This is a genomic window from Sphingobium sp. LMC3-1-1.1 (assembly GCF_040676285.1).
Lineage (GTDB): Bacteria > Pseudomonadota > Alphaproteobacteria > Sphingomonadales > Sphingomonadaceae > Sphingobium.
Genome location: NZ_JBEGHQ010000001.1, coordinates 165,066 through 219,947, shown reverse-complemented (window position 1 = coordinate 219,947; position 54,882 = coordinate 165,066). Strand labels below are relative to the sequence as shown.

General features: G+C 63.9%; 56 protein-coding genes and 1 tRNA gene (2 of these 57 running past the window's edge). 29 read left to right on the top strand and 28 right to left on the bottom strand.

From position 1 onward, the window contains the following. Both MRBLMC3_RS01175 and thyA read right to left on the bottom strand, forming a co-directional pair. Positions 1-992: the 5' portion of a 3-methyl-2-oxobutanoate dehydrogenase (2-methylpropanoyl-transferring) subunit alpha gene (locus tag MRBLMC3_RS01175; protein WP_363735226.1), read on the bottom strand. It extends 304 nt beyond the left edge of the window; the window shows 992 of its 1,296 coding nt (coding positions 1-992); the start codon lies at positions 990-992; its stop codon lies off the left edge, out of view. Between the two features lie 107 nt (positions 993-1,099). Then, a complete protein-coding gene (thyA, locus tag MRBLMC3_RS01170) occupies positions 1,100-2,035 on the bottom strand; it encodes a thymidylate synthase (RefSeq protein WP_363735227.1) in 936 nt (311 codons plus the stop codon). A 157-nt stretch (positions 2,036-2,192) separates the two neighbouring features. On the opposite strand from thyA, the gene MRBLMC3_RS01165 reads away from it, so the two are divergent. From MRBLMC3_RS01165 to MRBLMC3_RS01155, 3 genes are all read left to right on the top strand, one after another. After that, complete coding sequence (locus MRBLMC3_RS01165; protein ID WP_363735228.1) at positions 2,193-2,486, top strand: JAB domain-containing protein; 294 nt, start codon at positions 2,193-2,195, stop codon at positions 2,484-2,486. Positions 2,487-2,590: 104 nt separating this feature from the next. Beyond that, positions 2,591-2,667 (top strand) — tRNA-Pro (locus tag MRBLMC3_RS01160). 213 nt (positions 2,668-2,880) lie between these two features. Then, positions 2,881-3,927 (top strand): LacI family DNA-binding transcriptional regulator, encoded by a 1,047-nt coding sequence (locus tag MRBLMC3_RS01155; RefSeq protein WP_363825265.1) that lies wholly within the window; start codon positions 2,881-2,883, stop codon positions 3,925-3,927. 49 nt (positions 3,928-3,976) lie between these two features. Here the strand turns inward: MRBLMC3_RS01155 and purB are convergent, their stop codons facing one another. After that, the gene (gene purB, locus MRBLMC3_RS01150; RefSeq protein WP_363825263.1) at positions 3,977-5,290 is read right to left on the bottom strand and encodes an adenylosuccinate lyase; all 1,314 of its coding nucleotides are present in this window, start codon (positions 5,288-5,290) and stop codon (positions 3,977-3,979) included. Positions 5,291-5,542: 252 nt separating this feature from the next. On the opposite strand from purB, the gene MRBLMC3_RS01145 reads away from it, so the two are divergent. Beyond that, positions 5,543-5,926, top strand: coding sequence for an EF-hand domain-containing protein (locus MRBLMC3_RS01145; protein ID WP_363825260.1), 384 nt, complete (start codon positions 5,543-5,545; stop codon positions 5,924-5,926). Between the two features lie 205 nt (positions 5,927-6,131). Here MRBLMC3_RS01145 and MRBLMC3_RS01140 read toward each other — a convergent pair whose 3' ends face one another. The 3 genes from MRBLMC3_RS01140 to MRBLMC3_RS01130 all read right to left on the bottom strand — a co-directional run bounded on the left by MRBLMC3_RS01140 (position 6,132) and on the right by MRBLMC3_RS01130 (position 9,855). Next, entirely contained in the window at positions 6,132-6,320 is a 189-nt protein-coding gene (locus MRBLMC3_RS01140) for a hypothetical protein (protein ID WP_133651734.1), read from the bottom strand. 109 nt (positions 6,321-6,429) lie between these two features. After that, on the bottom strand, positions 6,430-8,949 hold the full coding sequence (ligD, locus tag MRBLMC3_RS01135; protein WP_363825257.1) for a DNA ligase D: 2,520 nt from the start codon (positions 8,947-8,949) through the stop codon (positions 6,430-6,432). 3 nt (positions 8,950-8,952) lie between these two features. Further along, positions 8,953-9,855: a Ku protein gene (locus MRBLMC3_RS01130; RefSeq protein WP_363735235.1), complete on the bottom strand. Its 903-nt coding sequence runs from the start codon at positions 9,853-9,855 to the stop codon at positions 8,953-8,955. Positions 9,856-9,991: 136 nt separating this feature from the next. Here MRBLMC3_RS01130 and MRBLMC3_RS01125 point away from each other — a divergent pair, with 136 nt between their 5' ends. The 7 genes from MRBLMC3_RS01125 to pyrF are packed head-to-tail and all read left to right on the top strand — an operon-like array spanning position 9,992 to position 16,125. Continuing rightward, on the top strand, positions 9,992-11,131 hold the full coding sequence (locus MRBLMC3_RS01125; protein ID WP_363735237.1) for a fumarylacetoacetate hydrolase family protein: 1,140 nt from the start codon (positions 9,992-9,994) through the stop codon (positions 11,129-11,131). Then, positions 11,128-11,886, top strand: coding sequence for an SDR family NAD(P)-dependent oxidoreductase (locus MRBLMC3_RS01120; RefSeq protein ID WP_363825254.1), 759 nt, complete (start codon positions 11,128-11,130; stop codon positions 11,884-11,886). Before MRBLMC3_RS01125 ends, MRBLMC3_RS01120 begins: the two co-directional genes overlap by 4 nt. 4 nt (positions 11,887-11,890) lie before the next feature. After that, entirely contained in the window at positions 11,891-12,763 is an 873-nt protein-coding gene (locus tag MRBLMC3_RS01115; protein ID WP_363825252.1) for an SMP-30/gluconolactonase/LRE family protein, read from the top strand. A 25-nt stretch (positions 12,764-12,788) separates the two neighbouring features. Beyond that, positions 12,789-14,201, top strand: a complete 1,413-nt coding sequence (locus tag MRBLMC3_RS01110; protein WP_363825249.1) for a sugar porter family MFS transporter — start codon at positions 12,789-12,791, stop codon at positions 14,199-14,201. A gap of 14 nt (positions 14,202-14,215) precedes the next feature. Further along, the gene (locus MRBLMC3_RS01105) at positions 14,216-15,088 is read left to right on the top strand and encodes an aldose 1-epimerase (protein ID WP_363825248.1); all 873 of its coding nucleotides are present in this window, start codon (positions 14,216-14,218) and stop codon (positions 15,086-15,088) included. A gap of 30 nt (positions 15,089-15,118) precedes the next feature. Next, positions 15,119-15,454, top strand: a complete 336-nt coding sequence (locus tag MRBLMC3_RS01100) for a lipopolysaccharide assembly protein LapA domain-containing protein (RefSeq protein ID WP_133651726.1) — start codon at positions 15,119-15,121, stop codon at positions 15,452-15,454. Then, complete coding sequence (gene pyrF / locus MRBLMC3_RS01095; protein ID WP_363735244.1) at positions 15,451-16,125, top strand: orotidine-5'-phosphate decarboxylase; 675 nt, start codon at positions 15,451-15,453, stop codon at positions 16,123-16,125. Before MRBLMC3_RS01100 ends, pyrF begins: the two co-directional genes overlap by 4 nt. Positions 16,126-16,261: 136 nt before the next feature. Here the strand turns inward: pyrF and MRBLMC3_RS01090 are convergent, their stop codons facing one another. The 5 genes from MRBLMC3_RS01090 to MRBLMC3_RS01070 form a co-directional block, all read right to left on the bottom strand. Continuing rightward, on the bottom strand, positions 16,262-16,915 hold the full coding sequence (locus MRBLMC3_RS01090; RefSeq protein WP_363825245.1) for an outer membrane protein: 654 nt from the start codon (positions 16,913-16,915) through the stop codon (positions 16,262-16,264). Between the two features lie 237 nt (positions 16,916-17,152). Next, on the bottom strand, positions 17,153-21,331 hold the full coding sequence (locus MRBLMC3_RS01085) for a translocation/assembly module TamB domain-containing protein (RefSeq protein WP_363825243.1): 4,179 nt from the start codon (positions 21,329-21,331) through the stop codon (positions 17,153-17,155). Further along, entirely contained in the window at positions 21,331-23,382 is a 2,052-nt protein-coding gene (locus MRBLMC3_RS01080) for an autotransporter assembly complex protein TamA (RefSeq protein ID WP_363825240.1), read from the bottom strand. Before MRBLMC3_RS01080 ends, MRBLMC3_RS01085 begins: the two co-directional genes overlap by 1 nt. A gap of 182 nt (positions 23,383-23,564) precedes the next feature. Then, entirely contained in the window at positions 23,565-24,035 is a 471-nt protein-coding gene (locus tag MRBLMC3_RS01075; protein ID WP_133651721.1) for a DUF1465 family protein, read from the bottom strand. Between the two features lie 113 nt (positions 24,036-24,148). Continuing rightward, on the bottom strand, positions 24,149-24,328 hold the full coding sequence (locus MRBLMC3_RS01070; protein WP_133651978.1) for a YdcH family protein: 180 nt from the start codon (positions 24,326-24,328) through the stop codon (positions 24,149-24,151). A 191-nt stretch (positions 24,329-24,519) separates the two neighbouring features. Between MRBLMC3_RS01070 and MRBLMC3_RS01065 the strand changes: the two genes are divergently transcribed. Further along, positions 24,520-24,678, top strand: coding sequence for a YdcH family protein (locus MRBLMC3_RS01065; protein WP_007684009.1), 159 nt, complete (start codon positions 24,520-24,522; stop codon positions 24,676-24,678). A gap of 225 nt (positions 24,679-24,903) precedes the next feature. Here MRBLMC3_RS01065 and MRBLMC3_RS01060 read toward each other — a convergent pair whose 3' ends face one another. Together MRBLMC3_RS01060 and dksA are read right to left on the bottom strand one after the other, a co-directional pair. Beyond that, positions 24,904-25,269, bottom strand: a complete 366-nt coding sequence (locus tag MRBLMC3_RS01060) for a PilZ domain-containing protein (protein WP_363825237.1) — start codon at positions 25,267-25,269, stop codon at positions 24,904-24,906. A 65-nt stretch (positions 25,270-25,334) separates the two neighbouring features. After that, positions 25,335-25,799: an RNA polymerase-binding protein DksA gene (gene dksA, locus MRBLMC3_RS01055; RefSeq protein ID WP_133651719.1), complete on the bottom strand. Its 465-nt coding sequence runs from the start codon at positions 25,797-25,799 to the stop codon at positions 25,335-25,337. 414 nt (positions 25,800-26,213) lie between these two features. Between dksA and MRBLMC3_RS01050 the strand changes: the two genes are divergently transcribed. Further along, a complete protein-coding gene (locus tag MRBLMC3_RS01050; RefSeq protein ID WP_363735251.1) occupies positions 26,214-27,044 on the top strand; it encodes a PEP-CTERM sorting domain-containing protein in 831 nt (276 codons plus the stop codon). A 52-nt stretch (positions 27,045-27,096) separates the two neighbouring features. Here MRBLMC3_RS01050 and MRBLMC3_RS01045 read toward each other — a convergent pair whose 3' ends face one another. Further along, the gene (locus MRBLMC3_RS01045) at positions 27,097-27,537 is read right to left on the bottom strand and encodes a host attachment family protein (RefSeq protein WP_363735252.1); all 441 of its coding nucleotides are present in this window, start codon (positions 27,535-27,537) and stop codon (positions 27,097-27,099) included. Between the two features lie 97 nt (positions 27,538-27,634). Between MRBLMC3_RS01045 and serS the strand changes: the two genes are divergently transcribed. The 4 genes from serS (at position 27,635) to rimO (ending at position 32,383) form a co-directional block, all read left to right on the top strand. Beyond that, entirely contained in the window at positions 27,635-28,912 is a 1,278-nt protein-coding gene (gene serS / locus MRBLMC3_RS01040; RefSeq protein WP_363825234.1) for a serine--tRNA ligase, read from the top strand. A gap of 34 nt (positions 28,913-28,946) precedes the next feature. Next, positions 28,947-29,711 (top strand): 5'/3'-nucleotidase SurE, encoded by a 765-nt coding sequence (gene surE, locus MRBLMC3_RS01035; protein ID WP_363825231.1) that lies wholly within the window; start codon positions 28,947-28,949, stop codon positions 29,709-29,711. Between the two features lie 194 nt (positions 29,712-29,905). Beyond that, positions 29,906-30,964 (top strand): potassium channel family protein, encoded by a 1,059-nt coding sequence (locus tag MRBLMC3_RS01030; RefSeq protein ID WP_363825228.1) that lies wholly within the window; start codon positions 29,906-29,908, stop codon positions 30,962-30,964. A gap of 36 nt (positions 30,965-31,000) precedes the next feature. After that, the gene (rimO, locus tag MRBLMC3_RS01025) at positions 31,001-32,383 is read left to right on the top strand and encodes a 30S ribosomal protein S12 methylthiotransferase RimO (RefSeq protein ID WP_363825225.1); all 1,383 of its coding nucleotides are present in this window, start codon (positions 31,001-31,003) and stop codon (positions 32,381-32,383) included. Positions 32,384-32,422: 39 nt separating this feature from the next. Here the strand turns inward: rimO and MRBLMC3_RS01020 are convergent, their stop codons facing one another. Together MRBLMC3_RS01020 and MRBLMC3_RS01015 are read right to left on the bottom strand one after the other, a co-directional pair. Further along, a complete protein-coding gene (locus tag MRBLMC3_RS01020; RefSeq protein WP_363825222.1) occupies positions 32,423-33,277 on the bottom strand; it encodes a DUF4163 domain-containing protein in 855 nt (284 codons plus the stop codon). Then, entirely contained in the window at positions 33,277-33,480 is a 204-nt protein-coding gene (locus tag MRBLMC3_RS01015; protein ID WP_133651710.1) for a hypothetical protein, read from the bottom strand. The genes MRBLMC3_RS01020 and MRBLMC3_RS01015 overlap by 1 nt, the downstream gene beginning before the upstream one ends. A gap of 139 nt (positions 33,481-33,619) precedes the next feature. Between MRBLMC3_RS01015 and MRBLMC3_RS01010 the strand changes: the two genes are divergently transcribed. From MRBLMC3_RS01010 to argC, 4 genes are read left to right on the top strand one after another with little or no spacing between them, the layout of a single operon-like run. After that, on the top strand, positions 33,620-35,017 hold the full coding sequence (locus tag MRBLMC3_RS01010) for a leucyl aminopeptidase family protein (protein ID WP_363825219.1): 1,398 nt from the start codon (positions 33,620-33,622) through the stop codon (positions 35,015-35,017). A 60-nt stretch (positions 35,018-35,077) separates the two neighbouring features. After that, entirely contained in the window at positions 35,078-35,485 is a 408-nt protein-coding gene (locus tag MRBLMC3_RS01005; RefSeq protein ID WP_363826580.1) for a MarR family transcriptional regulator, read from the top strand. Next, positions 35,445-36,353, top strand: a complete 909-nt coding sequence (locus tag MRBLMC3_RS01000) for a C40 family peptidase (RefSeq protein ID WP_363735261.1) — start codon at positions 35,445-35,447, stop codon at positions 36,351-36,353. Before MRBLMC3_RS01005 ends, MRBLMC3_RS01000 begins: the two co-directional genes overlap by 41 nt. Next, positions 36,350-37,294 carry an N-acetyl-gamma-glutamyl-phosphate reductase gene (gene argC, locus MRBLMC3_RS00995; RefSeq protein WP_363825216.1) on the top strand — a complete coding sequence of 315 codons (945 nt, stop codon included), beginning with the start codon at positions 36,350-36,352 and terminating at the stop codon, positions 37,292-37,294. Before MRBLMC3_RS01000 ends, argC begins: the two co-directional genes overlap by 4 nt. A 76-nt stretch (positions 37,295-37,370) precedes the next feature. On the opposite strand, the gene MRBLMC3_RS00990 is transcribed toward argC, so the two are convergent. Beyond that, entirely contained in the window at positions 37,371-37,574 is a 204-nt protein-coding gene (locus tag MRBLMC3_RS00990) for a hypothetical protein (RefSeq protein ID WP_363826577.1), read from the bottom strand. A gap of 227 nt (positions 37,575-37,801) precedes the next feature. Here MRBLMC3_RS00990 and MRBLMC3_RS00985 point away from each other — a divergent pair, with 227 nt between their 5' ends. Both MRBLMC3_RS00985 and MRBLMC3_RS00980 read left to right on the top strand, forming a co-directional pair. Then, on the top strand, positions 37,802-37,975 hold the full coding sequence (locus MRBLMC3_RS00985; protein ID WP_166666292.1) for a hypothetical protein: 174 nt from the start codon (positions 37,802-37,804) through the stop codon (positions 37,973-37,975). A gap of 60 nt (positions 37,976-38,035) precedes the next feature. Further along, the gene (locus MRBLMC3_RS00980) at positions 38,036-39,364 is read left to right on the top strand and encodes a PQQ-dependent sugar dehydrogenase (RefSeq protein ID WP_363825213.1); all 1,329 of its coding nucleotides are present in this window, start codon (positions 38,036-38,038) and stop codon (positions 39,362-39,364) included. Positions 39,365-39,491: 127 nt separating this feature from the next. Here MRBLMC3_RS00980 and MRBLMC3_RS00975 read toward each other — a convergent pair whose 3' ends face one another. Next, the gene (locus tag MRBLMC3_RS00975; RefSeq protein ID WP_363825210.1) at positions 39,492-40,310 is read right to left on the bottom strand and encodes an ATP-binding protein; all 819 of its coding nucleotides are present in this window, start codon (positions 40,308-40,310) and stop codon (positions 39,492-39,494) included. A 111-nt stretch (positions 40,311-40,421) separates the two neighbouring features. On the opposite strand from MRBLMC3_RS00975, the gene MRBLMC3_RS00970 reads away from it, so the two are divergent. Further along, positions 40,422-41,378 (top strand): L-threonylcarbamoyladenylate synthase, encoded by a 957-nt coding sequence (locus MRBLMC3_RS00970; RefSeq protein ID WP_363825207.1) that lies wholly within the window; start codon positions 40,422-40,424, stop codon positions 41,376-41,378. Positions 41,379-41,412: 34 nt separating this feature from the next. Here the strand turns inward: MRBLMC3_RS00970 and MRBLMC3_RS00965 are convergent, their stop codons facing one another. From MRBLMC3_RS00965 to MRBLMC3_RS00935, 7 genes are all read right to left on the bottom strand, one after another. Further along, a complete protein-coding gene (locus tag MRBLMC3_RS00965; RefSeq protein ID WP_363825204.1) occupies positions 41,413-41,679 on the bottom strand; it encodes a hypothetical protein in 267 nt (88 codons plus the stop codon). Between the two features lie 75 nt (positions 41,680-41,754). Beyond that, entirely contained in the window at positions 41,755-42,288 is a 534-nt protein-coding gene (gene msrA, locus MRBLMC3_RS00960; protein WP_363825201.1) for a peptide-methionine (S)-S-oxide reductase MsrA, read from the bottom strand. Between the two features lie 42 nt (positions 42,289-42,330). After that, on the bottom strand, positions 42,331-44,037 hold the full coding sequence (locus MRBLMC3_RS00955) for a long-chain-fatty-acid--CoA ligase (RefSeq protein WP_363825198.1): 1,707 nt from the start codon (positions 44,035-44,037) through the stop codon (positions 42,331-42,333). A 138-nt stretch (positions 44,038-44,175) separates the two neighbouring features. Next, positions 44,176-44,859 (bottom strand): DUF1013 domain-containing protein, encoded by a 684-nt coding sequence (locus tag MRBLMC3_RS00950; RefSeq protein WP_363735419.1) that lies wholly within the window; start codon positions 44,857-44,859, stop codon positions 44,176-44,178. 114 nt (positions 44,860-44,973) lie between these two features. Further along, positions 44,974-46,002: a glycosyltransferase family 4 protein gene (locus MRBLMC3_RS00945; RefSeq protein ID WP_363826575.1), complete on the bottom strand. Its 1,029-nt coding sequence runs from the start codon at positions 46,000-46,002 to the stop codon at positions 44,974-44,976. Between the two features lie 29 nt (positions 46,003-46,031). Continuing rightward, positions 46,032-46,895: a UDP-2,3-diacylglucosamine diphosphatase gene (locus MRBLMC3_RS00940; protein WP_133651700.1), complete on the bottom strand. Its 864-nt coding sequence runs from the start codon at positions 46,893-46,895 to the stop codon at positions 46,032-46,034. A 166-nt stretch (positions 46,896-47,061) separates the two neighbouring features. Next, complete coding sequence (locus tag MRBLMC3_RS00935; protein ID WP_363825195.1) at positions 47,062-48,078, bottom strand: NAD(P)H-quinone oxidoreductase; 1,017 nt, start codon at positions 48,076-48,078, stop codon at positions 47,062-47,064. Positions 48,079-48,174: 96 nt separating this feature from the next. On the opposite strand from MRBLMC3_RS00935, the gene MRBLMC3_RS00930 reads away from it, so the two are divergent. The 3 genes from MRBLMC3_RS00930 (at position 48,175) to MRBLMC3_RS00920 (ending at position 51,714) form a co-directional block, all read left to right on the top strand. Then, positions 48,175-48,372 carry a DUF1192 domain-containing protein gene (locus MRBLMC3_RS00930; RefSeq protein ID WP_363753883.1) on the top strand — a complete coding sequence of 66 codons (198 nt, stop codon included), beginning with the start codon at positions 48,175-48,177 and terminating at the stop codon, positions 48,370-48,372. A 157-nt stretch (positions 48,373-48,529) separates the two neighbouring features. Then, positions 48,530-50,848: an ATP-dependent Clp protease ATP-binding subunit ClpA gene (clpA, locus tag MRBLMC3_RS00925; RefSeq protein WP_133651698.1), complete on the top strand. Its 2,319-nt coding sequence runs from the start codon at positions 48,530-48,532 to the stop codon at positions 50,846-50,848. Between the two features lie 236 nt (positions 50,849-51,084). Then, positions 51,085-51,714 carry a glutathione S-transferase family protein gene (locus MRBLMC3_RS00920; protein ID WP_363825192.1) on the top strand — a complete coding sequence of 210 codons (630 nt, stop codon included), beginning with the start codon at positions 51,085-51,087 and terminating at the stop codon, positions 51,712-51,714. Positions 51,715-51,770: 56 nt separating this feature from the next. On the opposite strand, the gene MRBLMC3_RS00915 is transcribed toward MRBLMC3_RS00920, so the two are convergent. After that, positions 51,771-52,508 (bottom strand): Bax inhibitor-1/YccA family protein, encoded by a 738-nt coding sequence (locus MRBLMC3_RS00915; protein WP_363825189.1) that lies wholly within the window; start codon positions 52,506-52,508, stop codon positions 51,771-51,773. Positions 52,509-52,628: 120 nt separating this feature from the next. Here MRBLMC3_RS00915 and thpR point away from each other — a divergent pair, with 120 nt between their 5' ends. Next, positions 52,629-53,174: an RNA 2',3'-cyclic phosphodiesterase gene (thpR, locus tag MRBLMC3_RS00910; protein WP_363825186.1), complete on the top strand. Its 546-nt coding sequence runs from the start codon at positions 52,629-52,631 to the stop codon at positions 53,172-53,174. A gap of 39 nt (positions 53,175-53,213) precedes the next feature. Here the strand turns inward: thpR and MRBLMC3_RS00905 are convergent, their stop codons facing one another. Continuing rightward, positions 53,214-53,771, bottom strand: a complete 558-nt coding sequence (locus MRBLMC3_RS00905; protein ID WP_363825183.1) for a superoxide dismutase family protein — start codon at positions 53,769-53,771, stop codon at positions 53,214-53,216. A 63-nt stretch (positions 53,772-53,834) separates the two neighbouring features. On the opposite strand from MRBLMC3_RS00905, the gene MRBLMC3_RS00900 reads away from it, so the two are divergent. Next, positions 53,835-53,999 carry a hypothetical protein gene (locus MRBLMC3_RS00900; protein WP_363825180.1) on the top strand — a complete coding sequence of 55 codons (165 nt, stop codon included), beginning with the start codon at positions 53,835-53,837 and terminating at the stop codon, positions 53,997-53,999. An 85-nt stretch (positions 54,000-54,084) separates the two neighbouring features. Here MRBLMC3_RS00900 and MRBLMC3_RS00895 read toward each other — a convergent pair whose 3' ends face one another. Then, positions 54,085-54,882, bottom strand: partial view of an OmpA family protein gene (locus tag MRBLMC3_RS00895; RefSeq protein WP_363825177.1) — the 3' portion only. The gene runs 285 nt beyond the window's last position; the window shows 798 of its 1,083 coding nt (coding positions 286-1,083); the start codon falls outside the window, past its right edge — the gene reads right to left on this strand; its stop codon occupies positions 54,085-54,087.

Below are 54,882 nucleotides of genomic sequence, written 5' to 3'. Positions count from 1 at the left end.
TCGTCCGACGTGCTGTGCCCTTCGACCCGATAGGTGAAATGTTCGATCAGGGTCGGCCCCGCATTGGCCCGCGCCCTGTCGGCGGCCCAGCGCGTCGCGGCATAGACCGCCAGCGCGTCGTTGCCGTCGACCCTGAGGCCCGCAATGCCATAGCCGATGGCCCGCGCCGCGAAGGTCGTCGCCTCTGCCCCTGCAAAACCGGAAAAGCTGCTGATCGCCCACTGGTTGTTCACGACATTCATGATGACCGGCGCCCGATAGACGCTGGCGAAGGTGCAGGCCGAATGGAAGTCGCCCTCCGCCGTCGATCCTTCCCCGCACCAGGTTGCCGCGATCCGCGTATCGCCCCGCGCCGCGCTGGCCATGGCCCAGCCGACCGCCTGCGGATATTGCGTGGTGAGATTGCCGGAGATGGAGAAGAACGCGGCGTCCCGCGCTGAATACATGATCGGAAGCTGGCGGCCCTTCAGCCGGTCGCCCTTGTTCGAATAGATCTGGTTCATCATGTCGATGATCGGCCAGCCCCGCGCGATCAATATCCCCTGCTGGCGATAGCTGGGGAAGCACATGTCGTCGCTCGCCAGAGCCGCCGCCGCGCCGATCGACACTGCCTCCTCGCCGGTCGACTTCATGTAGAAGCTGGTCTTGCCCTGCCGCTGCGCCCGGAACATGCGCGCGTCGAACGCCCGCGTCAGCGCCATGGCCCGCAGCATCCTGAGCAGCGTCTCAGGCGGCAGTTTCGGGTCCCAGGGGCCGACGGCGGCGCCATCTTCATCCAGCACCCTGACCAGCCCATAGGCCAGGTCGCGCATCTCGCCGGGCTGGGTCGTTTCATCCGGTCGCGCCTGCGCGCCAGCGAGCGGGATATCAAAATCGCTGAAATCGGCGGTGTCGCCCGGCCTGAACTTCGGCTCCGGCACATGCAGCCGCAGCGGCGGCAGATTGCGTCCCGCCCCAGCCCTCGCCGCGTCCGAATCGATCCGGTCGCTCATCCTGCCTCCTTTGTGCATTGCAATATTATTGCTGACTGCAATTATTATATTACAACGCCGGTAAAGGCAAGCCTTACTGACCCATTCCGTCGCGTTTCCGCTCTGCGCTAAACAGCGACGGGCGCGGCGATATGCCTTTGCGGCGCGTAATCAAGGACCTCGAAATCCTCGATCCGATAGTCGAAAATGCTTGAAGGCCGCCGGTTGATCCGCAGCCGGGGATGGCCCGACGGATTTCGTCCGATCTGTTCCTCCACCAGATCGGCATGGTTGAGGTAGAGGTGCACGTCGCCACCCTGCCAGACCACCTCGCCCGCCTCCAGATCGCATTGCTGCGCGAGCATCCGGGTGATCATCGACAAGCCGAAGATGTTGAAGGCAAAGCCCAGCCCGAGATCGCAGCTCCGCTGGAACAGCAGCCCGTTCAGGCGCCCGTCGGCAACCTGGAACTGATAGGTCATGTGGCAGGGCGGCAGCGCCATGCGCGAAACCTCCGCCACATTCCAGCCCGTGAACAGCAGGCGCCGCGAACCGGGACTGGTCCGAATCGCCTCGACCAGGTCGGCGATCTGGTTATGCCCCTGCGCAGCCCGGCGGTAGAGCCCGTCCCCGGCCTCTTCATAGCGCGGCCAGTTCACCCATTGCGCGCCATAGACCGGCCCCAGATCGCCCCAGCGGGCCGCGAAGGCATCGTCCTCGATAATACGGGCCTCGAACGCGTCGCGGTCTATCTCCTCCCCCGTCGCCCTGCGGTAGCTGTCCAGCGGCCAGTCCGTCCAGATATGCACGCCCTGCCGCACCAGTTCGCGTATGTTGGTGTCGCCGGTCAGGAACCACAGCATTTCCCGCGCCGCGACCTTCCAATAAACCCGCTTGGTCGTCAGCAGCGGCACGGCCTCGTCAGCCAGCGAGAAGCGCATCGTCGCGCCCAATATGGATCGCGTGCCCACGCCCGTCCGATCGATCCGCTCATCTCCATGCAGCCAGATCTGCCGCATCAGGTCCAGATATTGCTGTTCATAATGGGGTGCGGAGGATGCCATGCGGACACTTTCATGATTCTGGCGGATACTGTCCCCCTGTAACGAAGCGACCAGCCGACGCCAAATGCTGCGAAACGGATGAGATTGCCCGCGCTTCACTCGAAAAGGGACCAGCCTTCCCCTACCGGCCGCGTGGCGCAGGCCCATTCTGCGCGCCATGCGCGAACCTGCTTCCCTCAACCTGCTCGTCCTGGATGACGAATGGCGTGCACTCCATCGGCTGCCCGTAGACCTAGACTGGCAAAGGACAGTGGATGCGCTGCTGCGGTGGGACAGCCATTGGCTGGCGATCGAGCAGCAGCGGCCCGGCAGCCCCCTTCCCTGCTGGACCGACATCCGGCTGACCCGGACCTTGTCGAAGCGCCTGCGACCGATCGAGATCGCATTGGCTGACCATGTCATCCGCACCGGGAAAGGCCGGTTCAGCTTCCGCCAGGCCGGGCTTTTATAGCATGCCCCAAAAAAAACGCGTCGGCCGCTTGCCAGCCGGAAAAGCCGCCTCTATAGGCTGCGGCCTGCCCGGCGGGACCGCCTTTAAACGGACCCGCCATCGGTCGGGGAGTAGCTCAGCCTGGTAGAGCACTGTCTTCGGGAGGCAGGGGCCGGAGGTTCGAATCCTCTCTCCCCGACCAATATTTCTATCAGAAAATCGGCGACTCTCCGCGACCACATGCTGTCACAGCAAAATCCGTCTCTGACCTGCGCCATATCGCCAGCGCGTCCGCCTGTGGCCTTGCTGGGCGCGAGCGACCATAACCGGCGCAGGAACATAATCTGACGCGGTGCGCAGGCATGATGGCGGATTTTGCTTAGTATCGGTCGAGCTTCCCGTTACCATTACGCGCATGGAACCGAGAAGCTCTAGGCGGCAGCGCAACGCCCCTACCATCAATGATGTTGCCAAGCATGCGGGCGTGTCGCCCATGACCGTGTCGCGGGTCATCAACGGTGAACAGATCGTAAGGAGCGCCACCAGGGAAAAGGTGGAAGCGGCCATCGCCGCGCTCAACTATTCGCCGAGCGCCGCCGCACGCAGCCTGGCGGGCGGGGAAGACACCCGCATCAGCCTGCTCTACAGCAACCCGTCGGCTTCCTATCTGAGCGAATTCCTGGTCGGCAGCCTGGATCAGGCCAGCCGCAGCGGCGTGGATCTGGTGGTGGAGAAATGGGACGAGGAAACCGCCGTCGACACGGTCGTCGAGCATTTGCTGCGCGGCCGGATCAACGGCGTCATCCTGCCGCCGCCGCTGTGCGACCACCAGGCGATGAAGGATGCGCTGAAGGCGGCGGACATCGTGGCGGTCGCCGTCGCCACGGGCGAAGCGCCCGCCGACATGTCGGCCGTCAGCATCGACGATCATGCGGCGGCACTGGCGATGATGCGCCATCTGATCGCGCTTGGGCATCGGCGCATCGGCTTCATCAAGGGCCACCCGAACCAGAGCGCCAGCCGGCGCCGCTTCGAAGGCTATGGCGACGCGCTGGTCGAAGCGGGCATCACGCCGGACGAGACGCTGGTCCAGCAGGGCTATTTCACCTACCGCTCCGGGCTGGATGCGGCGGAGCGGATCCTGGCGCTGCCCGAGCCTCCGACCGCGATCTTCGCCAGCAATGACGACATGGCGGCGGCAGCCGTGGCCATTGCCCATCGCAGCGGGCTGGACGTGCCGGGCGACCTGACCGTCTGCGGCTTCGACGACACGTCGCTGGCGACCACGATCTGGCCGGAATTGACCACCATCCGCCAGCCGATCAGCGCCATGTCGCGCGCGGCCGTCGAATTGCTGGTGAAGCGGATCAGGGCGCGCAAGGGCAAGTCGGACGAAACGCCCGCTCATCTGCTGCTCGACTATGAACTGGTCCGGCGGCAATCGGACGCCGTTCCGCATTGAATCCTTCGAGAAGGACGGCCCGGCATGACGTGCCGGGCCCGCGCGATCCCTATTCCCCGAACACCCGGCGGAAGATCGTGTCGACCTGACGGAAATGATAGTCGAGGTTGAATTTCTCCTCGATCTGCTCGGCCGGGAGCGCCGCCGCCACGTCCGCATCCGCCTTCAGCAATTCCATCAAAGATAGCTGGCCGTCCGATTCCCACACCTTCATCGCATTGCGCTGGACATAGCGGTAGCTGTCCTCGCGGCTCACGCCGGCCTGGGTCAACGCCAGCAACACCCGCTGCGAGTGGACGAGGCCGCCCATCTTGTCCAAATTCTTCATCATCCGCTCAGGGTAGACCAACAGCTTGTCGATGACGCCGGTCAGGCGGCCCAGCGCGAAGTCCAGCGTGATGGTGGCATCGGGCCCGATATAGCGCTCCACGGACGAATGGCTGATGTCGCGCTCATGCCAGAGCGCCACATTCTCCATCGCCGGCAGCGCATAGCTGCGGACCATGCGGGCAAGGCCGGTCAGATTCTCCGTCAGCACCGGATTGCGCTTGTGCGGCATGGCGGAGCTGCCCTTCTGGCCGGGCGAGAAATATTCCTCCGCCTCCAGAACCTCGGTGCGCTGAAGGTGGCGGACCTCGGTGGCGAGCCGCTCGATGGAGGAGGCGATCACGCCCAGCGTCGCGAAGAACATCGCGTGACGGTCGCGCGGAATGACCTGCGTCGACACCGGCTCGATGGCTAGGCCCAGCTTCTCGGCCACATGCTCCTCGACGCGCGGGTCGATATTGGCGAATGTGCCGACCGCGCCGGAAATGGCGCAGGTCGCAACCTCGGCCCGAGCCGAGATCAGCCGAGCCTTGCAGCGGCTGAACTCCGCATAGGCCTCGGCCATTTTCAGGCCGAAGGTGACCGGCTCGGCATGGATGCCATGGCTGCGGCCGATGGTGGGCGTCAGCTTATGCTCATAGGCGCGGCGCTTGATGACCTCCAGCAGCTTGTCGAGATCGTCGATCAGGATGTCGGCGGCGCGGCTCAGTTGCACGGCAAGGCAGGTGTCCAGCACGTCGCTGGAGGTCATGCCCTGATGCATGAAGCGGGCTTCCTCTCCCACCTGCTCCGCAACCCAGGTTAGGAAGGCGATGACATCATGCTTGGTCACGGCCTCGATGGCATCGATGGCGGCCACGTCGATCGCGGGATTTGTCGCCCACCAGTCCCACAGCGCCTTGGCGGCGGACGGCGGCACCACGCCCAGTTCGCCCAGTTTTTCTGTCGCGTGCGCCTCGATCTCGAACCAGATCTTGAAGCGGGCCTCCGGCTCCCAGAGGGCGGTCATTTGCGGGCGGGCATAACGGGGAACCATCGGGCGAATCCTGCGTGCATGAGTTGAAAGTCGATGCGCGGCCTAGCAGCAGCGCCTTTCGGGGGCAAATCAGCCGGAAAGGCGGAATGGAACCCACTGAATTCCCGTACTTCATCCCATTAATCGCAGCATCGGCGGCGAACCGATACGAATCGAAAGACCAGTGGTGCAACATGAACAAAAATTCAGGAACCACATGTTTTATTTGGCTATTGTCCAGGATGACATCAGACGGTGGATGTGGAGCAGGTGATGATCCGCGCATTTTTTCTGGCGAGCGCCCTTTTGGTTGCGCCATCGGCATGGGCGCAGGCGGCCGCGCCCCAGCAGACGGCTCCCGCCGCGCCGGAAGGACAACAGGCGCAGCCTGCGACATCGGGCGACGCGGTGGCGTCGATCGTGGACACGGAATTCCCCGCCTATGACCAGAATCATGACGGGCAGCTCGACAAGGCGGAATTTTCACGCTGGATGGTGGCGCTGAAGGATCAGGAACTGAAGGCGACCGGAAAATCCCTTCCCCCCGCAGAAGTCACCGCCTGGGCCGACGGCGCGTTCGTCACCGCCGATACCGACAAGAGCGCGACGATCAGCAAACCGGAGTTGATCGTCTATCTCAGCGGCGGCGCCGCATAGGATAAAATAGCCCGCCCAGGCGGGACAGAGCCCCGTGAGGGTCGCATCATGGGGCGGCATGGAGCGAAGGCCATGCCGCCTCTTTTTTTTGCCATTTGCAGGGCATGCGGGCATGCTGCGTCAGATATGACGCAGGTCGGGCGCTCCTGTTTTTCTGTCGCGCCACTGTAAGCGGAAAACCGTTCCCGCTTTCCCGCGCAATGCGTCAGCCGCGCTTCTTGTTCGCGTAGAGCAGCGCCGCGACGATCGCAGCCGATCCGATTCCGACGGCCGTCCCCATCCAGACGGCCTTGCCGGCTGATTTGCGCGCTGCGGAAGCCATGTCGGGCTTGGCGGTGGTGGAGCTAGGGGTTGCCGCGCCGCTTTCGGGCGCTTCTTCGATCGGCTTCGTCATGGTGATTCCCGATATGCAACAAAGCGTCGGCGCAGAAAAGGCGGATGCGGCGAAAATCCGTCAGAGTATCCAGCGCCGGGCTGGATCGGCCAGAATTTACGCTGCGCGCCTAATGCGACGGCAGCACCTGATGCGCTTCGCCCCAGCCGCGCAGGTTTCGGGAGGATTGGCGATCCAGCAAAAGTGCGACATCCTTCACGGTGAAGTGGGCCGCGCTCTCAATCCCGTCCAGTTCGTCCCAGGTGACCGGAGCCGCGACGGAGGCATGTTCGCGGGCGCGCACCACATAAGGAAGCACCGCCGTCGCGCCGCGCTGATTGCGCAACCAGTCGATGAAGATGCGGCCCTTGCGCTTCGCCTTGCTCATCGTCGCGGTGAAGCGATCCGGTTCCTGGACGGCAAGAGCGCGGGCGAAGCGGTCGGCGAAATCCTTGACCTCCGGCCATTGCGCCTGCGGCTTCAGCGGCACGACGACATGAATGCCCTTGCCCCCCGACAACATGGCAAAGCTGGTGAGGCCCAGATCCTCCAGCGTCCGCCGAATGTCCCGCGCCGCCTTCTTCACATCCTTGAAGTCCAGCCCTTCGTCCGGATCGAGGTCGAATATCATGCGGTCCGGCCGCTCGACATCCGCGATGCTCGAACCCCAGCCGTGAAATTCGATCGCGCCCATCTGGACGCAGGCCAATATGCCGTCGCCATCCTCTATATAGAGATAATCCTCCTCATTCCCTTCCTTCTCGCGGATCGGCACATGTTTGACATGGTCGCCGAAACTGCCGCTGTCATGTTTCTGGAAGAAGCATTTCTTCGCTCGGCCCTGCGGACATCGAACCAGGCTGATGGGCCGATAGGCGATCCAGGGCAGCATCACGCTCCCCATGCGCGCATAATAATCGGCCAGTTCGCCCTTGCTGATCTTCGCCTCCGGAAAGATCAGCCGGTCGGGATTGCTGATCCGGATCGAGCCTTGGGCTTCGGGTATCTCCATCATTTCCTCGCGCTCAACCTCGTTGGCTGCCTTGTCCTCGCGAAGACCCAGAAAACTGGCATGTCGGACGACATTGTCCGCCGTGAATTCTGCGAAGGCGACTTCCGCCACCAGATCGGGTCGGACCCATCGGGCGCCCCTGCTTTCGCTGCGCGGCACAGGGAGCGCGGCGGTCTTGCGCTCCCGCTTGCCCAATAGCGCGATCAGTCCGGCGCTGTTGGCGGCGTTGAACCCCGTGCCAACCTTCCCCGCATAGACCAGCCCAGCTCCTTCCCGCTGACCGAGCAGCAGGTTGCGGATGGACCGGCCGGTCGCGCTGCTGGGGGTCCAGCCGACAATGACGAATTCCTGCCGGCAGGTGCATTTGACCTTCAACCAGTTCTTCGTGCGTGCACCCCGATAGGGAGCGTCGGCACGCTTGGAAATGATGCCCTCCTGCCCTGCGTCACACATCGCCTGATACAGCCTTTCGCCTGCCCCGACCACATGGTCCCCGACATGGACATGCGCGGAACCGTCGCCCAGGAGGGCGGCCAGCTTTTCCTTGCGGCTGACATTGGGCATGCCGGTTAGGTCCTGCCCGTCCAGATGGAGCAGGTCGAAGGCGAACAGGTGCAACGGCGCCTTCCCCTCCCCCTTCAAGGCCTGTTGAAGCGTGGAGAAATCCGGGTTCCCTCCGCTGTCTAGCGCAACGATCTCTCCGTCGATCAGGGCGCCCGGAAGGTTCATCGCTGCTATTTCCGCGGGAAGCGGTGCGAACCGATCCGTCCAGTCGAGACCAGATCGGGTGAACATCCTGACATGCTCGCCGGATGCTGAAACCAGGCACCGATAGCCGTCATATTTGATCTCGTGCATCCAGCCATTGCCCGTCGGCACGGCGTCGACCAGCGTCGCCAGTTGCGGCGGCCGAAAGGCTGGCAGGCCACTCTTTCCCGGCCCTCGTTTTCCCAGCCCAGTCTTTCCCGACAGAGCGCGCCGCTTGACGGGAACGGCGCGATCCGCCTGCGCCATGGCCGCGTCAAATGCCTTCCCCTTCTTCCCCTTCAGCGATGTGGCCGGCGCACCCGCTGCGATCTCCGCCATGGTGCGTCCGCTCTTGATGCTGGTCAGGTTGCGGGCAGTCAGATCGTCCGCGCTGCCGGCATGGCCATCCTCGACCTTGCGCAGCAGCCAGTTTTCGCCCTTCTCCCGGCCCCGCGGCTTCAGCCGGATCAACAGCCATTCGCCGCGCATCCGATGCCCATGCAGGATGAAGTGGAGATGGCCATTTTCAAGGTCGCGGGCGCTCTTTCCGGGAATCGGCTCCCATATACCCTCATCCCAGAGCATGACGGTGCCGCCGCCATATTCCCCCTTGGGAATCGTCCCCTCGAATGTCGCATAGGACAGGGGATGATCCTCCGTACGGACAGCGAGCCGCTTGTCGGCGGGATCGATGCTGGGGCCGCGCGTCACCGCCCAGCTTTTGAGCACGCCGTCCATTTCCAGGCGAAAGTCGTAATGCAGGCGAGTCGCATCATGCTTCTGCACGATGAAGCTGTTGCCCTGGCTGCGCCCCCGCCTGCCCGCGGGCTCCCGGGTGCGAGTGAAATCGCGCTTGCGGTTATAGGCGCTGAGCGGATCAGCATTGGCCATGGCTCAGGCCCGTTTTCGGCTGGCCGGCCTTGCAGGCGCCTTTCGCGCCGCAGCCTTTGCGGGAGCCTTGGCGGCGGGGGCTTTCTTCGCCGCCGGTTTCGGGCCCGCCCCGGAAGCGCCCGTGCTTACCGATTTCTTGAGCGCCGCCATCAGGTCAATCACATTGCTGCCGCGCGCGGCCGTGCCTTCCTCCTGATCCTCGATGATACGGCGACCCTTCGACTTTTTCTTCTTTTCGATCAGGCGCTCCAACGCGTCCACATAGCGATCGTGAAAACTGTCGGGTTTGAAGGGCGCGGTCTTCTTCTCGATCAGCGTCTCGGCCAGATCGAGCAGTTCGCTATCGGGCTTCGCATCCTCTATATCGCGGAAATAGCTTTGGGCGCGGTTCACCTCATCGGCATAGCGCAGCGTTTCCAGCACCATGCCCCGGCCGCAAGGCTTCAAGGAGACGATATATTCCCGTCCCCGCATGGCAAGCTGGCCCAGCCCGACCTTCTTCGTCCGCCGAAGCGCCTCCCGCAGGACTATGAAGGCTTCCTCGGCCAGATCGTCTGCGGGGACGACATAATAGGGTCGTTCATAATAGAGCACGTCGATCTCGCTCGCGTCGACGAACTGGATGAGTTCGAGCGTCTTCTTGCTCTCCAGCTTGACTGCCTCGATCTCGTCGGGCTGCAGCAGCACATAATCGCCTTTCGCCACCTCATAGCCCTTGACGATGTCATCCGGATCGATGGGACCAAGTCCTGGCACCGTCTTTTCGTACCGGACCCGCTTTCCGCTAGGCTGGTGGATCTGGTGGAAGGCGATCTGCGCGCCGGATTTCGTGGCGGCGTAGATCTCCACCGGAATCGACACCAGCGCCAGGCGAATCTGCCCCTGCCAATATGCGCGAGCGGCCATGATCGTGCTGCCTCCTTTTCCAGGGGAAATGCGCGGATCAAGACGCAGTTCCCGGTGTACCACCCCAGCACCCTTGACTTCCGCCGCCAGTCATGTTGGTAGCGCTATCAATAACCTATTGTCTTAGGAGTCGATAATGCCGGGGGTCTCCACTTTGCTCGATTGCCTTCCCGCCGACTGGCGGTCCGGCCTGTTTCTGGGCCGCGTGGAAACGGCAGAAGGCCCGACGCCCCTGCTGGTCGAGGGTGGTATCGCCTATGACATGAGCCGCGCCGCCCCCACGGTATCGCAGTTGATCGACATATTGCCGACCGAAGGGCTTTCCGGCTTCGGCGCGGCAAAGGGCGTGTCGCTGGGCGCGCTCGGCGCGCTGGACCTGCCGCTGCTGAGCCCCGTCGACCTGCAATGCATCAAGGCGTGCGGCGTGACCTTTGCCCTGTCCGCGATCGAGCGCGTGATCGAGGAACGGGCGCGTGGCGACGCAGGCGCGGCGGCCGACATCCGGTCGCGGCTGGAGGGCCGGGTCGGCGGGTCTATCCGCGCGGTCAAGCCGGGCTCTACCGAAGCGGCGGCGCTCAAGCAGGCGCTGATAGAAGACGGGCTCTGGTCGCAATATCTGGAGGTCGCGATCGGTCCCGACGCCGAGGTATTCACCAAGGCGCCCGTGCTCTCCACGATTGGTGCGGGGGAAGAGATCGGGATCCGGTCCGATTCCACCTGGAACAATCCGGAGCCGGAGATCGTGCTGATCGTCGGCGCGAATGGGCAGGCCGTCGGCGCCACGCTGGGCAACGATGTCAATCTGCGCGATTTCGAGGGGCGTTCTGCCCTGCTGCTCGGCAAGGCGAAGGACAATAACGCCTCTTGCTCCATGGGGCCGCTGATCCGGCTGTTCGACGGCGGTTTCACCATCGACGATGTGCGCGACGCAGTGGTGGAACTCACCATCGATGGCCCGGAGGGCTACAGGCTGGAAGGCACCAGCAGCATGAACCAGATCAGCCGTGATCCGCTGGAGCTGGTGCGCCAGACGCTGTCGGAACATCAATATCCTGACGGTTTCGCGCTGTTCCTGGGCACGCTGTTCGCGCCGGTGCAGGATCGGGATGAGCCGGGGCACGGCTTTACCCACAAGGTGGGCGACAGCGTCGCCATTTCCACTCCCCGGCTGGGCAGGCTGGTGAACAGGGTCGTGACATCGAAGGAGGCGGCGCCCTGGAGCTTCGGCCTTGCGGCGCTGATGGCCAATCTTTCCAAGAGGGGCCTCCTCGCATGAGCGGCGCAGTCTATCCCAGCCTGAAGGGCAAGCGCGTCTTCATCAGCGGCGGCGGCAGCGGAATCGGCGAAGGCCTGGTCGAGGCCTTTGCCGCGCAGGGCGCCCGCGTGGCGTTTTGCGATATTGCGCAAGAGGAAAGCCGGGCGCTCGTCGAACGGCTGAAGGATGCGGATTTCGCGCCGGCCTTCCATCCCTGCGACCTCAGGGACATCGAAGCCGTGCAGGCGATGATGGCCGCGGTCGAGGAGCAGCTTGGCGGCATCGACATATTGATCAATAATGCGGCCAATGACGACCGTCACAGCATAGAGGAAGTGACGCCCGCCTATTGGGAGGAGCGGATGGCGGTGAACCTGCGCCACCTCTTCTTCGCAGCGCAGGCCGTGGTGCCCGCGATGAAGCGCGCTGGCAGCGGCGTGATACTGAACTTCGGGTCGATAAGCTGGCATCTCGCCCTGCCCGACCTGGTGCTGTACCAGACAGCCAAGGCGGCGATCGAAGGCCTGACGCGCAGCCTGGCACGCGATCTGGGACGCGACAATATCCGCGTCAACACCATCATTCCCGGCAATGTGAAGACGCCGCGCCAGATGAAATGGTACACACCCGAAGGCGAGGCGGAGATCGTCGCCGCGCAATGCCTGGATGGACGGATCCTGCCCGCTGACGTGGCGGCGCTGACCATGTTCCTGGCGTCCGAAGATGCCCGCATGTGTACCGGGCATGATTATTTCATCGACGCGGGCTGGCGCTGAAGCCATGGGCAGCGTTCCGGAAAGCGTGCTGGCCATCGGCGCAACGCTGGGCGAAGGCCCCGTCTGGGTGGCGCGGGAAGCGGCCCTCTGGTTCGTCGACATCAAGGAGAAGCGCATCTATCGCTTCGATCCCGGTCTGGGCGTGGCGCGCAGTTGGGATGCGCCCGCGCAGGTCGGCTGGATATTGCCGACGCAGGACGGCCTCTTCGCGGCCGGGCTCCAGTCCGGTGTGCATCGTTTCGATCCGGACGACGGCAGCTTCGCCCTGCTCCATGCGCCGGAGGCCGACCGGCCCGGAAACCGACTGAACGATGCCACCGTCGATCCGGCCGGCGGCCTGTGGTTCGGGTCGATGGACGATGGGGAAGAGGCCGATGAGGGGCGCTTCTACCGCCTGTACCAGGGGCGGCTGACCGAAAGTGGACTGCGCCCCGTTTCCATTACCAACGGCCCTGCCGTCTCGCCCGACGGCACTCTGCTCTATCACACCGATACGCTCGGCAAGCGAATCTGGCGGACGCGGATCGCCACCGACGGCACGCTGCATGATACGGCTGCGTTCGTGGATATAGAGGAGGGCGCCGGCTATCCGGACGGCCCGACCATCGATGCGGAAGGCTGCCTTTGGACGGGGCTGTTCGCCGGCTGGGCCGCGCGGCGCTATGATCCGGCCGGAAAGCTGATGTCGGAGGTCCGCTTTCCCGTCGCCAACGTCACGAAGATCGCCTTTGGCGGGCCTGACCTGTCGGTCGCCTACGCCACCACTGCGCGGAAGGGCTTGACGAACGACCAGCTTGTCGCGCAGCCCAGTGCGGGTGATCTTTTCGCTTTCGATCCCGGCGTACGCGGCCACACATCCCATATCGCAACCATTTAGAATATAAATCGGAGGAGGAGCAGGAATGTCGGAAGGGAGTGCCGAGAAGGTCAATATGGCTTTCATCGCCGCCATCGTCGCCGTCGCGACCATCGGCGGTTTCATGTTCGGTTATGACAGCGGCGTCATCAACGGCACGCAGAAGGGGCTGGAAAGCGCCTTCGACCTTGGCAAGCTGGGGATCGGCGTCAATGTCGGCGCCATTTTGGTGGGCTCCTCCGTCGGCGCATTTCTGGCCGGGCGCATGGCCGACCTGATCGGGCGGCGCGGCGTGATGATGCTGGCGGCCGTGCTTTTCCTGTTCAGCGCATTATTGGCGGGTGCGGCGGGATCGTCCGCCATCTTCATCATCGCGCGCATCATCGGCGGCCTTGGCGTGGGCGCGGCGAGCGTGATCTCCCCGGTCTACATTTCCGAAGTCACGCCCGCTGCGGTGCGCGGCCGGCTGTCCAGCGTGCAGCAGGTGATGATCATCTCCGGCCTGACCGGCGCGTTCGTCGCCAATTTCGTTCTGGCGCGCTATGCTGGCGGATCGACGGCGCAGCTGTGGCTGGACTTTCCGGCCTGGCGCTGGATGTTCTGGCTCCAGGCCATTCCGGCCGCGATCTACTTCCTGGCGCTGCTGGTCATCCCGGAAAGCCCCCGCTATCTGGTGGCGCGCGGTCAGGAAGAGCGCGCCCATGCCGTGCTCACGCGCCTGTTCGGTGCGGAGGCCGCATCGCGCAAGGTGGTGGAAATCCGCGACAGCCTGGCCGCCGACCATCACCGGCCCAAGCTCAGCGACCTGGTCGACAAGGCCAGCGGCAAGATCCGCCCCATCGTCTGGACCGGCATAGGCCTGGCCGTTTTCCAGCAGCTCGTCGGCATCAACGTCGTCTTCTATTATGGGGCGACGCTGTGGGAAGCCGTGGGCTTTTCCGAAGATTATGCGCTGCAGACCAACATCCTGTCGGGCGTGCTGTCGATCGGCGCCTGCCTTGCCACCATCGCGCTGGTCGACAGGATCGGGCGCAAGCCGTTGCTGCTGATCGGATCGGCGGGGATGGCGGTGACGCTGGCCACTGTCGCCTATGCCTTTTCCACGGCGGTCACTGCGCCAGGCGGGGCGGTGACGCTGCCCGGCAATAACGGCGTGATCGCACTGGTTGCCGCCAATCTCTACGTGATCTTCTTCAACATGAGCTGGGGTCCGATCATGTGGGTCATGCTGGGCGAGATGTTCCCCAACCAGATCCGGGGATCGGGCCTTGCCGTATCCGGCTTTGCCCAGTGGATCGCCAATGCGCTGATCTCCGTCAGCTTTCCGGCGCTGGCGGTGTCGCCCGGCCTTGCGATCACCTATACCGGCTATGCCTTCTTCGCAGCCATCTCCTTCTTCTTCGTTCGCGCCCTGGTGCATGAAACAAAGGGTCGCGAGCTTGAGGACATGGTCGGCTGACCGGCCTGATCACCTTGAAGGCGGGCGCGGCGGAAGCCGTGCTCGCCCCCGCCGTCGGTGGATCGCTGGCAGCGGTACGCTTCGCGGGTGCGGACATTTTGCGGCCCGCTGCCACGAACAATGTCGATCCATTGCAGATGGCCAACTTTCCGTTGGTGCCCTACACCAACCGCATCGCCCATGGCCGGTTTCGTTTCGGCGGTGGCGACGTGCGGCTGCCGCTCAATTTCGGGGATCATCCGCACAGCATCCACGGCCTGGGCTGGACCAGCGCATGGCATGTCGAGGCGCTTACGCAAAACAGCGCACATCTGACGCACCATCATGGCGGTCAGGACGGCTGGCCCTGGGCCTATGAGGCGCAGCAGCATTTCACCCTGTCGGACAATGCGATCGAGATGCGGCTGATGCTGCGCAACATCAGCGATGCGCCCATGCCAGCGGGCCTTGGCTTTCACCCCTATTTCCAGGCAGATGAAGGCACATCGCTTCAATTCCAGGCGGACCTGCTGTGGCTTGCCACGGCGGACATGCTGCCCGTGCAGGAGGTTGCGGCAGATGCGCTGGGCGACTGGTCCGCCAGCGCGCCGGTGCGGGGAGACAGGTTGATCGACAATGTCTATGGCGGTTGGAACGGAAGCGCCGCCATCCAGCGGGGAGACGGGACGCGAATCCTGCTGAGCGCGGTGGGCGCTGGCTGGTTCCATGTCTATCGGCCGCCTCTCTCAGGCCATTTCTGCCTTGAGCCGGTCACCCACATGCCCGATGCCGTCAACCGCCCCGGCGGCATGGAAAGCATCGAACCAGGCGCGGAAAAGACGCTTTCCCTGCGCATCGCCGTCTCTCAGGCCGACGAGGTGCTTCCGCAGCGCGACAAAATCGCCTAAGCTGCGCGCTCAGCAGCTATAGGAGCGTTGATGCAATTTCTGCGGACTGCCTTCTGGGTCGTCATCGCCGTCGCCCTCGCGCTATTCTGCGTCGCCAATTACACGCGCGTGGAAGTGAACCTCTGGGGCGACCTGGTCATGGAAACCAAGCTGCCGGTCCTGCTGATCGGCGCCTATTTGCTGGGAGCGCTGCCCTTCTGGATCATGGCGCGTGCGACGCGGTGGCGGATGAAGCGCAAGCTGGAAAACACGGAGCGCGCTCTCGTCGCGGCAACCACTGCGCCCTCTCACCCCCTTTCATCGTCCCTCGCCGTTGCGGACGACACGTCCGCCTCTCCTACCCTCTCCAGCACAGGACCAGCATGACCAGCCCGATCTATGTCGCCATCGATACGCCCGACCTGCGCAAGGCCCAGGAACTTGCGCAGCAGGTGCGCCATCATGTCGGCGGGCTGAAGCTGGGCCTCGAATTTTTCTGCGCCCATGGCCATCATGGCGTTCATGAGATGATGAAGTTCGGCCTACCGATCTTTCTTGACCTGAAGCTGCACGATATTCCGAACACCGTCGCCAAGGCGGTGCAGGCGCTGCATGTGCTGGAACCCGCGATCCTGACCGTCCACGCCGCGGGCGGACGCGCCATGCTGGAAAATGCGAAGGCGGCGGCCGGGGTGAATACGAAAGTGGTTGCAGTGACCGTGCTGACCAGCCTGGATGATGGCGATCTGCTGGATATCGGCATTGGCGGCAGGGCAGAGGATCAGGTGGCGCGACTGGCTGACCTGGCGCGCAGCGCGGGGCTGGATGGTATCGTCTGTTCCGGCGAGGAGGTTGCGCTGGCGAAGAAGGCCTGGCCCGATGGGTTCTTCGTCGTGCCGGGCGTACGGCCGGCGGGCGGCGCCATGGGCGACCAGAAGCGCGCAGTGACGCCGCGCGAGGCGCTGGACCGAGGCGCTTCGATCCTGGTGGTCGGGCGGCCCATCAGCCTGGCGGACAATCCCGACATCGCCGCGCGCGAGATAGAGGCGACGCTTTAAGAGCAAGGCGCGATTGACAGGAAACCCTCCCCGCGCAAGGCGTGGGGAGGGTTTTTCATGCCTGCTTCCGATTGCCGGTTCCAGGCTCTCGAAAAAAGGCGGCTTGAAGGGGCTGAGCCCCTCCCGCCCTTCCCAGTCAGAACCGCCAACCCAGGCTGGCGACGACCTGGTGCCTGTCGGTATCGATGCCGAATTCATCGGTCGTCGTACCATTCGCAAAGTCGATATGCGCATCCTCATATTTGGAATAGCGATATTCAAGCTTGGCAAAGCTGTTGGCGCTGAGGGCGCGTTCCACGCCCGCGCCAATGCGCCAGCCGTCCAGTTTGAAATTGGTGTCGGTCTCCACATTGGTGTTGCCGGCCAGCACGTCCAGCTTCGTATTGGTGTAGCCGCCCTTCACATAAACCAGCGTGTTGGGGCTGGCGAGAATACCCGCGCGCGCGCCGATATAGAGGTCGCGGCCCTGCTTGACGCGGCCGAAGCCGAACTGGTCGGTCGGGTCGGTGCGGCTGCTCTTGGCGGTGGAGTCGGTAAATTCACCCTCGACGCCAACCACGGCGCTGCCAAGGTTCACGTCATAGCCGGCACCCACGCCGTAGAGCAGGCCGTCGATCGACTGGTCGTCGCGACTATTGTCATTGTCGACGCTGCTGCCGGCACCCGTATGATCATAGCCCAGAATGGCCTCGACGCGCGGCCCGGTGAAAGTGGGATTGGCGTCCTGCGCCATGGCGGGGTTCGCGACCGCTGCGCCGGTGAGGAGGGTTGCGACCAGGATCTTACGCATATTCAATACTCCACCTTATCTTCTCAATTCCCTGTCAGTCGGGAAGACGATGAAGTCGCGAGCGTCCCGTCAGGTTTCATGAACCCAGGATAAACAATTGAATTTGTGTCATTTATGCCACAGAAACAATGTGGTCTGTCGCGTGATCGAGCCAATGGAGCGATGAGTCGATCAGCATGTGACGGCGTTGCTCCACGCTCATCGCCCTCACCGGATCGACGCGGCAATCGGCCGCGCTCAATAATCCTTCGAAATGCGCACATTGGCGCTTTCGCGGCCCAGGGTGGAGATGGCGGCAAGCAGCGACAGCCAACGAGTGACCTGATATTCGATGCGGGTGGCGGAATAGCCCTGACCGTCGGTAATCAGCTCCACATAGGTCTTGCGGGTCAGATATTTGCCCGCCGCGATCGATGTTCCCTGACCCTGCGTCGGGTCGGCAGGAATGATGCGGAGCCGGTCGAGCCCCGCCGCCTTGCGCACCGCATTGATCGGATCCAGGCCACCTTGTCCCTGGAGCGAACCCACCGCCGACGCGAGTTGCAGCGCTTCGGGCGCGGACAGGCTGGTGATCGATGTGCCGAACAGGATCCGGGACAGCAGCTCGTCCTGCGGCAGCGCGGGCACGCTGGTGAAGCTGATCACGGGTTTGAGGCCCGTGCCGCCGACATGGATGGTGGCGGTCAGGTCGCTGACATTCGCCTCTGCATCGATGTCGAGCGTCGGATTGACCGGGGTGCGGCCATCGAACTGGATCTTTCCTTCCCTGAGGTCGAAGCGGCGGCCGGCAAAATCATAGGTACCCCGGACAAGGTCGGCCGTACCAGCGATGGCCGGGCTGGTGACGGTGCCGCCAATGTCCAGGTCGGCACGCCACTCGCTCTCCAGGCCGAGGCCTGTGACGGTCAGGCGGTTGCGGGCGCGCGCCTTGATGGCGAGGTTCCAGGGAATGCTGGTGCGCGGTCGCTCCAGCTCATCGCCGCGACGATTGGTTTCGATCACGCGCAGTTCCGGAATTTGCGCGACGGCGGCCGCCCGCCCCATGGTGAAGCGGCTGCGGTTGAGGATCAGGTCGCCGCCGATGGTGCCGCCCTTGCCCGTGGAAATGATCGTGATGGGGCCTGTCACGGTAGCGGCAATGTCGTCCCGTTCCAGCAGCGCGGCATTTTCCGCCTGGAGGCGCAGGTCCATCCCGACGCCCGCAATGCCCTTGAAGGTGAAGCTGCCCGTACCCGTAACCGTCCCGCCATTTTGCGCGGCGGCGCTGAAACTTGTCATGACGAGCTGCGCGCCGGAGAAGCGGCCTCGGGCCTTGACGTCGTGCAGCCGCATGCCGGTGACGGGGCTGTTGATCGCCGCGGCGTCGGTTGCCAGCGATCCGGCGATTACGGGATTGCCCAGCGTGCCGCGCGCGTCGGCGGTCATGCTGACCGGGCCGGAAATGTCGACAATCTCCACCCCCGTGAGGCGCCAGAGCGTGTCGGCAGTGCCATTATAGCGAAGCTGCGCGAAGAGGGGCGCGCGATTGAGGCGCTCGACCAAAGAGCCTTCCGAGCCGAGCGGCGTCAGCAGCACCTGCGCGCGGCCGATCGTCTGGCCGTTCGCCACGAAGACCATGCGCGTGGCAAGCCGGTCGTGCGTCAAAATCGCGTTGACGCCCGCATCGACCGGACGGGAACTGAGCGACAGGCCAGATCGGGAAAGACCACGCACGCGCAGTTCGGCCTTGCCCGTCGGCATGTCGCCCCGCCTGTGCACATAGCTGAGCGAGCCCGTCGCCGTGCCGCCCAGGCCCAGATCGTCATAGGCGATATCGAGCAGCGACAGCGGCAGTTTCTGCAACCGCGCCTCTATGCTGGTCGTCCCGCCGCTGAGTTCACCGCCAAGCTGGAGCGAACCGCCCGCGAAGCTGATGGAGGCGGGGTCGAGCCGCCAGCCGTCCTGCGTGCGGCTGACGAGGGCCGGACGATTGAGCTTGATGGGCCGTTCGTCGATGGTGCCGCCGGCCTGGATCTGGATACGGTCGGGCGTGACCTGCGCCTCGCCGCTGAGGTTGAAGAGGCGGCCGCGCTGGCCGGAAAGGCTGGCCGTCACCTTGCCGCTGCCGTCGACCAGATCGGCATTGGCGGCAAGGCGCCCGATCTGGACGGCGCCGATGCGCAGGCCCCTCGCCTGCGTCGTCGCGTTGATCGTCGTACCCGAAGGGTCAAGCAGGATTGTCGCGTCCAGCTTGCCCCGGCGTACGGCAATGCTGGTCGGCCCATCGAAACTGGCGTCGGTCGCGGTCAGGGCTAGCTTCAATTGCTGGACGTCATTTACCGGGGCGAAGGCGATCGAACCGGTCACCGGACCACCGACGTTCAGCACGCCATCGAGCCCGCCTGTCACCGGGCGCAGGTCGCCACTGGCGCTGACGCCCGATGTGTTGACCCGCGCGATGCGGACGATCGCCTGGCCGCCCGGCGGCAGCAGGATCGCGCCATTGCCGGTGAAGGGACCGAGCGTCGATCCGCCCTCCGCCGTGAAGCCGTAACCCGCCGCATCGGGGACCAGATGGGCGTGCATGTCCGTGACGCCGAGCGCCTTCAGCGGGCTTTGCAGGACGACATCAACCGTCGGGCGATCGATCTTGCCGTCCAGGATCAGGCGCAGCGGGCCATAGCTTCTGTGCTGACCGCTGCCTTCGAAATGGAACGTGCCGTCACGACGACGATAGCCCTTGGCCGCCAGCTTCAACAGCGGCGCGTCAAGGCGGAGATTGGTGAACTGAAGCTGGCCGTCCGGACCCAGCGACAGGCCGCTGCGCAGCACGGGCAGGCCGCCCCCCAGCGACCGCAGGAAGCTGTTGTCCAGCCGCCGCATCCGCGCCATCGCGTCGCCGCTCAAAGAGAAGGCGCCTTTGGCGCCGGGGATAGCGCGCAGCTTCGAGGTCAGGTCGACAATGCCCAGGCCGCGAATGGCAAGGCCGCTGACCTGACCGTCCAGGCCAATGTCGTACCGACCGGATTTCAGGTCGGCGAGGAAGAGCAGCTTGCCCCGTAGCTTGTCGGACCGCACCGTCATCGGATTGCTGACGATCTGCTGGTTCCTGAGTTGCAGCACGCCGTTGAGATCGAAATTCCGGATGATGCCTTCCACCAGCGGCCCTTGACCGTCGAGCCGGCGGGCACGCAGATGGAGCGGGATCAGCGCGACGCCGCCTTTGGCCTTGCGACCCTTCCCCTCGGCACGGACGTCGTTGATCACGGTCTTGCCGAAGGCGAGTTGTCTGGCGGTGAGCAGATATTCATAGCCGAAGCCGGATAACGGACCATCCAGCCGGACGCGCGCCGCAACGTCCCGTCCCCCCATCGACCTGAGCAAGGCCTGGGGACGAGCCAGCTTCACGTCGACCAGCAGGTTGTCGAGCGCATTGTTGCGCAGGTCGATGGCGCCGTCCGCGCTGAGATGGATGGCGGCGGAACGGAGCAAGATCTTGCCGTCGATGACACGGTCGGCCATCGACCCGCTTGCCTGGATGGCAAGGCGCGGCGCGGAAAGACGCTGGACGAGGCCCTGCCCTGCCATGGCCGACCCTTCGAGGGTACCGGTGGCCGCATAGGCGCCGCTGCGAGCCGTCAACTGCAGGTCGATCGCCGGATCGCCGTCCAACGTACCGGCCAGCCGGCCATCCCAACGGGTCCAGCTTCCCTGCCCCAGGATGCGAAGATTGGCGTCCTGCCTCAAGCCCGCCATGATCGCCAGCACGCCGCCCCTGGGAGCATTCACCGTGACGTCCAGGTCGAACTTGTCGTCGTCAGGACGGCTGTCGAGCGCGAGGTTGAGCGCATCCTCCCCGTTCAGCACCCGGGCGGCAAGGTCGATAATGGCGCGCCCGCCGCGAATATCGGCATCGCCTGAGAGCGTCGCCTGCTGTAGCTTGCCGGTGACGCCCCGCTCCAGGGTGAGGCGACCGACCGAAAATTGCATCAGGCGAATGTCGAAACCGGGCAGGATCGGCCCTTCCCGTTCGCTGGGATTGAGCTTCGGCAGCTTGTGCAGCGTAGCCTGCGGAATGAAGAGGCGGTCGATGTCGAGCCGGTTGGAAAGCCACGCAAAGGGCCACCAGTCCAACTCCACGCGCGGCGCGTCAAGGAACGCCCCCTTGGGATCCGACAGGGTGACGCCCAGAAGAACGGCCTTTCGGTAAATGCTGCCGTCGATCCGGTCGACATGTATACGCAAGCCCGAAGGCGGACTGATCCTGGCGATGCGGGAAATGAGGAAGCGATGCCCGGGCGCGGTGTCGAGCCAGGCAAGCGCACCCGCGACGATCAGCAGCAGCGCGGCGAGCACGCCAGCGACCCAGCGCTGCCAACGGCCATCCCAGGCGCGGCGGCGACGCGGCGGCTGCGTTTCGGGCGCTTCGTCGGCCATCAGAAGGCCTGTCCCAGCGAAACATAGACCGCGATCTTCGGGTCGCCAGACTGCGGGTTGAGCGGCGTGCCCAGGTCGATGCGGATCGGACCGAAACTGCTGTAATAGCGCAGGCCCATGCCTGCGCCGATGCGCAGGTCCCGAAAGCGCGGCAGGAAACTGGCCGAGATGTTGCCGGCATCGACAAAGGGCACGACGCCGAAATTGCCGAAGCGTATGCGCGATTCCAGCGAAAATTCCGCCAGGCTCTTTCCGCCCACCGGATCGTCATTGGGACCGTAGCGGGGACCAATGGCCTGATAGCCATAACCGCGCACCGACGCACCGCCACCTGCGTAGAAGCGCCGAGAGGGCGCGATCCGGTCAACCGTCGACCCCAGGATCGTGCCGAAGCGGGCGCGGGCAGCAAGTACGATGCGGTCGCTCATCGGCTGATAGACGCTGCCGTCGAGTTGCACGCGGGCATAGCCGAAAGTCCTGTTCTGGAAAGACAGTTCGGGGCTGAGGCGGCCGCCGAGGCGGAAACCCTTGCTGGGGTTCAGCAGATCATCGCTGCCGTCATAGGTAAGGCTCAACGGAATGGCGCTGATCAGGAACGTGCGACGGTTGCCGTTGCTGAACGCGTCGGCTTCATCCGATGCGATCAGTTCGCCGCCAATGCGCCAGACCCATTTCTTCTGGAATAATATGTTGGTCTGCCGCTCCAGCACGCCGGACAGGGTGATGGTGCGCGCATCATAGGCATCGCGCTTGATATTGCTGACGGACAGCAGGCCCGTCAGCACATTGTCGCGTCGGCGGAAATTGTTGCGGCGATAGGTGAAGGACGCTGTCTGCTCCTGCGTGCCGAGCACGCCGCGCACCGTCACCGACCCCTCGGGCGGGAAGAAATTGCGATTGGTCCAGCTCAGTTCGGCACGATAGCCCTCGCCCGTGCCATAACCCAGTTCGCCGGCGACGGTCCGCAGCGGCGCCGGCCGGGCATCGATCGCCAGGTCGACATGCTCCCCGTCTCCGGCATCCCTGGGAGTCATGGTCAGGGATGAAACCAGGCCGGTCGCGATCAACGCCTGCCGCAGATCCTCGACATCGGAGGCCATATAGGTGTCGCCGGGATGGAAACGAGCTATGCGCTGGACGTGACGGGCGCTGAACAGCGCGTCATTGGCCATGACGATCCTGCCGAAGGTGCGATATGCGCCCGGATTGACGACGATATCCAGGTCGCCCTTGCGCTCCTCATGATCGATACGGACTTCCGGCTCCTCCACCTTCCCGAAGGGAAAACCGTTTTCGACCAGTGCGACCGCCAGGGATTGCTGGCCGGCAAGGATGGCGTCGGCATCGACCGGGTCACCGACCTTGGGCGGGAAGGCAGCGCGCAATTTCGCCTCCCGCTCGCCCGTGGTTTCCAGGCCCGTCAGGTTGACGGCCGAAAGCAGGTAGCGCGCGCCCGGCACGATGCGGAACGTGACCGCCAGCCTGTCGCTGCCCGCCGGCGGAGCAGCGGCCGCTCCCCGGACGCGCGCGGCGTAATGGCCCTTGGCGCGAAGCAGGCGATCCAGAAGGTCGCTGTCTTCCTTTATGCGGCGGTTGATCTGGGCAAGGTTGGCGGGCTTCCCCTCCCCCTGGCGCAACGCCGACAATTCGTTGAAGTGGGTCGTGAACTGGTCGTCGGCAATGTCCTCAACGCCGGTCAGTGCAACCGTATAGCGGCGCTCCTCCCCCGTGTCCGCAAAAGTGGCCGCTTTCTCCTCCGGCTTCTCGGCGGTTTCGGGGGCAGTCGCCTGCTGCGGCGCGTCGGCGGACTGCGGCGGCAGTTCGACCATCGGCGTCACGATGTCGGGTTGCCCCATGTCAGGCCAGGCGACGCCGATGTCGGGCATGGGCGCCAGACCGGGATCGAGGTCGGGTTGATCGGGAACGGGTTGGGCGCCAGCCTGCGGCTTCTCCTGCGCATGCGCGACGGGCAGGAGAAGGAGCAGCGGCACGAGCAGAGCAGCTTGCGGCAGGCCTGAAATGCGGCGACAGGTCCGCAAACCGATGTTCATATCGCTGATCTAGACCAGTTATCGGGCGGATGGCCAGCCCCCAACAACATGGCGAGGCAGGCCGTGCGCGATTGTGCCTGGAGCGAGGAAAGCAGACCTTCAACCTCCGTTCGTTCCGAGCCGGTCGAAAGCATCTGCCGACCCCAGGGTCAGACATGGGAATGGTTCAGCAGGACCGCCCGTCAGAAAGCGGCGTTGAGGCGATCCATCAGTGCGCGGGCCGGATTGGGCTCCGCCTGCGCGCGCGGATACACCATGCGATCCTGCAGGCGGGCGACCCGTTCGTAAAGGTCCTGGCTTGCCTCTATCAAAGCGCGAGCGGCGAAGGGAAAGCTGCCGGCGACCGCCGGATCCGTGATCGCGGCATGGCCGAGGCGATATTTCTCGTCTCGCATCTCCGCATCGCTGACCTCCCCGCGCTGCCACGCGCGCTGGCTCAGCAACCAGGCGATGATGTGCATGAGGCGGGTCGTGACCTTGAGCGATTCGCAGGCGAAGGCGACGCGGCGAACAGGATCGTCAACCTCCGGTTCGTCTCCATCGCGAAAGTCGAAATAGGCGCGCGCTTCGTCAGCCATGACCATGGCTTCCACGTACAGACCATCGACCAGACGGCGATGCAGGGCCTGGTCAAGAGAAGCGGCGAGTTTCATGGCGGATATGTGGCATAGAGCAGGCGACTTGTCAGTCCCGATCCGCCGCCGTTAACCGCGAATTGTCTCATTCGGGATCAATGGGACAGGCATTAACTACAATTTCCTGCCGCTCAGGCTATGATATCGGGAACGAGTTGATCTTCCAGCAACGCCATTTCGTCGCGCAGGCGCAATTTGCGCTTCTTCAGGCGCGCAACCTGCATCTGATCGCCCGAACCGGACTCCACAAGGGCACTGATCGCGCCGTCCAGATCGCGATGTTCGATTCGCAGCAATTCCAGCCGACGCATGATGTCTTCGCGGCTCACCATACACCTACTTTCGCACCCATTGCCGTCCCATCGCCTCCTGATAGCCCGGCAGACCCGCACGAACCATCGCAAATTTCAACGCGGCCTGCCGCAAAGCACGAATCGACCGAAGACAAGGCCAGCGAATCATGATCTACTCGTTCATCCATTGCCCTCGTAAGGAGAATGTCATGGAAAATAGCCACATTTCAGCTCTTTCGGCCAAGCATGCCGGGCTTGAGGCGCGAATCAAGGCGGAGACGAGTCGTCCCATGCCTGATGCGATCCTTGTCGCCTCGCTCAAGAAGCAGAAGCTGCGGCTGAAGGAGGAAATGGAGGCGCAACACTGACAGCGGTGACGCCTGCGTGAAAGGCATGGATCGGCGGTCGTTTTGCCGCTGGTCCTGCCCTTTCCAAAGCGGTGAACCGAACAGCTCCGGGGCTGATGAGCCTGCGGAGCTTTTTCTTTGCACGACGGGAAACGGGTGATCCCAGGTAGCTGAGCATTGGCGCTCGTCCGCCGGCTTATTCAGGCCGGATTGGGGGACGCGTTTTCAGAAAGCGCCTGAAAAAGATCAGCGCACGAACCGCCGCTGGCGCAGATAATCAGGCACGGTCAACTGACCGGGCGAAGCGGACGTGGGACGCCGCGCAAGTTGAGGATCGATCGCCACATCGAACGCAATGCCGACCCGGTCTTCCCGCGACCAGACCACCGAACCCGTGACCTGTCCGATGCCGCGCAGATCGAAGCGGACATTCAGGCCGTTGGGTATGACGCGTTCGCAATCAGCCATAAGGCCCGTCGCGGAAAGGTTACGGACACGGGCGCGGCCGAGCGGAGCGCCGTCCGCCGAACTCAGGTTGGTAAGCAGGAAAAGACTGTCGCGCGGGCCGGAACGCGCCGGGCCACGGGCATCACCATCCTGATTGCTATCCATCAATAACGCCCTGCAAGATCACTGGAATTTCCAGGCGACCCTGCCATGGCGGCATGGACAAAAGGTTAATCGTCGCGAGAGACTTTTTCCTGCCGCTCGTGCCGTTCCTGCGCCTCGACCGTCATGGTCGCGATCGGCCGGGCCTCCAGGCGGCCCAGCGAAATCGGTTCGCCGGTCACTTCGCAATATCCATATTCGCCCTCATCGATGCGACGGAGCGCGGCATCGATCTTGGAGATGAGCTTGCGCTGGCGGTCGCGTGTGCGCAGTTCGATCGACCAGTCGGTCTCGCTCGAAGCGCGGTCGTTGAGGTCGGGTTCGCGAAGGGGCTCATTCTGCAGGACCGCCAATGTCCCTTCCGCTTCGGCCAATATCTGCTTCTTCCAGTCCCACAGGCGCTGCCGAAAATATTCCAGCTGGAGCGGGTTCATGAACTCTTCGTCTGCGGAAGGACGATAGTCGGGCGGGAGTATTACAGCCGATTTCGGCGGATTTGGGCCGTCTTTATCGGAATTCAGGACCGATGCCATCTGGCTCTCCGACTCGCGGGACCCCCGGTGCTGAAAGTGCCGGGGTATCCGTGACTTGTGGTTGACGGCGCCTAATAGCCAGCGTCAAGGCCTGAGACAAGCGGGCAATCGTGGTACGGGCTGCCCGCCGCGCGCTTATCCACGAAAAATTGCGATTCCCGGGCATGGGCCAATGATAAAAGAAAATGGACGAGCCGCATCAACCATGCGGCGGGGCTTCGTCTCACTCTGGGACGTTAACCATATATGATCATAATTTATTAGTTTTTTCCTCGACTTGGCATCGATATTCAGAGTTAACGCCGTTGAAGTTAACGCTTTATTTTGCGTTGTTAGCAATAGGGAAGGCCCCGCTTCCGTTACTGCAGCGCAGTGGCAAGATTGCAGGGCCGAAAACAAACAAGAGTGGAACCTATGTCGGTACGGATGGCATTGGCTAAATTATGCGCTTGCGCCGCCGGGGGAGCGATCATCGGCGGTGGCGCGGTCCATGTCGCCGAAAGCGCGCGTCCGGCAGGGGTCCAGAGCACGAAGAGCGTCAAGGCAGCGCCGCGCAAGCATTATGCCGTGCGCAAGGTGCAGCGGGTGGTCAAAACGGTATCCTGCGCGCCGCAGACGGTGAATGTCACGACCCAGGCCGCCCCCATTCCCCTGCCCGCACCGGCAGTGGCAGCGGAAATGCCGGTCATGTCCGGCGGCGGTGGTGGAGCGCCGGTCGTGCTGGCGGGCGGCCCCGGCTTTGGCGGCGGCGGATTTTTCGGCGGCTTCTTCGGCGGCAGCGGCGGCAGTTCGGGCGGATCGGTGGTGATATCCTCCACCAGCAGCTCGACCGGCGGCATCACCAGTTCCACCAGCTCTACCACGGGCGGCGTGTCCACCTCGACCGGAGGCGTATCGACGTCCACGGGCGGGGTTTCGACCTCTTCGGGCAATGTGTCGACTTCCTCCGGCAATGTCTCGACCTCGTCGGGCAACGTCTCCACGTCCAGCGGCAATGTGACGAGCAGTTCGTCGACGTCGAGCTCCACGTCCAGCTCCTCCTCCACCAGTTCCTCGACCAGCAGTTCGACGTCATCGTCGACTTCCTCCTCATCCTCTTCCAGCTCGTCGGGCGGCGACCATCATCATCCGCCGCCGCCGACCGATGTGCCGGCACCGCCAATGGTGCTGCTGTTCGGGGCGGGCGCCGCCGCCCTGCTGGCGCGCAAGCGTTTCGCACGCGCCAAGGCAGGCGCCGAGGGTTAACCGCGGGGCGATCCGGCCGGCACTCCGGGGGGACGGCCGGCCGGATCGGGTTTCAGCTCGTCGCGATGATCCGCTCGATTTCCGGCACGGGGTGGTTCGACAGATCCTTGGCGATCTCGCCCACCAGCCGGCTCTGCACTTCCTTGTGATAATGTTTGCGCATCTCGCCCAGGGCAGTGGGCGGCGCGACGACGATCAGCTTTTCAAAATCATTGGCGAGCGCCCTTCGCTTGAGCAGTTCGGCCGCTTCCGCGGCAAAACGCGCTTCTTCCAGATCATGGAAATTGGTCTGCTCCACCGACCCGCGATGGCTGCCGACCGAATTGGGTCCCCGCCCCGTGCCGTCGGATGCCTGCTCGCGATCGGGCGGATTGTCCTGCTGCTTCACCTCCTCCGTTTCCAGATTTGGGAAGGCGGGACTGCCCTTGTTGCGAAAGAACAGCATCTTGCGCCCGTCCGCCACCAATACCATCGCATCATGGTCTATCTGCATCGTCCCTATCCTTTCTTCCTGACGCCCGATTTCAGGACCAACGGACGACGGTGTGCAGGGTTGCGCGGCTGGTCGCAGAACGGCATAGGGCTGACCCATGCACGACATTCGTTTCCTTCGCGAAAATCCCGCCGCTTTCGACGCTGGCCTGGCCCGGCGCGGACTCGAACCGCTGAGCGCCGAGTTGCTGGCGCTCGACGAACGGAGCCGCGCGATCAAGACGGCGCTGCAACAGGGGCAGGCGCGCCGCAATGAGGCGAGCAAGGCCATCGGCCAGGCCATGGCGCAGAAGGACATGGCGACGGCCGACGCGCTGAAAGCCGAAGTGGCAGCGCTCAAGGAGAGCCTGCCCGCGCTGGAGGCGGAGGACCGGGAAATCGGAGACGCTCTGACTGCGCGATTGGCAGCGATCCCCAACCTGCCTGCGGACGACGTGCCGTTGGGCGAGGACGAGACGCAGAATGTCGAAGTGGCGCGCTGGGGCGAGCCGAGGAGCTTCTCCTTCGCGCCACAGGATCATGCGGATTTCGGCCCAGCTTTGGGTCTGGATTTCGAAGGCGGCGCCGCCTTGTCCGGCGCGCGATTTACGGCACTGCGCGGGCAGATGGCGCGGCTACATCGGGCACTGGCGCAGTTCATGCTCGACTGCCAGTCGGGCGAAAATGGCTATGAAGAGGTCAATCCGCCCCTGCTGGTGAAGGATGAGGCACTGTTCGGTACGGGACAATTGCCGAAATTTGCGGAGGATCTGTTCAGGACCACCGATGGCCGCTGGCTGATCCCGACGGCGGAGGTTTCCCTCACCAATCTGGTGCGCGAACAGATCGTGCCGGTGGAGACCCTGCCACTGCGCCTGACGGCGCTGACACCCTGCTTCCGGTCGGAAGCGGGGTCGGCGGGACGCGATACGCGCGGCTTCATCCGCCAGCATCAGTTCGAAAAGGTCGAGCTGGTCGCGATCTGCAAGCCCGAGGAGTCGGAGGGCGAGCATGAGCGCATGTGCGCAGCGGCAGAGGGCGTGTTGCAGGCGCTGGGCCTGCCCTATCGAAAGGTGCTGCTCTGCACCGGCGACATGGGCTTTGGCGCGCGCAAGACCTGGGACCTGGAGGTATGGCTGCCCAGTCAGCAGACCTATAGGGAGATCAGCTCCGTCTCCAATTGCGGGGATTTCCAGGCGCGGCGGATGAATGCCCGCTACAAGCCGGAGGGCGAGAAACAGACCCGCTTCCTGCACACGTTGAACGGCTCGGGCCTGGCCGTCGGGCGCACGCTGGTCGCCGTGCTGGAAAATTATCAGCAGGAGGACGGCAGCGTGATCGTGCCGGAGGTGCTGGCGCCCTATATGGGCGGCGTGTCGCGGTTGCAGCCCCGGTAATTTTCCTGCGCCCAAAGGATTGGAATTCAGGCATATGCGCATCCTGCTCACCAATGATGACGGAGTCCATGCGCCGGGCCTGACGGTGCTGGAAGAGATCGCCCGGACGCTGTCCGACGACATCTGGATCGTCGCACCCAGTGAGGAGCAATCCGGCGCCGGCCACAGCCTGACGCTGACGCGGCCGTTGCGCATTCGCCAGCATGGGGAGAAGCATTTCAGCGTCACCGGCACGCCCACTGACGCGGTGATGATGGCGGTCGGCCATTTGATGAAGGATGCCAAGCCCGATCTGCTGCTGTCCGGCGTCAATCACGGCGCCAATCTGGCGGAGGACGTGACCTATTCGGGCACCGTCTCCGCTGCGATGGAGGGCGCGATTTCCGGAATCAAGTCGATCGCGCTCAGTCAGGTCCATGCGCGGGAGGGCTTGGGCGAAGCCGTGCCTTTCGCTGCAGCGCGGACCTGGGGCGAGCGGGTGTTGCGCCCGCTGATCGCCATGCCGGCCAGTCCCCGGCTGCTGTTCAATGTCAACTTCCCGGCGATCGACCCCGAAGCGGTGAACGGCATTCGCGTGACGCGGCAGGGCTTTCATGATGTGGACCGGACAAGGATCATCCGCGGCACCGACCCGCGCGGCTACGACTATTACTGGTTCGGCCTTGGAAAAAGCGACGCCGTGCCGGAAGGCAGCGATCTCGCCGCCATCGCCGAGGGCTATGTAACCGTGACGCCGCTGCATTATGATCTGACGCAGGACAGCGCCATGGCGGCGACGGCACAGGCCTTCGGGGCCTAGATTGGCGGACGCGCCGGCACGCAAGCTGTCGAGACGCCGATCGGTCAGGGCACTGGATCCCGCTCACACGGGATGACGTTCCATGTTTGCCGATGTTCGGGGTGGATCATGATCGAGGGAGAAACCGGGAGCGAGGGACGAACTGGCCGAATGAGCCATGCCGACCGGAGGCATGCCGACCGGAGCCGGGACCGATGAGGATCGGACCCGTCCGCCCCCCGTCAAGCACGGTGGGCTTTCTGCGGCGACGGTCTTCGCTGCCGATATGGGCCGATCTCACCTGGCGGGTGGCGCTGGTGTTCGGCCTGATCGGGCTGGTGTTGCTGATCCACTGGATCGGTCGCGACGGGCTGAAGGACAATCTGGACGACAAGATCAGCTTCGTTGACGTGCTTTACTTCACCACGGTCACCGTGACGACGGTCGGCTATGGCGACATCGTGCCGGTCAGCCCGGAAGCACGGCTGTTCGAAGCATTGCTGGTGACGCCGATCCGCCTGTTCGTCTGGCTCATCTTCCTCGGCACCGCCTATAATCTCTTTTTCCGCAACATACTCTACAGGTGGCGCATGGCTCGCATTCAGGCCGATCTGCACAATCATATCGTCGTCACCGGCTTTGGCACCAGCGGGGCCGAGGCCGTGCGCGAATTGCTGGCGCGCGGCGTCGACCCGCGCGAGATCGTGGTGGTCGATCCTGTCGAGAAGGCGCTGGCAGAGGCCGAGGCGCTGGGCTGCAACGTGCTGTGCGGCGATTCAACGAGGGACCGGACACTGAATGATGTCGCGATCCACCGGGCGCGTACGATGATCGTATCGGCCGGGCGTGACGACACCTCGATCCTCATCACCCTGACGGCGCGGCATCTAGCCCCTCGCCTGCCCATCAGCATCGTCGTCCGCAACGAGGATAATGAACTGCCCGCGCGGCAGGCCGGCGCGACCACCGTGATCAATCCCGTGAGTTTCGCCGGGCTGCTGCTGGCGGGCAGCACCAGCGGCCAGCACATCGCCGACTACATGTCGGACCTTGCCGCATCGGGCGGCCGGGTGAAGCTCAACGAACGCGCCGTGCTGCCGGAGGAGATCGGGCGACCACTTTCCGCCATCGCCACAGGATTGGGCGTGCGGATCTATCGCGATGATCGCGCCATCGGCTTCTGGGAGGAAGCCGCGGCGAAGCTTCAAACCGGCGACCTGATCATGGAAATCGTGCAGGGCGATGCTGCGGGAAAAGCCCGTTCCCTGCCCTGACGTCCTGCCCCCGTGACATTGGCCGCAAAAATCCCTATGTGCGCGGCGATCATGGCAACCAAAATTCCCGAAGCGCCGAAGGTCGGCATGGTGTCGCTGGGCTGTCCCAAGGCGCTGGTCGACAGCGAGCGCATCCTGACCAAGCTGCGTTCCGACGGCTATCAGATGTCCGCCGACTATGCCGGCGCAGACGTCGTGCTGGTCAACACCTGCGGATTTCTCGATTCGGCCAAGGAAGAATCACTTGAGGCCATTGGGGAGGCGATTGCGGAGAATGGCCGCGTCATCGTCACCGGCTGCATGGGCAATGAGGCGGAACTGATCCGCCAGAAATTCCCGCAGGTGCTGGCCGTCACCGGCGCGCATCAATATGAGGCGGTGGTCAACGCCGTCCATGAAGCCTCCCCCCCCATCCCCAACGCCTTTGTCGACCTGGTGCCTGAGGGCGGCCTGAAGCTGACGCCGCGCCACTACAGCTATCTGAAGATTTCAGAAGGGTGCAACCACCGCTGCTCCTTCTGCATCATTCCCTCCCTGCGCGGCGATCTGGTCAGCCGGCGCATAGACGCCGTGCTGCGCGAGGCGGAGAAGCTGGTGCATGCCGGCACGAAGGAACTGCTGATCATCAGCCAGGACACCTCGGCCTATGGCGTCGACACGCGGCATGAGGCGCGCCAGTGGAAGGGTCGCGAGGTGCGCGCGCACATGACCGACCTGGCGCGCGAACTGGGCCAGCTTCGCACCGCGGAAGGCGCGCCGCCCTGGGTCCGGTTGCACTATGTCTATCCCTATCCCCATGTGGATCAGGTGATCCCCTTGATGGCCGATGGGTTGCTGACGCCCTATCTCGACATTCCGTTCCAGCATGCCGCCCCTTCGGTGCTCAAGGCCATGAAGCGCCCGGCCAACGAAGCGAAGGTGCTGGACCGCATCCGCAAATGGCGGGAGATCTGCCCCGACATCGCGATCCGTTCCTCCTTCGTCGTCGGTTTTCCCGGCGAGACGGAGGCGGACTTCGATTATCTTCTCGAATGGCTGGACGAGGCGCAGCTCGACCGCGTGGGCGCCTTCCGCTTCGAGCCGGTTGAGGGTGCCGCGGCCAACGACCTGCCAGGAGCGATGCCGGAGGAGGTCAAGGAAGAACGCTATCAGCGGATCATGGAAAAGACCGCCGCCATCTCGGCCGCCCGGTTGCGGGCAAAGGTCGGACGCGTGCTCCCCGTCATCATCGATGAAGTGGGCGAGGCGGACGAAGACGGCTCCGTCGGCGCCACCGCGCGCAGCCAGGCCGATGCGCCGGAAATCGACGGCAACGTCTTCCTGCGCGATGTGGACGCAGGCCTGCAACCCGGCAGCATCCTCAACGTCCTGATCGAGGATGCGGACGATCACGACCTTTACGGCGTCCCGGCGGAGTAAGTCACCAGCCTGCCTGTTCCCGCCGCAATGCCTTGCGCATCAGGGCGCTGCCGCGAAGGCGTCCTGATATTCGGTCTTGATCGTCTGCCGCATGGCCGCGTCGACCGGCAAGCCGATCTCATAGCTGCCCTCCGCATAAGGACCGGCGCTATAGGGGCCGATGACGACGGTCACCGCGTCGATCAGCTTGCCGTCCTTCGATGTCGGCACCAGCACCTGCTGCATCGGGTCGATACATTTGCTGAAATCGTCGTCGTCGCTGCGCTTGACCGGCGCTCCCCGCTTTTCGGCGCGGGCCTTGTCCAATGCATCGCAGAAGCGGCTGCGGATGGCAGCCGCGAAGGCGGCTGGCGACGTCATCAATGCCGTGACCGCCGTCTCCCGCTTGCGCGCCTTGTCCCACAGCAGGGCGTCATAGCCCGTCATCCCGTGCGCGCCGCCGGTATAGACATAACTTTCCGACTGGAGCGCCAGGAAGCGCGGCGTATCGGCGGCCACCTTCCAATGGGTTTCAAGCGAATGCGGCCGGAAGGGATAACCTGACTCCCTGGCGGCCTTCTGGTCTTCGCGCGCCATCTTCATGGCGTCTGCCTTGCCGACCGTCAGCGCCTGGCCGAATTTCTCGACCAATGCGGGTATCTGCGCCGCCTGTGCAGGATAGCTATAGGCGAATTCGAGCAGGTCGGTCTTTTCCTTCCGGTCAAATGGCTGCGCGGCCGGCGGCGGCTCCGGCTGGCCTGACATGCGGTTCGCAAAGTTGCTGGCCGCGACATCATTGCCCGGCAAAGCGGCCTGATCGGCATTTTCCGCGTCTCTGGATGGCGAACAGGCGCACAGCAGCAGGGCTGCCGCGACCGGAAGCCCTGCCCTTGCCCTCCCCTTGTTCCGACGCATCAATGAACCTTGGCTGCCGCCATGCACCGTTCACTGATCGCCTTGCGCGTATAGCTGCTCTGCAGCGCCGCTCCAGCATTGGGCCAGCCTTCCGCGATCAGCGCCTGCTCCACCGCATGCGCGCCGTCGAAGCGCCCGCTTTCCGCCAGCGCATAGGCACGGGCGCGCAGCGCCTGAAGGCGTCCATCGTCACTGTGCATCATCACGTCTCTCCTTGTTTTAACACCGTTCAATCTATGCCTGCGCTCCGCCCGACGCAAATGATAGCGTGATCGACCGAGGCGCCCGGACGACGAAAGATTGCGCTTTTCTTAGCCGCCGGCTTTCTTCAAAACACATGACATGAACGATTTTTCCGACCTGCTGAAAGCCGACAACAATCAACCGGCGCGTTCGATCCGCATCGTGGATGCGCAAGGCCTGGAAAGTTGGCTGGGAAGCCAGCCCGAACGCGTCCGCGCGCTGGCGACTGCCCAGAAATTCAGGGGCAAGCCGCATGAATTCGCCATTCTGCCCGGGGAGGAGACGGCCGATTGGTCGGTGGTTGCCGGCGTCGCGTCCGTCGGGAAGCTGGGCCCATGGTGCCTTGCCAAGCTGGCGGAGGCCTTGCCCGAAGGGGCCTATCGGCTCGCCGAGGGGGCGGCGGGCGCGGCAATGCTGGGATGGCTGACCGCGCAATATCGCTTCGACCGGTATCGCAAGGAGGAAAATGGATCGGGCGCGCGAGTGCTGCTGACGACCGAGGTGGCGCAGATCGACGCGGCCACCCGCCTGGCAGAGGCGGTGGCGCTGGTCCGCGATCTGGTGAACACGCCGGCCGCGGACATGGGCCCGGCTGAACTGGAAGCCGCGACCCGCAAGGTGGCGGAACGCTTTGACGCCCAGTGCAAGGTGACGAAGGGGGACGCGCTGGAGCATGGCTTCCCGATGATCCATGCCGTGGGCAAGGCGGCGGACAAAAGCTGCGCGCCGCGCCTCATCGAATTGCACTGGGGCGACGCCCGGCATCCGAAGGTGGCTGTCGTCGGCAAGGGCATCTGCTTCGACAGCGGCGGCCTGGATATCAAGCCGTCCTCGGCCATGCGGCTGATGAAGAAGGACATGGGTGGCGCGGCCCATGCGCTGGCGCTGGCGCAACTCATCATGGATTCGCGCCTGCCGGTCAGGCTGCACCTGCTGATCCCGGCCGCCGAAAATGCCGTTTCCGGCAATGCCTTTCGGCCCGGCGACATATTGCGATCGCGCAAGGGGTTGACGGTGGAGATCGGCAATACCGATGCGGAGGGACGGCTGGTGCTGGGCGACGCGCTGACGCTGGCGGAAGAAGAAAAGCCCGAACTCGTGATCGACTATGCCACGCTTACCGGCGCCGCGCGCGTGGCGGTGGGGCCCGACCTGCCCGCCCTGTTCGCCAATGACGATGCGCTGGCCGCCGATATGGATGCCGCCGGCAAGGTGGTGGACGACCCGACATGGCGCCTGCCCTTGTGGGACGGCTACGCCGAAATGCTGAAGTCCGATGTGGCGGACATCAACAATGCGGGCGAAGGCGGATTTGCCGGGGCGATCACCGCCGCGCTGTTCCTCAGGCGCTTCGTGCCCGACACCGTGCCGTGGGTACATCTCGACACCTTCGCCTGGCGTCCCGCATCACGGCCGGGCCGGCCCAAGGGCGGCGAAGCTTTGGGGCTGCGCGCGGCATTCCATATGCTGCAGGCGCGCTACGGTCATAAAAAGTAAAAAGAAAGCGATTGGCAAGGCCGTTACGCAACCGGATTGGCCATCGTGCGTTACGGGGTCATGGATGCCCATTCCGCACAGAATGAAGCCGCAGAGCTGAACCGCCCGGGCCTAAAACCGCTTGGTCAGTGGATGCGCACCCTGGTCGATTATGTGCGATCGGGCAAGCCCGACCTCACCAACCGGCAGATGGCGCTGATGCTGACCGTCTATATCGGCGCCGGACCGCATACGGTGCGGGGACTCGCGGAGGCGCTGAACGTCTCCAAGCCGGTCATTACCCGCGCTCTCAACAAATTATCGGCGCTGGGCTATCTGCGGCGCGAACGGGATTCCACCGACCGGCGGAATATTTTCATCACCCGAACGTCCAAAGGGGCGGATTTTCTTGACGCCTTTCACCATTTCATCGCAGGAACCGGCCGCGATGAACGCCTCAACCACTCCTCCGCGGAACGCACCGCCTGAACGTATCCGATTCAAGCTGGACGGCCGGTCGGTCAAACTGGATACGCGTATCCATGCCGCGCGCGGCGACCTTGCCGATCTGGCGCTGGCGGGCGTGCTGTTTTCCGCCCATTATGCCCGCGCCGTAGAGCTGACCTGCGTCGCCGCCGGTACGCCACTGCTGGCGTCCGACACGCCCAAGGCGCAGGCGGTCAGTGAATTGCTGCGCGGCGAAAGCTTCCATGCGCTGGACATGACAGCCGAATGGGCCTGGGGCTTTTGCGGACATGACGGCTATGTCGGCTATGTCCGGCGAGAGGCGCTGGACGCACGGGAAGTGATCAACAGCCGCGTGATCACGGGAACGGCGCCGCTGTTCAGCGCCCCTGACATCAAGTCGGCCATCGCCGATTACTGGCCGCGCGGGGCCCAGTTCGCAGCAGAAGCGCAGGGCGACTTCTTCGCCTGCGCGGAAGGCTTCGTACATCGGCGCCATGCCGCCGCCCTGGACGCGCCGGCAAGCGACTGGGTTGCGGTCGCGGAATATTATCTGGGCCAGCCCTATGTCTGGGGCGGACGCGGGCATCGCGGCGTCGACTGCTCCGGCCTGGTCCAGGTGGCGCTGGGCCAGTGCGGGATCAAGGCGCCCCGCGACACCGACCTGCAGCGCGAGGGGATCGGCTCCCCCCTCGCCCCCGATGCTCCGCTTCGACGAGGGGACTTCATCTTCTTTCCTGGCCATGTCGGCATCATGACCGACGAACATAATATGATACATGCCAACGCCCATTGGATGAGCGTGGTGATCGAACCCCTGGCCGATGTCGTGGAACGGCTGGCGGCGGATCATCCGGAACCCGTGACGGCGCGGCGGAGAATTGGCGCATGACTTATCGGATTTTCGTCGACGGCGGCGTCGGCACAACGGGTCTGGAAATCAATGAACGGCTGGCGGGGCGTCCCGAGCTGTCGATCATCACCCTGGACGATGACAGGCGCAAGGATGCCGCCGCGCGCAGGGACGCGCTGAACGCGGCGGACATCGTCATCCTCTGCCTGCCCGACGACGCCGCGCGCGAAGCGGTGGCGCTGATCGACAATGACCGGACGCGGGTGATCGACGCCTCGACCGCGCACCGGGTAGCGGATGGCTGGACCTATGGCTTTGCCGAACTGGAACCGGGACACCGGGAAAAGCTGGCATCCTCCCGCTTCGTCGCCAATCCGGGGTGCTGGCCGACCGGCTTCCTCGCGCTGGTGAGGCCGCTGGTGCTGGCCGGCCTGCTGCCCGCCGACTGGCCAGTGAGCGTGTCTGGCGCGTCCGGCTATTCCGGCGGCGGCAAGTCGATGATCGCCGAATATGAAGGCGCAGAAGGCTCGCCCAGCGCATTCCGCCCCTATGGGCTGGGCCTGGCACACAAGCATGTGCCGGAAATGCTGCGCTATTCCGGTCTGCAGCACCCGCCCGTCTTCGCGCCGGCTGTCGCCAACGCCTATCGCGGCATGATCGTGGAAGTGCCATTGCAGTTGCGCGCCCTGCCGGGCGCGCCTTCGCTGGTGGACGTGCATCAGGCGCTCTTGGCCGCTTATGCGGACTCGCCGATCGTCAGCGTGGAAGCGCTGGAAGACAGCCTGGCAATGACGCAGGTCAGGCTGGAGCATGTCGGCGCGACCGACCGGCTGGCCCTGTTCGTCTTCGGCAATGCGTCCGCCGGCCAGGCAAGGCTGGTGGCGGTGCTCGACAATCTGGGCAAGGGCGCGGCCGGCGCCGCCGTGCAGAACCTGAACATATTGGCAGGTCTGCCGGAAACGGCCGGACTACGCCTCTAGGCCTGCGGCGCGGCGCCTCGTTCCCGTCTGTCAGGCTTTACCGACATGCCGGGGGCGAGTCTCGCGCCGCCCGGGATCAATGGATCGTGCCCAGCGCCCCTTCATGGGTGAGCAGCACGATCAGTCGCTCGATCTGCCGCCAGTGGCAGAATCGGATATGGTTGCCGAGGTCGCGGCTACGGTCCGCCCGCGCCGCCGCTTCATAGCCCGCATTGTCGCCGAACATCGACATGAGTTCAGCCGCGTCCTCATAGCTCTTTCGATTCGAAAGATATGGCATGTTCATGACAAAGCCCCCCAAAGTCCCCACCCTGACGGTCACGATCCCGTTTCAATCTTCGTGCCAGCCGCAGGCATTGACGGCGCATCGCAGTTGACGAGGGTGAACGCCGGGTTAGCCAAGTCCCACTGTGGCACAGCTATCCCGCGGCGGGACGATCCTGTCCTGAAAAGACGCAAGGGGGAAAGCACTGGCCATGCTCTCGTGCGCGTGGCAAGGACCGGCGCATGACCAAGTCCAGAAAAGAACCGATCGGCGCGGGCGCCATTCTGGCGCTCACCATTTTGGGAGGCACCATCGTCGGCGGCCTGCTGGGCCAGCCGAGCATCGGCCTGCTGGCTGGCACGGCGCTGGGCATCATCATCGCCGTGCTGCTTTGGCTCTGGGACAGGGGAAAATAGCGGCGCGTCCGACATCTGGGCGCCTTGCCACCATCCCTGCGCCAGCATAAACGATAGGCCATGAAGAAGCATCTGATCGCGCTCGCAATCCTTGTTCTGGTGGTTTTCGCCGGCCTTTTCCTCTACTTCGCGCAAGGTGACACGGCACAGCTTCCCGCTGGTGCGGACGTCGGCAAGGAGCCGGTCTTCACCAGCCCGAGGAGCGAATTCATCCCGACCATCAATGTCGCGGATGCAGCCCCGTGGAAAGGTGGGGAGAAGCCGATTCCGGCAAAGGGCCTGAGCGTCGATCGCTTTGCGGACGGGCTGGATCATCCACGCTCCATGCTGCGCCTGTCCAATGGCGACGTGCTGGTGGCGGAAACCAACAGCGCGGCACGACCGACGAGCGGCATCGTCAACCGGGTGATGAATTATCTGATGAACAAGGCGGGCGCAGGCGTACCGTCCGCCAACCGCATCACCCTGCTGCGCGATGCCGACGGCGACGGCCGGGCGGAAACAAAGACGGCCTTTCTCACCGGGCTCAACTCTCCCTATGGTATGGCGCTGGTCGGGGACACGCTCTACGTCGCCAATACCGACGCGCTGATGGCCTTTCCCTATAAGGAAGGCGATACCAGGATCACGGCCAAGGGGCGCAAGATCCTGAACCTGCCAGCGCAGGCGCCCAACATGCACTGGACGCGCAGCCTGGTCGCCAGTCCCCAGGGCCTGCTCTATGTCGGCGTGGGCTCCAACAGCAATATCGGGGAAAATGACCTGGAGACGGAGGCCAATCGCGCCGCCGTGCTGGAGGTCAATCCGAAGACGGGCGCTTATCGGATCTACGCGGCAGGCCTGCGCAATCCGGTGGGCCTGGCCTTCGAGCCGAAGAGCGGCGCGCTTTGGGGCGTGGTGAATGAACGTGACATGCTGGGCAGCGACCTTGTGCCCGACTATCTGACGCGGGTGGAATTCGGCGCCTTCTATGGCTGGCCGTGGAATTATTGGGGTGGTTACGAGGACCGCCGCGTCCAGCCGCAACGGCCGGAAATTCGGGAATATACCAAGCGGCCGGACTATGCGCTGGGCAATCATGTGGCGCCGCTCGGCCTCAGCTTTGCCGACAAGATCACCCTTGGCGCGCCCTATGCGAACGGCGCCTTCGTCGGGCTGCACGGCAGTTGGAACCGCAAGCCCGCGGCGGGTTACAAGGTGGTTTTCGTGCCCTTTGCCGACAATGGCGAGGTCGGCAAGGCCAAGCCCATCGACGTGCTGACGGGCTTTCTGGGCACAAAGGGCGAAGCGCATGGGCGGCCCGTCGATGTTACGGCAGACGCCAAGGGCGCCTTGCTGGTGAGCGACGATGTCGGCGGCGTCATATGGCGGGTGACGCCAGCCAGCTAAGCGGGCGGAGCCATATTGTCGCGTCGTCACAAGCGAAAAGCCGGCTCCCCCCCTTTTCGCGCTCTGGATTCCTTGGTTCGCCGCGATTTCTTGACCAGCGATCGGTTCCGATCGCTTGGAAATCGCTCTAGATGTTCATCCCGTTACGGCCCGCCAGCTCAACCACATATTGCCAGGCGACGCGCCCGGAACGGCTGCCGCGCTGGGTGGCCCATTGGATCGCCTCCTTCGGGTCGAAGCTCAGCCCAAGGCGTCCTGTATAGCCGCTGACGATGGCGACATAGGCATCCTGGTCGATGGCGTGAAAGCCCAGCGACAGGCCGAAGCGATCCGACAGCGCCATCTTGTCGTCGACCACGTCGCGCGGATTGACGGGATCGTCCTGCTCCGAGAGATGGCGCGGCACGATATGGCGACGGTTGGACGTGACATAGAGGCGCACATTGGCCGGACGGGCGGCCGTCCCCCCCTGAAGCAGCGAACGGAGCGCGCGCGCATCGCCAACGCCATTTTCATCGAAGCCAAGGTCATCCAGGAACAGGATGAACGGCCGCTGCGTGTCGCGCAGCAGGACGAAAAGCTGAGGCAGACTGGCAAGTTCGTCTATCGCGCATTGCAGCAGGGCAATGTCCTGCCCTTCCCCCTGGAGCTTACCGACGACGGCAGCAACGACCGCCGACTTGCCGGTTCCTCGCGCACCCCACAGCAGCACGTCATGGGCCCCATGACCGGCTGCATGGCGGCGGCTGTTTTCCAGCAGCGCCTCCTTCTGCGCGTCGATGCCGGTCAGCAGCGCATAATCCACCGGTGCGAACGCCTCCACCGGACGGATCGTCGCCCCATTCCACACATAGGCGGGCGCGGATGCCAGATCGGCGGAAGAAGCGGGCGGCGGCGCGATCCGTTCCAGCGCTTCGGCAATGCGGGTCAGCAGGGCGTCGTTCATGGTGCCTTCGCTTAGCGCCCCTCCCCTTCACGGGCAAGCGCGGCGCCGATGTCATTCTTCTGTAGCAATGGCCTTTTACTGGCTGACATCGGGGCCTATAGCGCTGGGGTCGTGACTATCCCAAATCCTGCCTTTTCCACCCGCATAAGCCGCTATGGCAGCGAAGCGCTGCGCGAGGCGGCTTTGCTGATCCGGGCCGGCGAACCCGTCGCCGTTCCGACGGAGACGGTGTATGGGCTGGCTGCCGACGCGACCGATTCCCATGCGGTGGCTGCGATTTACGCCGCGAAGGGACGGCCCAGCTTCAATCCCCTGATCGTGCACGTCGCGGACCGGGAAATGGCCGGGCGCCTGGCGGAATTTTCGCCCGTTGCGGACGCGCTTGCCGATCGCTTCTGGCCCGGCGCCCTGACCATGGTCCTGCCCGTGCGCCCGGATGCCGGGCTGTCGCCGCTGGTGATGGCGGGGCTGCCCACCGTCGCGCTGCGCCTTCCGGCCCATCCGGCGATGCGCGCACTCATCCGGGAGAGCGGCCGTCCGCTTGCCGCGCCATCCGCCAATCGCAGCGGCTCGATCAGTCCGACGCGGGCCGAACATGTGATGGCCAGCCTCAACGGCAAGATCCGCATGATCCTGGACGAAGGGCCGACAAGCGAAGGACTGGAGTCGACCATCGTCGCGCCGGAAAGCGACTGCCTGCGCCTGCTGCGTCCTGGCCCGATCACGGCGGCGATGCTGGAGCAGGCAAGCCGGTTGCCCATGGTGACAGGTGCGGGCAAGGCGAAGATCGAAGCGCCCGGACAGTTGGAAAGCCATTATGCGCCTTCCAAGCCGGTCCGGCTCGATGCGCTGAAGGCGGAGAGGGATGAATATCTGATCGGCTTCGGCCTGATGCCCTGCCATGTGAATCTCAGTCCCGACGCCGATCTGCGGGAGGCGGCAGCACATCTGTTCGCGGCGCTGCATATGGCTGATGCCAGCACTGCGGAGCGGATCGCGGTGGCGCCCATTCCCGATGAGGGGATCGGCGCCGCGATCAATGACCGGCTGCGACGGGCAGCGGCCTGATCATATGATCTGAGCGCCCGGTTCCTTCACGCCATCACCCGCAATTGTCATAACCCGCGTCGCGGCATTCCCGGCGACGGCGTTCTTCCTCCTTCTTCCGCTCACGGGCTTCGCGCGCTTCCTGCTTGCGCATCTTGCGGCCGTAATTGCGGTCGGCCTCTTCCTGGCTGGTCGTGCTCCAGTCGACAACCTGGCTGCCGGCCCGTACCGGCGCGGTCACGATATTCGCCGCCGTCCGGGCAATGCAGCCCGGCAGGAACAGCAACAACGCCGGCGCCATCCATGATCCGATCTTGTTCATCTTTCTTCCCCGGCTTGCCTTTCCGGCCAGCTTAGAGATGCAGGCCGTCAGAGCAAGCCGGGCGCGACGAACGGTTCAACCCTTGATCCGCTGGGCAAAACCCTTGCGCAGCTTGGCCAGCTTGGGCGGGATCACCGCCATGCAATAGGGGTTCCGGTCGCCCACCCGTTCCCAATATTTCTGATGATAATCCTCCGCCGGATACCAGGGCGCGTCGGCTTCGATCGCGGTGACGACGGGATTGACCTGATCCGCCTGCGCGCGCTCGATACCGGTCTTCGCCGCTGCCGCCTGTTCGGGCGAATGGGGGAAGATCGCCGAGCGATATTGGGTACCGATGTCGTTGCCCTGGCGGTTCAGGGTCGTCGGATCATGGGTCGCGAAGAAAATGTCCAGCAGGTCGCCATAGCCGATCACCGCCGGATCATAGGTGATGCGGATCGCCTCGGCATGGCCGGTCGTACCGGAACAGACCTGTTCATAGGTCGGATTGGGCAGCCCACCACCGATATAGCCGCTTTCCACGGCCTTCACCCCCTCCAGATTCTGATACACCGCCTCCGTGCACCAGAAGCAGCCGCCAGCGAGGGTTGCGATCTCTTCGGCCATATGCGCGTCCTTGTCCTGAATTGGCCGCCAAGATAGGAAGGGTCAGCCTGCTGTTCCAGTCTGCCGCATCGCTGCCTCGGCCTTCGCGCGTTCCTCGGCCACCAGTTCCTTGCGGGACAGCTTGCCCACCAGCGTCTTGGGCAGGTTGAGGCGCACTTCCACCTCGCACACCTTCTCATGCTTTCCCAATTGCGGGTTGAGCCATTCCCTGAGTGCAGCACCGTCGATCTCCGCCCCCTCCTGCAGGGTGACGAACGCCTTCGGGCACTCCCCCCGATAACGGTCGGGAATGCCGATCACCAGCGCCTCCTTGACCGCCGGATGATGGTACAGAACCTTCTCGACCTCACTGGGGAAAACCTTGAAGCCGCCCACGGCAATCATGTCCTTCAGCCGGTCGACGATCTTCACATAGCCATCCTCGTCGATCAGCCCGACATCGCCCGTGCGCAGCCATCCGTCGACGAACACTTCCCTGTCGGCATCGGGTCGTTGCCAATAGCCCTTCATGATCTGCGGTCCGGCAAAGACCAGCTCGCCCGGTTCGCCTTCGGCCGGCGCGCGCGTGGGATCTTCGCGGTCGACCAGCTTGACGCGGGTTCCGGGCACCGGCTGTCCCACGGTCCCTGATTTGTTGAGCCCCTCATAGGGGTTGGAGCAGACGACCGGGCTGCTTTCGGTGAGGCCATAGCCCTCGACCAGCTTCGAGCCTGTCATCGCCTCGAACCGCTGCTTGACCTCCAGCGGCAACGGTGCGCCGCCGGAAATGCACAGGCGCAGGGAGGAAAAGTCGATATTGGGCGTGGCGGGATGATCGAGCAGCGCCTGGTACATGGTCGGCACGCCAGGCAGCGAGGTCGCCTTCGTCCGCTGCAGCGCAGCCAATACCTGCGTGCCGTCGAACCGGGGCAGCATCACCATCTCGCCGCCGTTCAGCACCGTGCGGTTCAGCACGCATGTGTTGGCGAAGACGTGGAAGAAGGGCAGCACAGCCAATATGCGATCGGGCGCTTCAGGATGAGGATCGATCAGGCGGACCTGCCGCGCATTGGCGGTCAGGTTCTGATGAGTCAGCATCGCGCCCTTGGGCCGTCCGGTCGTGCCGCCAGTATATTGCAGCAGGGCGATATCCTGCTCCGGATCGATCGCGACAGGCGCGGGGTCTTCGCCATGGCGCAGCAGGTCGGCATAATGGGTGATGCGCGGATCGTGCGGGACCGTTGCGGTCTCCTTGCGCTTGAACAGGCGAAACAGCACCGATTTGGCGGGCGGCAGGGCCTCCGCCACGCAGCCCACGACCAGCCGTTCCAGACTGCTGTTGTCCAGCACCTCCAACGCCGTAGGCAGCAGTGCGCTGGCCGACAGGGTGAAAAGAATCCTGGTGCCGCTATCCTCGACCTGGTGCTCCAGTTCCGTGGCGGTGTAGAGAGGGGAATAGTTGACGACCGTGGCACCGGCCATCATCGCGCCATAATAGGCCGCGACATAATGGGGGACGTTGGGCAGGAACAGGCCGACGCGATCGCCCTTTCGAATGCCCAAGTCCTGCAATCCGCGGGCCACTCGCCGGATGCTGTGGAGCATTTCGCCATAGCTCGTCTTGCGGCCCATGAAGTCGATCATCACCGCCTGCGGATTGGCCGCGGCGCTGTTCGCCACCATCTCTACCATCGACAAGGGCGGAAAGGTCTGCTCCCAGGCAGAGGGATGATTATAGCGGGTTTCCCAGATTTTTTCGCTGCTCTCCATGTGTACATGGTGTAAGTTACACCTTCCCTTTACGCAAGCGTAAAGCACGGCAAAAGGGCCACGCACTCTGCCAAGGCGTGGCCCTCTTTCCAGCCGCTGCCCTCGTCGCTCCGCACCAGGCGGATTGACGTTACGGCATCAAACGTGGCCCTTGTTGTCGCTGAACGGGTCGAGGATTTTGGCGGCGCCCGAAATCAGGTCGGCCTCACTCTTCAGCGCCTCTTCCGCGCGCCGGGTGGCATCTTCGCGCTCGCGGCGCAGTTCGTTGATCAGCGCCTCGCGATCGCCGTCCAGGCGCGAATCGGTCGGGGCTTCGATGCCGGCCTTCTTCGCGGCCTTGGACACCAGCGCGTCCAGTTCCCGCTGCGAACACAGGCCCAGCGTCACCGGATCCTTGGGCACGATGTTGGAAATGTTCCAGTGCGTGCGGTCGCGGATCGCGGCGATGGTGGTGCGCGTGGTACCGATCAGCTTGCCAATGGCCCCGTCAGAGATTTCGGGATGGTTGCGCAGGATCCAGGCGATGCCGTCCGGCTTGTCCTGACGCTTGCTGACCGGCGTGTAGCGCGGCCCCTTGGTGCGGCGGACGGGCTCCGGACCCTTCAGCATCTTCAGGCGATAGTCCGGATTGGTTTCGCCCTTGTGGATTTCCTCCATCGTGATTTCATGGGCGCGCACCGGATCGCGGCCCGTATATTTGGTGCCGGCGGTATCGTCGGCGATCGCCTGCACTTCCAGGATATGCAGCCCGCAAAACTCCGCAATCTGGTCGAAGCTCAGCGCGGTATTGTCGACCAGCCAGCTGGCTGTCGCATGGGGCATGAGAGGCTGGGACACGGGAATTCTCCGGCACTAAAAACAACAAGGGCCGCCCAAGCAGGGCGGCCACGCCCGACCTGAGATAGTGCATCCAGCCCTGTCGGGCAAGGAAAAGCGTCAGGCCGCGCTGTCGAGCATCTGGGGATCGATATTATGAAGGCCGGTCAGGAATTCCTGCGCGCTGCGTTCCCAGCTGAAGCTTCGGCCATAGGCGGCGCAAGCCTGACGGTCGCAGACAAGCGCTGCGGCAATGGCCTGCTCCAGCCTGTCCGACAAGGCGCCGGTTTCGGGAGTGACGATGTCGACAGGGCCGGTTACGGGATAGGCGGCGACCGGCGTGCCGCAGGCGAGCGCCTCGATCATGACGAGGCCGAAGGTGTCGGTGCGGCTGGGAAAGACGAAGACGTCGGCGCCGGCATAAGCGCCAGCCAGCTCGGCACCGAACATCGGTCCCAGGAAATGCGCCTGAGGATAGGCCCTCTGCAGCGTGGCGCGGGCGGGCCCGTCCCCCACGACCACCTGCGTGCCGGGATGATCGCTGGCGAGGAAGGCCTCCAGATTCTTCTCGACCGCGACACGACCGACATAGAGCTGGATGGGTCGCGGCAGATCGGCAAAGATGGCGGGCGGTGCCGCTTCGGGCGTGAAGGCGGTCAGGTCCACCCCCCTGCCCCAGGCGCGGACCTGCGGCAGCCCATGGGCGCGCAACTGCTGCCGCACCGATCGGGTCGACACGAGCACGGCCTCCGCCGGTCCATGGAACCAGCGGATGTAGCGCCAGAACCACCCCGCGGGCAGGCCAGTGCGCTGCGCCACATAGTCCGGAAAATGCGTGTGATAGGCAGTGGTGAAGCGAATGCCGCTGCGCAGGCACCAGCGCCGCGCCGCCAGGCAAAGCGGCCCTTCGGTCGCCAGATGGATCGCATCCGGACGGAAAGCCGATATCATCTGCCCGACCACGCTTGAGCGCGCAAAGGCCAGCCGGATCTCCGGATAGGTCGGACAGGGGATGGATCCGAAGAGATCGGGCGAGATCATCTTCACCTCATGTCCCATCTTCTCCAGTTCCGCCTGCATGGTATGGAGCGTGCGGACGACGCCATTCACCTGCGGAGCCCAGGCGTCGGTCACGATGATGATCCGCATCGGGGACGGACGCATCGTCCCTTCCCCGGTCACGCCGCGATCCGGGAGGGTTCGTCGGCGGTGCGCCCGGCAATCTCATCCGCCCAGTGCAGCACCTCCATGCGCCCGTCGAAATGCTCCACCAGGGCTGTGCAACCTTCCACCCAATCGCCGTCATTATAATATTGGATGCCGGCGATCTCGCGGATTTCGGCATTGTGGATATGTCCGCAGACGACCCCGTCGACGCCGCGGGAACCCGCTTCATGCGCCACGACCTCCTCGAAGCGGGAGATGAACTCGACGGCGTTCTTGACCTTGTGCTTGGCCATCTTGCTGAGCGACCAATAGGGCAGCCCCATGCGTTGACGCACAGCGTTCACCACCACGTTGACGCGCATCAACATGGTGTAGGCGGCGTCGCCGACAAAGGCGAGCCAGCGATGCGCCAGCATGATGGTATCGAACTCGTCACCGTGCAGCACCAGCAGCTTGCGGCCGTCCGCGGTTTCATGAAGCGCCTTGCGCCGGATCTCCACGCCGCCGAAGCTGAGGCCGGTGAACTGGCGGAACATCTCGTCATGATTGCCGGGAATGTAGATGACGCGCGTGCCCCGCTTGGCCCGCTTCATCACCCGCCAGACCACGTCATTATGCGCAGCCGGCCAGTAGAAGCGCCGCTTCAGCCGCCAGCCGTCGATGATGTCGCCCACCAGGTACATGGTGTCGCTGTCGACGCTGTCCAGGAAGTCGATCAGCATCCTCGCATTGCAGCCCCGAGTGCCCAGGTGAATGTCCGAAATCCAGATCGTGCGATAGCGGCGACGTTTTCCTTCCCGCTCGGGGATGGCGAAATTGTCGTCGGCGCCATCGTCCAACTCCGCCAGAAAAGGCAGGCGCGTGATGGCATTCATGATGCAACCCCTGAGCTGTTTCCCTCAGGAGCGAATCCATAGCCGCCCTATGTTACAACTCCGCACCGAATATGACGGAAATGCTACGATTCCGGCCGATCATGCCCGTCAAGCGATGCGCGCCATGAGCCACTTTCCACCCCCTGGAGTGGACATCTTCGTCACCTCAGACCGTCAGCACGATCTTGCCGAAATGATCGCCCGCATCCATCCGGGCATGCGCAGCGGCGGCCTCCGCCAGCGGAAAACGTATATCCATTGCCGGCCGCAGCCTGCCCTGTTCGACAAAGGCCCACACCACCCGCATCAGTTCATCCGCAACCAGGCTCTTGAAAGCCACCGAGCGCGGACGCAGCGTCGAACCCGTCAGCGTGAGCCGCCTGCTCATGATCGCGGGGATGAAGACCTCCGCGCTGGGCCCGCTCATCGCCGCGATGGACACATGTCGTCCATCTTCCGCCAGGCACTGGATGTTGCGCGGCAGATAATCCCCGCCGACCATGTCCAGAACCGCCTGCACGCCCTGCCCGCCGGTGATCCGCTTCACTTCCTCGACGAAATCCTGGCTGCGATAGTTGATCGCGTGATCCGCGCCCCAGGCCTTCGCCTGCTCGCATTTCGCGTCGCTCCCGCAGGTCACGATGATGCCGATGTCGAACAGCTTGCAGAGCGAGATCGCCATGGTGCCGATTCCGCTCGTGCCGCCATGGACCAGGACCACATCGCCTTCCACCACATAGGCGCGCTCGAACAGGTTGCTCCAGACGGTGAACAGCGTTTCCGGCAGGGCTGCGGCCTCGACCAGATCATAATCCTCCGGCACCGGCAGGCATTGGCCCGCGGGCGCCAAGGCATATTCGGCATAGCCACCACCCGGCAGAAGCGCGCAGACGCGCCGGCCGATCAACAATTCCGCGCTGCCACCCGCGGCGACGATCGTGCCGGCCACTTCCAGTCCCGGAATGTCCGACGCGCCGGGCGGGGGCGGATATTTGCCCTGCCGCTGCATGACATCCGGCCGGTTGACGCCAGCGGCGACCACCTTGATCAACACCTCGTCAGGTCCGGGCACGGGAACCGGCCGCCGCTGCGGCACCAGAGCCTCCGGCCCTCCGGGAGCCGCGATGCCGATCGCCGTCATTTCATTCGGCACGTCACCCGGCATTGCGCCCTCTATCGCCATTGCGCCCCTCGCGGCAGATGTTGCACCGCACCTAAATCGACGGGCGGAATACAGGCCTTATTGACAGACTGGCCCGCAGGGTCAACATTGCGGTTCATGGACATGGAAGGCGATCTGCCCCGAAAGGCCGATGATCCTCTGGCCCAGCTGCTCCGACAGGACCTGGGTCCATTGTCCGTTGCCGAACTCGAAGCGCGCGTCGCCGCGCTGGAGGGCGAAATCGCCCGAACCCGGTCCAAGATTGAAAGCGCCGTTAACCACAAAGCAAGCGCCGAGGCGTTATTCAAGCGATGAACCTCCGCCCCGCCCTGCGCGACTCCATCGGGAGTTTTACCGGGTACGGGCAGTCTGGCAATTCCGGTGGTCAAGATGCCCATCTTGATCCGCCGTCGAGCAATGCCGACATATGGTGCAAGACAGCCCCTCATTGGGGGCCAGGAGTATAAAAGACATGCCATCTTTCGCACCCGCCCTTGAAACCACCCTGCATAATGCGTTGACCCACGCTTCGGAGCGTCGTCACGAATATGCGACGCTGGAGCATCTGCTGCTCGCGCTGATCGACGATGAACATGCGTCGAAGGTGATGCAGGCCTGCGGCGTGGAGCTTGGCGAATTGTCCGATGCGGTGACGCAATATCTGGACACCGAACTCGACAGCCTGAAGGTGGAAGGGGCAAGCGACCCCTCCCCCACCAGCGGCTTCCAGCGGGTCGTCCAGCGCGCGATCCTGCATGTCCAGTCTTCCGGCAAGGATGAAGTCACGGGAGCCAATGTGCTCGTCGCGCTTTTTTCCGAGCGGGAGAGCTATGCCGTCTATTTCCTCCAGCAGCAGGACATGAGCCGCCTGGATGCCGTCAGCTACATCAGCCACGGCGTGGGCAAGGGTACTGCCGCTCCTGAGCAGCGCGAAACCAAGGGCGCTCAGGAAGAGGAAAAGAAGGCGCAGGACAGCAAGGGCAAGAAGGATAGTGCCTTGGAGCAGTTCACGGTCAACCTCAATGAGAAGGCGACGCGGGGCAAGGTTGACCCGCTGATCGGCCGCAGCGCCGAAGTCGACCGGACGATCCAGATCCTGTGCCGCCGGTCGAAGAACAACCCGCTCTATGTGGGCGATCCGGGCGTCGGTAAAACCGCCATCGCGGAGGGCCTGGCGCGCAAGATCGTCGAGGGCGAGGTTCCCGACGTGCTCAAGGAAGCGGTCATCTACTCGCTCGACATGGGCGCGCTGCTGGCGGGCACCCGCTATCGCGGCGATTTCGAGGAGCGGTTGAAGGCGGTCGTCACCGAACTTGAGAAGATGCCGCACGCGGTCCTCTTCATCGATGAGATCCATACCGTCATCGGCGCGGGCGCAACCAGCGGCGGCGCGATGGACGCGTCAAACCTGCTGAAGCCCGCCCTGTCCGGCGGCACAATCCGCTGCATCGGATCGACCACCTACAAGGAGTTCCGCAACCATTTCGAGAAGGACCGCGCCCTGCTGCGCCGGTTCCAGAAGATCGACGTCAACGAACCGACCATCGACGACACGATCAAGATTCTCGCCGGGCTGCGCAGTGCCTTCGAGGAGCATCACAACGTCAAGTACACGCCCGATGCGATCAAGGCGGCGGTGGAACTGTCGGCGCGCTACATCAATGACCGCAAGCTGCCGGACAAGGCGATCGACGTGATCGACGAAGTCGGCGCGATGCAGATGCTGGTGGTGCCGTCGAAGCGCAAGAAGACGATCACGCCCAAGGAGATCGAGCAGGTCATCGCGACCATGGCGCGCATCCCTCCCAAGACCGTGTCCGCCGACGACAAGTCGGTCCTGGAAACGCTCGACACGGATTTGAAGCGCGTCGTCTTCGGTCAGAACCGGGCGATCGAGGTGCTGTCCTCCGCGATCAAGCTGTCGCGGGCGGGCCTGCGCGATCCCGACAAGCCGATCGGCAACTATCTCTTCTCCGGCCCCACCGGCGTCGGCAAGACGGAGGTCGCGCGGCAGCTCGCCAGTCTGCTCGGCATTCCGCTCCAGCGCTTCGACATGTCGGAATATATGGAACGTCACTCGGTCAGCCGCCTGATCGGCGCGCCTCCGGGCTATGTCGGCTATGACCAGGGCGGCCTGCTGACCGATGCGGTCGACCAGAACCCGCACAGCGTCCTGCTGCTGGACGAGATCGAAAAGGCACATCCGGACCTGTTCAACATCCTGTTGCAGGTGATGGACAATGGCCGCCTGACCGACCATCACGGCAAGACGGTGGATTTCCGCAACACCATCCTCATCATGACCACCAATGCCGGTGCGTCGGACATGGCGAAGGAAAGTATCGGCTTTGGCGAACTGACCCGCGAGGATGTTCAGGAGGACGCGGTGAAGAAGCTCTTCACCCCGGAATTCCGCAACCGCCTCGATGCCATCGTGCCCTTCGGCTATCTGCCGCCGGAAATCGTGGCGCGGGTCATCGACAAGTTCGTGCTGCAACTCGAACTGCAACTGGCGGATCGCGACGTCCACATCACGCTGGACGACGATGCCAAGGCATGGCTCACCAAGAAGGGCTATGACAAGCTCTACGGCGCCCGTCCGATGGGCCGCCTGATGCAGGAAAAGATCAAGCAGCCGCTGGCCGAGGAACTGCTGTTCGGCAAGCTGGTGCATGGCGGCGAGGTCCATGTCCGTATGAAGGACGATGCCCTCGCGTTCGAGATCACCCCCGCCGCCCCCAAAAAGGGCAAGAGGGGTGGCAAGTCGAAGCCCGCGGAACAGGCGAAATAAGCGAACGAAAGCATCGATGAAATGATGAGGGCGGCCCATGAGGGTCGCCCTCATCATTTTTGAACGGAAAGCCGATCCCCCTTCCGTACGATGCATTCAGGAAGATCCGCACGGCGTCCAAGCCGATCCGGTCCGGACAATCTCGCCGCACCCGCCCATTCGGCCTGCCGCGGCAGAACTTGCGGATGATGGTCAATCTGGACCAAATATCCCCGCGCCAATGCAGGAGAGTCACAATGCCGAATGCAATCACGCTGTACACCAATCCGATGTCGCGTGGGCAGATCGCCCGCTGGATGCTGGAGGAAGTGGGACAACCCTATGACATGGTCATTCTGGATTTCGAAAGCGGCATGAAATCCGCCGATTATCTGGCGATCAACCCGATGGGCAAGGTTCCGACAGTCGTGCACGCGGGGAAGGTCGTGACCGAATGCGCGGCGATATGCGCCTATCTCGCCGATGCCTTTCCTGACGCCGGCCTTGCGCCTTCCACCGACAGTCGCGCCGACTATTATCGCTGGCTTTTCTTCGCCGCCGGCCCCGTGGAGGCAGCCGTCACCAACAAGGCCCTGGGCTTTGTCGTCCCCGAAGGCCGGGACCGGATGGCGGGCTATGGCAGCTTCGATCATGCGATCGACACCCTGGAAGGCGCCGTCTCGGGACAGACATGGATTTGCGGCGATCGGTTCACTGCGGCAGACGTCTATGTGGGCTCGCAGATCGATTGGGGCCTCAGCTTCGGTTCGATACCCAGTCGCCCCGCCTTTGAGGCTTATGCCGGGCGCCTGCGCGAACGTCCGGCCTACAAGCGGCAGAAGGAACTCGACAATGCGCTGATCGCGAAAATGCAGAAGCCCTCCTGAATAAAAAGGCCCGGCGGATCACTCCACCGGGCCATGATGTTTTCGGCAGGCCTGCCTCAGTTGCGCTGATTGCCCATGAAGCGAAGCAGGAAAAGGAACATGTTGATGAAGTCGAGATAGAGGTTCAACGCCCCCATCACCACCGACTTGCCCATCATGTCCGTCCCGGCGACATAGGCATAGATGCTCTTGATCTTTTGCGTGTCGTAAGCCGTCAACCCGGCGAAAAGGAGCACGCCGATAAAGCTGATCACCAGATTCATCGCGCTCGATTTCAGGAACAGGTTGATGAGGCTGGCGACCAGCAGGCCGACCACACCCATGATAAGGAAGGTGCCGAAGCCCGAAAGATCGCGCTTGGTCGTATAGCCCCAGAGGCTGAGGCCAGCAAAGGCGGCCGCCGTCGCGAAGAAAGTCTGCGCAACCGACGTTCCGGTATAGACGAGCAGGATGTAGGAGAGCGACAGGCCCATCACCGCGGCATAGGCCCAGAACATCGCCTGCATCGCGAAGGTCGACAGGCGATTGATGCCGAAGCTCATCGTCATCACGAACAGCAACGGCGCGAACATGATGATATACTTCAGGATGCCGGGCCCAGCCAGGATCTGATAGGCAAGCCCGCTGGAGGCGAACAGCATGGCGACAACGCCGGTCAACAACACGCCGCTCGCCATATAATTGTAAACCGACAGCATATAGCTGCGCAGGCCAGCGTCATACGCCTCCCCCCGCGCCACGGTCGTGCCGCCAAAACCCGCAATGTCGGAACGGGGATCGGACCAATTGGCCATGAGATATTCTCCTTCACCGGCATCCATGCGGCCGGTTTCCCTATTATCGGCTCATCCCGTTCCCAATTCAAGCCGCGAGCGCAATCTGACTTATGCCCGAAAAGCTACTATAGAAATGCGATGCACCGCTTGTTCGTCGCCCTGCGCCCACCCGCCGGCGTCCGTGCCGCACTCCTCGCCCTGATGAGCGGAATCAGGGGAGCGCGCTGGCAGGATGACGACCAATTGCATATCACCCTGCGTTTCGTGGGAGAGGTCAATCGCCATCAGGCCAATGATCTGGCCGATGCGCTGGACGAAATCCGCTTTTCCCCCTTCCAGCTCGCCTTGTCCGGCGCAGGCTGCTTCGAGCACAAGGGCCATGTCCACACGCTCTGGGCAGGCGTGAAGCCGCACGATTCCCTGGCGCAACTTCACCGGAAGGTCGACCGCGCCTGCGTCACGGCCGGTCTTTCCCCGGACGATCGCAGCTATTTCCCCCATGTCACGCTCGCCCGCTTTGGGCGAACGGCAGGCCCCTTGGACGCCTTCATGGCGCTTCATGCCGGCCTTTCCAGCACCCCATTCACCGTGAGCGAATTTGCCCTCTATGAGAGCCACCTCAGCGAAAGCGGTTCGACCTATCATCTGATCGAACGCTATCGGGCGGAAACGGGCGAGCCCTGAGGGAAGATGCTAGCTCAGGCTACGCCGCGATCGCGCCATTCACGAATTGCCCCCCGACAATATGCCGCACGCAACTCGGCCGCCCGCATTCCCAGCCGGGTCGGTTTTATTGTCGTCGGCCTGCGCATGGATCACTATGGCCGCGCCATCCGCGTCCAGCAGCGGCGTGGCGCCTCCATGGATGGTTGCGCCGGCGATGACATATTCCATTTCCCCTGAACCGTCAGCGCCGGCGATCATGTTCGGCATGTCGCCCATATGCATTCCGGCCGGGTTGTCCTTGCCATGCTTGTGCCCGGTCGGGTTCCAGTGCCCGCCAGCGCTGGCGAAATCCGGTGGCATGCACACGCCAGTGCCATGGATATGCACGGCATGCATGCCCGGCGTCAGACCTTGCGCGCGCACCAGAACATGCAAGCCATCGGTGGCCTGCGTCACCACCGCATCACCCCGTGACGTTCCATCGCCAGCCAGCAGCTTTGCACGCGCCACCGGCGCAGCGGCATCACCGGCGGTCGCCGTTTCCGACGATGCGGCAGCACAGCCCGATGCGATGGCAAGCAAGGGGGATGCCAGAAGAATTGCGGCAATTTTCATGATGAACAACTCCAAGAAGGATGCTGCCAGGCGAACGCAGCATAACGGTCTTTTGTTGCCTGAGTGATCCGAAATGTCACCGTCTTTCCGTCCGATAAGCGTCATCTCGAACTGCTGAACCGGATGTTTCTGCACTGGCAGGAAAGCCGGCGCTCGGCGCAACTCGTCGCCGCCATTGCCGCCGCGCTCGGCTCCAGCAACGCGTTTCATGAGCCGCGCGACAATTGACAGGATTTGCCAGTACCGGAGGCATAAAAAAGGGGCCAGTCTTGCGACCGGCCCCTCTTTTCTTCAGTCCCGAAGGACGGAAATCTTACTGACCCGAACCCGGACCGTAGGTGATTTCCACGCGACGGTTCTGCAGTTCGCGAACGCCGTCGGCCGTTTCCACGCGGGGGTTCGATTCACCGAACGCCTGGGTGGTCATCACGCCGTCAGGGATACCCTTCGAAGCCATGTAGGCCTTGACCGAGTCAGCGCGACGCTGCGACAGGCCGACGTTGTACGAGGCCGAACCCGAACGGTCCGCATAGCCCGCCAGCATGACCTGGGCGCTACCGCAATTGCTGTAGGCCGAAACCGCATTGTCCAGAATGGTGGCGGCATCAGGCGTGATGTCCGACTTGTCCCATTCGAAGAAGACGATGTACGGTCCAGGGCTGCACTCCGCAACCGGCGGCGGCGGGGGCGGCGGGGGCGGGGGCGGGGGGGGCGGCGGCGGGGGCGGCGGCGGAGGCGGCGGAGCAGCCGGTTCACCACCGAAGTTATAGGTCAGACCCAGCAGCACGCTGTGGGTGCGCAGCTTGGTGTCAACCGACGAACCGGCGGGGCCACCGACGGTGGTGTAGGCCGGGATCAGCTTGATATCGTCCTGGTTGAAGAAGCGATACTTCAGCGAGACGTCGACATGATTGGTCAGCGGGTAACGAACGCCAGCAATCGCCTGCCAGGCGAAGCCGGTGTCGGAATCATTGACCAGATCGTTGGCGAGCTTGCCGCGCGAAACGCCGACACCGCCGCCGACGAAGCCCTGAAGGCCATCATCGGGACCGAAGTCCAGCAAACCGTTCAGCATGAACGACAGAGCCGAAGCCGAACCACCGAAGCCGCT

Bases quoted from the DNA above. Each gene is read 5' to 3' on its own strand.
- thyA (WP_363735227.1), bottom strand. From the start codon at position 2,035: ATGGCATCCTCCGCACCCCATTATGAACAGCAATATCTGGACCTGATG.
- MRBLMC3_RS01165 (WP_363735228.1), top strand. From the start codon at position 2,193: ATGCGCGAACCTGCTTCCCTCAACCTGCTCGTCCTGGATGACGAATGG.
- MRBLMC3_RS01155 (WP_363825265.1), top strand. From the start codon at position 2,881: ATGGAACCGAGAAGCTCTAGGCGGCAGCGCAACGCCCCTACCATCAAT.
- purB (WP_363825263.1), bottom strand. From the start codon at position 5,290: ATGGTTCCCCGTTATGCCCGCCCGCAAATGACCGCCCTCTGGGAGCCG.
- MRBLMC3_RS01145 (WP_363825260.1), top strand. From the start codon at position 5,543: ATGATCCGCGCATTTTTTCTGGCGAGCGCCCTTTTGGTTGCGCCATCG.
- MRBLMC3_RS01140 (WP_133651734.1), bottom strand. From the start codon at position 6,320: ATGACGAAGCCGATCGAAGAAGCGCCCGAAAGCGGCGCGGCAACCCCT.
- ligD (WP_363825257.1), bottom strand. From the start codon at position 8,949: ATGGCCAATGCTGATCCGCTCAGCGCCTATAACCGCAAGCGCGATTTC.
- MRBLMC3_RS01130 (WP_363735235.1), bottom strand. From the start codon at position 9,855: ATGGCCGCTCGCGCATATTGGCAGGGGCAGATTCGCCTGGCGCTGGTG.
- MRBLMC3_RS01125 (WP_363735237.1), top strand. From the start codon at position 9,992: ATGCCGGGGGTCTCCACTTTGCTCGATTGCCTTCCCGCCGACTGGCGG.
- MRBLMC3_RS01120 (WP_363825254.1), top strand. From the start codon at position 11,128: ATGAGCGGCGCAGTCTATCCCAGCCTGAAGGGCAAGCGCGTCTTCATC.
- MRBLMC3_RS01115 (WP_363825252.1), top strand. From the start codon at position 11,891: ATGGGCAGCGTTCCGGAAAGCGTGCTGGCCATCGGCGCAACGCTGGGC.
- MRBLMC3_RS01110 (WP_363825249.1), top strand. From the start codon at position 12,789: ATGTCGGAAGGGAGTGCCGAGAAGGTCAATATGGCTTTCATCGCCGCC.
- MRBLMC3_RS01100 (WP_133651726.1), top strand. From the start codon at position 15,119: ATGCAATTTCTGCGGACTGCCTTCTGGGTCGTCATCGCCGTCGCCCTC.
- pyrF (WP_363735244.1), top strand. From the start codon at position 15,451: ATGACCAGCCCGATCTATGTCGCCATCGATACGCCCGACCTGCGCAAG.
- MRBLMC3_RS01090 (WP_363825245.1), bottom strand. From the start codon at position 16,915: ATGCGTAAGATCCTGGTCGCAACCCTCCTCACCGGCGCAGCGGTCGCG.
- MRBLMC3_RS01085 (WP_363825243.1), bottom strand. From the start codon at position 21,331: ATGGCCGACGAAGCGCCCGAAACGCAGCCGCCGCGTCGCCGCCGCGCC.
- MRBLMC3_RS01080 (WP_363825240.1), bottom strand. From the start codon at position 23,382: ATGAACATCGGTTTGCGGACCTGTCGCCGCATTTCAGGCCTGCCGCAA.
- MRBLMC3_RS01075 (WP_133651721.1), bottom strand. From the start codon at position 24,035: ATGAAACTCGCCGCTTCTCTTGACCAGGCCCTGCATCGCCGTCTGGTC.
- MRBLMC3_RS01070 (WP_133651978.1), bottom strand. From the start codon at position 24,328: ATGCGTCGGCTGGAATTGCTGCGAATCGAACATCGCGATCTGGACGGC.
- MRBLMC3_RS01065 (WP_007684009.1), top strand. From the start codon at position 24,520: ATGGAAAATAGCCACATTTCAGCTCTTTCGGCCAAGCATGCCGGGCTT.
- MRBLMC3_RS01060 (WP_363825237.1), bottom strand. From the start codon at position 25,269: ATGGATAGCAATCAGGATGGTGATGCCCGTGGCCCGGCGCGTTCCGGC.
- dksA (WP_133651719.1), bottom strand. From the start codon at position 25,799: ATGGCATCGGTCCTGAATTCCGATAAAGACGGCCCAAATCCGCCGAAA.
- MRBLMC3_RS01050 (WP_363735251.1), top strand. From the start codon at position 26,214: ATGTCGGTACGGATGGCATTGGCTAAATTATGCGCTTGCGCCGCCGGG.
- MRBLMC3_RS01045 (WP_363735252.1), bottom strand. From the start codon at position 27,537: ATGCAGATAGACCATGATGCGATGGTATTGGTGGCGGACGGGCGCAAG.
- serS (WP_363825234.1), top strand. From the start codon at position 27,635: ATGCACGACATTCGTTTCCTTCGCGAAAATCCCGCCGCTTTCGACGCT.
- surE (WP_363825231.1), top strand. From the start codon at position 28,947: ATGCGCATCCTGCTCACCAATGATGACGGAGTCCATGCGCCGGGCCTG.
- MRBLMC3_RS01030 (WP_363825228.1), top strand. From the start codon at position 29,906: ATGAGGATCGGACCCGTCCGCCCCCCGTCAAGCACGGTGGGCTTTCTG.
- rimO (WP_363825225.1), top strand. From the start codon at position 31,001: ATGTGCGCGGCGATCATGGCAACCAAAATTCCCGAAGCGCCGAAGGTC.
- MRBLMC3_RS01020 (WP_363825222.1), bottom strand. From the start codon at position 33,277: ATGCGTCGGAACAAGGGGAGGGCAAGGGCAGGGCTTCCGGTCGCGGCA.
- MRBLMC3_RS01015 (WP_133651710.1), bottom strand. From the start codon at position 33,480: ATGATGCACAGTGACGATGGACGCCTTCAGGCGCTGCGCGCCCGTGCC.
- MRBLMC3_RS01010 (WP_363825219.1), top strand. From the start codon at position 33,620: ATGAACGATTTTTCCGACCTGCTGAAAGCCGACAACAATCAACCGGCG.
- MRBLMC3_RS01005 (WP_363826580.1), top strand. From the start codon at position 35,078: ATGGATGCCCATTCCGCACAGAATGAAGCCGCAGAGCTGAACCGCCCG.
- MRBLMC3_RS01000 (WP_363735261.1), top strand. From the start codon at position 35,445: ATGAACGCCTCAACCACTCCTCCGCGGAACGCACCGCCTGAACGTATC.
- argC (WP_363825216.1), top strand. From the start codon at position 36,350: ATGACTTATCGGATTTTCGTCGACGGCGGCGTCGGCACAACGGGTCTG.
- MRBLMC3_RS00990 (WP_363826577.1), bottom strand. From the start codon at position 37,574: ATGCCATATCTTTCGAATCGAAAGAGCTATGAGGACGCGGCTGAACTC.
- MRBLMC3_RS00985 (WP_166666292.1), top strand. From the start codon at position 37,802: ATGACCAAGTCCAGAAAAGAACCGATCGGCGCGGGCGCCATTCTGGCG.
- MRBLMC3_RS00980 (WP_363825213.1), top strand. From the start codon at position 38,036: ATGAAGAAGCATCTGATCGCGCTCGCAATCCTTGTTCTGGTGGTTTTC.
- MRBLMC3_RS00975 (WP_363825210.1), bottom strand. From the start codon at position 40,310: ATGAACGACGCCCTGCTGACCCGCATTGCCGAAGCGCTGGAACGGATC.
- MRBLMC3_RS00965 (WP_363825204.1), bottom strand. From the start codon at position 41,679: ATGAACAAGATCGGATCATGGATGGCGCCGGCGTTGTTGCTGTTCCTG.
- msrA (WP_363825201.1), bottom strand. From the start codon at position 42,288: ATGGCCGAAGAGATCGCAACCCTCGCTGGCGGCTGCTTCTGGTGCACG.
- MRBLMC3_RS00955 (WP_363825198.1), bottom strand. From the start codon at position 44,037: ATGGAGAGCAGCGAAAAAATCTGGGAAACCCGCTATAATCATCCCTCT.
- MRBLMC3_RS00950 (WP_363735419.1), bottom strand. From the start codon at position 44,859: ATGCCCCATGCGACAGCCAGCTGGCTGGTCGACAATACCGCGCTGAGC.
- MRBLMC3_RS00945 (WP_363826575.1), bottom strand. From the start codon at position 46,002: ATGCGGATCATCATCGTGACCGACGCCTGGGCTCCGCAGGTGAATGGC.
- MRBLMC3_RS00940 (WP_133651700.1), bottom strand. From the start codon at position 46,895: ATGAATGCCATCACGCGCCTGCCTTTTCTGGCGGAGTTGGACGATGGC.
- MRBLMC3_RS00935 (WP_363825195.1), bottom strand. From the start codon at position 48,078: ATGGCGATAGAGGGCGCAATGCCGGGTGACGTGCCGAATGAAATGACG.
- MRBLMC3_RS00930 (WP_363753883.1), top strand. From the start codon at position 48,175: ATGGACATGGAAGGCGATCTGCCCCGAAAGGCCGATGATCCTCTGGCC.
- clpA (WP_133651698.1), top strand. From the start codon at position 48,530: ATGCCATCTTTCGCACCCGCCCTTGAAACCACCCTGCATAATGCGTTG.
- MRBLMC3_RS00920 (WP_363825192.1), top strand. From the start codon at position 51,085: ATGCCGAATGCAATCACGCTGTACACCAATCCGATGTCGCGTGGGCAG.
- MRBLMC3_RS00915 (WP_363825189.1), bottom strand. From the start codon at position 52,508: ATGGCCAATTGGTCCGATCCCCGTTCCGACATTGCGGGTTTTGGCGGC.
- thpR (WP_363825186.1), top strand. From the start codon at position 52,629: ATGCACCGCTTGTTCGTCGCCCTGCGCCCACCCGCCGGCGTCCGTGCC.
- MRBLMC3_RS00905 (WP_363825183.1), bottom strand. From the start codon at position 53,771: ATGAAAATTGCCGCAATTCTTCTGGCATCCCCCTTGCTTGCCATCGCA.